The organism is Pantoea sp. UBA5923 (assembly GCF_002431095.1).
Lineage (GTDB): Bacteria > Pseudomonadota > Gammaproteobacteria > Enterobacterales > Enterobacteriaceae > Pantoea > Pantoea piersonii.
Map to the genome: position 1 here is coordinate 1,499 of NZ_DJDN01000016.1, position 46,099 is coordinate 47,597.

Consider the following 46,099-nt stretch of genomic DNA (forward strand, 5'->3'; position numbering starts at 1 on the left):
TCAGGACTTCTCCTGTAGTTGGCGAAGTTGGGTGGAGAGCAGATCAGACTGCTGCTCCAGCTGGGTGATTAAGGCAGCGCTCTCCAGCTGCGTTTCCTCGCGAGCCGAATCTTCCAGCGACTGTAAAAACCGGGTGAAGGCGTCGAAGCCGAACGTAGAGGCTTCGCCGCGCAGCTTGTGCGCCAGGCGGCGAATGCGCGTCATATCCTGTTCGCTCAGGGCGCTTTTCAACTGCGTTATCATCTCCGGCAACCCGTCGGCGAACAGGGCCAGCAGCTCGCTCAGCAGCGCGTCATCCAGACCGAGCCGCGTCGCCAGCGTCTGGCGATCGGGCGGCGAAGCGGGCGCGGTGGGCTGCGTGGGCGGATGCAGGGTAATGACGCGCAGTATCTCGTCGTTAAGCGTCTCCAGACTTACCGGCTTCGCCAGGTAGCCGTCGAAGCCGTGTTGCAGGCAGAACTCCTTGTCGCCCTTCATAGCGTGCGCGGTCATGGCGATAATGCGCTGAGGCGGACGGTCAGGACGGCCCGCTTCGCGCTCGCGGATCAGGCGCGTCGCCTGCTCGCCATCCAGTTCGGGCATTTGCAGATCCATCAGGATCAGATCCCATTTCCCCTTATCCAGCTGCTCAAGCGCCTCAAGGCCGTTGCTGACAATGGCGAACTGATGGCCCAGCCGCGTAAGAAAATGCGCGGCCAGCTTCTGATTCACCAGGTTATCTTCGGCCAGCAGAATGCGCAGAGGCCGCTCCGCGCTGGCGGCGAAATCGCGCGTGCGTGGGGCGGGCGCGGCGTCGCTGGCGGGCTGCAGCGCAAGCGCCTGTATCAGAACGTCGTACAACTCGCGCTGGTCGACCGGTTTGCCAAGGAAGTAGTTCACGCCGATGCGGGCAAGCTGATCGGCATCCATAAAGCGGCTCATGGAGCTGAGCATAATGATCTGACAGTCGGCCAGCGCAGGCGTGGATTTGATCTCCTGCGCCAGCGTCATGCCATCTTTATCCGGCATCTGCGCGTCAAGCAGGATCAGCGGAAAACCGGCGTGCGTTTGCAGCATGGCCAGCGCGTCAGCGGCGCTGGCCGCCAGGCTGGGCAATAAGCCCATATTGCGCAGCATATCGCTCATAATCAGGCGGTTGGTGGCGTTATCGTCCACCACCAGCACCGGCACGCTGCCGAAACGCGGCGAGGTTTTCAGCGCCTCGCTGACGGGCTGCGGTGGCGCAGGCAGGGTAAAGCTAAAGACGCTGCCTTTGCCCGGCTCGCTCTCTACGGTAAGCTCGCCGCCCAGTATCTCCACCAGCCGCGCGGAGATGGTCAGCCCCAGGCCGGTTCCCCCATATTTGCGCGTTGTCGAGGTGTCCGCCTGGCTGAATGACTCGAAAATCAGCTTCTGCTTGTCGGCAGGGATGCCGATGCCGGTATCCCGCACCTGAAAGCGCAGGCGGTGGGTCTGCGCGTCGCGCCGTACGGAAAGCTCCACTTCGCCGGAAGGGGTGAATTTCAGCGCATTGCTGGCGAGATTCGTCAGAACCTGGCGCAGCCGCACGCTGTCCGCCGTCAGCGTATCGGGCACATCCGGCGCGACATTGACCAGCAGCTCGACATTTTTTTCCGAAGCGGCAGGCATCAGCGGCCGCATCAGCCCATGCAGAAACGCCCGCAGCTGAAAATCTTCCTCATCCAGCTCGATTTTCCCCGCCTCGATTTTAGAGTAATCGAGAATATCGTTGATAACCCGCAGCAGCGTGTGCGCCGAGTGGTAGACCAGCGTCATATATTCGCGCTGCTCAGGCGTCAGCTGGGTATCAAGACAGAGCTGCGTCATGCCGAGGATGCCGTTCATCGGCGTGCGGATCTCATGACTCATATTGGCGAGGAAAATACTCTTCGCCTCGTTGGCGGCACGCGCGGCGGCGAGCGCCTGAAGCGAAAGCTGCTCCGCCTCTTTGCGTTTGGTGATGTCCTGTAGCGTACCGATAACGCGCGCGGTTTCGCCTTTGACGGTGACGCTCGCCACCTGGCCCGACAGCAGCATCCAGCGGTAGTTTCCGTTACGGTGTAACAAACGAATTTCGCTTTCAAATACCGGCAGCTGTTGATTGCTGGCGCTGGAGAAGAGCTGCTGCAGCGGCTCACGATCGTCGGGGTGCAGCAGCGTATCCAGGAAGCTGGCGCTGTAGTGCCAGGTCTCGCGCGGATAGCCCAGCATATTGAGCAGCGCGTCGTTGACCTGCAGCAGATCGTTTTCCTGCTGCCAGTCCCAGATGCCTATCTGGGTGGATTCCGCCGCCAGCACAAAGTCGGCGTGCAGCTGACGGCGGGACTCGTTAATTAGCTCGAATCCCGACATATCAATATGCAGGCTGACGATGCCGCCTTCCGGCGTGCGGTTGTGCTGCACAAAGACCTGACGGTTGCCGATGCGGCGCATTTCGCTGTGGTTATCGAGACGGCAGCGGCCGATCAGGTTATCGATCATCGCCTGGCGGCCCTGCTGATTTTCCGTCATATAGGCCGAGGTGATGAACTCCTCCGCCAGCTGCGACAGCGTCATGCCAAGGCGAATGCGCTGCTCTATGCCGGGATAGAAGCGCACCACCTGATGGTTAAAGGCGATCAGACGCTCCTGGTCGTCATACATCAGCACCGCCGCGCGCAGCGAGTCGAGTGCTTTAGGAAGCTGGCTTTCAGGCATCACGCCTCCTTAATTCGGGTTGCCGCTCAGAGCAGCGTTGTTAAGAGGGAAACAGCGTTTCGGCGCGGTAAAAGGATCTTCCAGCTGGCGACGGAAATAGCTCTGATCGCTCAGCTCGCTGTCGCGCAGCAGCGCGCCCATATTCGCCTTAAACAGCAGCGCCTCCAGCACCATGGCGTTGGTGGAGAGCGTAATGGCGCGGTTGTAGTCGCCCGTCGCCTCGACGCGTCCTTCAAACCAGCCGCGCTGCGGATCGTTTTGCCGCTGCGTCATGGCCATCAGCGCGTCGGTAAAGGGGGTCTGCCACAGCGCCCAGAGTCCGAACACCGCGCGGGTCGAGACCTGCGCCAGGGTTGGCACCCATTTGCCGTCGTCAGCCAGCGTGTTCCAGGCGTAGCCGTTGGCGAAAATAGTGTCGTTAACGTGCCAGGGCGGAGCGGAAATATTGAAATCGCTGCGGGCGGTCAGGATGTTTTTTTGCTGCCAGCGCATCTCCTGTACGCGATAGACGTTGCTGGCGCGCTGGCGCTGAAGCGTGACGATATCGCGATCGGCGCCGGGCAGCGTCCAGGCGTACTCCATTCCGCTCAGCACATAAGGCGTGGTGGTGATCGTCGCCGGCGTCCAGGTGGTGCGCGGGTCGCGCGCATCAATATCGAGCGCCAGCCCGTCGATAATGACATGCTGCGCAGGCGGGCGGAGCGACTGGTCATTGGCGAATCCCCAGAGACCGAATCCTGCCGCGCTGTATTCGCTGTCGCCCAGACGACCTTCAGCCTGCGGCGTCAGTTTTTTATCGCGCATCTGTCCGGCATAAAGCTGCCCTTTATCATCCACGACATGACAAAAGTCCCAGCGCAAAATCACGCGCTCCAGGTATTCGCTGTACTGAGGATGAAACGCCGCCACGATGCGTAGCGCCATCATCAGCCGCGCCATATCTTTCGCTGACCAGCCGATAACCTGCGGCGTATTGGCGTAGCCCACCATGGCAACGCTGGTGGCGCTGTAGAGCAAGTTAGGCACGTTGGCCGACGTGAGCGGCAAACGGTTCAGGGTGCCGAGGATCTGCGTCAGCCGACGATCAAAAACTTCATCGTCGATCAAGTCGAGCTGGCGCGCCGCGGTGAGCGCGATCAGGGTATCACCCATCTGCCAGAGGCTGACCACCGGCCGTTTATCGCTGCCGTTGACCAGCCCGGTTTGCGGCTGGAGGTTATTCTCAAAATAGCGCCAGGCGATGGTCGCCCAGCGTCGCTCCTGATCGTTCAGCGTGCCGAGCCGCGCGGTAGTATGCCAGCCACCGTTCACCAGCCAGCGCCAGCCTGCCGCCTGATTCCAGGTCAGCAGACCGATAACCAACGCTATCGCCAGCAGCAGTGCGAAACTTATGCGGATTACTGTTTTAGGCATGTCGTCGCCACCGGCGGTAACTTAACGGGCGCCTGGCTGTCGCAGCGCGCGCACTTACAGGCCCGGCACGACGGGGCGGTGCGTACGGCTGTGCCGCTCTGCTCACACCAGTTTTTAATGCCTGGCGTTACGTTAAGGAACGGGCGGTTGCGCGGCGTATTGTTCGGCTCAAAAATATCGACCAGCCGCTTCTCCCACATTGAAGGCGCATAGCTGGCTTTACGCGGATCGTTACTGTTGAAGCGCAGCAGCTTGCCCTCTTTTTTGAACAGCAGCGCTTCCAGCATGATGCCGTTATTGTTGGCGGTGAACTCTTTGATCGGCCCGTCGCCATTTTCATACAGCCCTTCGTAATAGCCTTTATCTTTCTCGTCGGCGTTTTCGATGGCGTCAAACAGGCGGTCGGTATAGGGCGAGTTCCACAACACCCACATGCCAAGCGCGGCCTTAAGCGATACCGCCGCCACGTTAGGCACATACTGTCCCTTGTCGGTAATGGTGTTCCAGTTGTAGCCGTCGCTGTAAACCGTGTCGTAAACGAAGTAAGGGGATTTATCGAGCTGATGCTCCGATCGCGCCGTCAGCACGCCGGTGATCATGTAGCGGTTTTCCTGCGCCTGATAAACGCGGTCGGCGAAATTCTTCATCCACGGATGGCTGAAGCCGGTGGCGTCGTTATCGCGGTCGTCGGCGTTGTCCCAGCCCATTTCCAGGCCGTGTAGCAGGTAGGACTCCGTCACCACATAGTTATGCTGGCTGGTCATGCGCGGATCGCGCGTGTCGTAAGGCACCAGCACGCAGTAGATATCGGCCAGCGCATAAGGCTCAGGGCGGCTCGCCTGACAGGTGGAGAATCCCCATAGCTGATAGCCTGCCGCCGCGTACTCTTCATAGCCAAGACGCCCTTCCTGAACGTACTGCGGCTGTTTATTGCCGTCGAGATAGGCACCGTACAGCGTGCCGCAGTCATCCACAACGTGCGTAAAATCCCAGCCCAACACTACGTTGTCGATACTGTTGCCATGTTCCGGGTAGCGCTCCTTGATAATTTTCAGCCAGAGCAGCATGCGGCCGATATCGATAGCGGAAAAGCCGATTTCCCCTGGTTTGTTCAGGTAGTCCACTTTCTGGCCGGTAATGGTGTTATAGGCCTTGTTAGGCACCTGGTTCTGGAACAGCACCAGCTTGTTCAGGGTCGCCAGAAATTGCAGCAGACGGCGGTCGAACTCCGCCTTATCGATAATGCCAAGCTCGCGCGCCGCCGTCAGCGCCGCCAGGTAGGAGGCGCTGTCCCACATGGTGGTGGAAGGGTATTTATTAACCGCGTTCACCAGTCCGGTGGTGGGCTGATAGTTCGCCACGAAATAGGACCAGGCGGTTTTCGCCACCGCCATTTCGCGCTCGGTCAGCTCGCCATGGCGCACCTTGTAGTCTGAGGCAGGCAGGCTGATGGCTGCCTTTATGGCGGGCGACAGAAGCATCAGCGCAGCCAGCAGGGCAGCGAAGCCGGACCGACGAAGCCATAAAAATCTCATTTCGATGTTACTCCTTGTTGCTGCGGCTGCTTAGCGGGTAAAGGGGCGGCGAGACAGGCCAGGCAAAGCAGCTGGCCATGGGCGATATAGGAGAGGCTTTCCAGCACCATCGCATTGGTATCTGCATCAATAGCGGCGTTGACCGAGCCGTCGGCGTTGAACCCCGCTTTCCAGCCCTTGCCGGGTTCAATCATCGGCAGCATCTCTTTGCGCAGCGCCTCGCTCCAGCGGTTGCGGAACAGCGCATACCAGGCAAAGGCGGAGCGGGTCGAGGTCAGGGCGCGGCTGGCGAGCGATTCGCTGCTGCTGGCATTGATATTCTGGATAGGCAGCGGCTGGCTACCCGGCAGCGCGCCGACGAAATCGGGCGCCTGCTCGGCGTAGTCGCTGTTGATCACGCCCGCGTCGGAAGGGGTGCCGGTGCGGTTCTGCACGATTTGCATAATGCGCCAGGTGATTTCGCCGCTGCGGGCGTCGAAGCCTTGCTCCAGCCCGGTCAGCAGATAGGGCATACTGACCAGGGAAGGCTGCTTGCCCCAGGGCGTGCGCAGCCCCTCATCGGGCACCGCGTGGCCGTCAATTTCGACCAGCTTCAGCCCGTCCGGCGGCTGGCTGACCGCCAGACCGGCTGCGGCATTGATCAGCCGCAGCACGCTGCCCGCATAGAGACGGTAGCCGTAACTGCCGCGCGGATCGTCTGTACGGATCACCCAGCGGTTAACCGGCAAACTCGCGCCCTGCGGCCCGCTGCCTTGTAGCAGACCGGCGAGCTGCCAGCGCGACAGCAGCTGATTGACGGCGGCCGCGTGCTGCGGATAGCGCCACAGCAGGATCTGCAGCGGCATCAGCAGGCGTCCCATATCAATGGCCGATCCCGCATTTTCATCCGGCGAAGGCAGCGCCTTTAGCGTATCGGCCTGGTAGAAGGCGGCGGGCAGGCCGTCTGGCTTCAGAGGCAGCTGGCCCAGCGCGTCGAGCGCCGAGGCGATACGGTCGTCAAACTCCGCGTCGGGGATAATGGCGAGCTGTTTCGCCGCAATAGCTGCGAGCAGGTAGCTGCCGGTGCTCCACAGGCTGAGCCAGGGTTTGTCCGCTTCGGCATTGACCAGCCCGTTCGCCTGGGTGTTATTAATAAAATATTGCCAGGCGATGCGCGCCCAGACCGCCTCATCAAAGGTCAGTTCGCGCTGCTGCGGCAGAGGCGGGAACGACTTGCTGAGTACGATGCCGTCTGTGGTCTCGACGCGCGTCGGCATCTGTCGCTCGACCCACAAGACAATGGCGAAGCCGATCAAAAAGCCGATCAGAATAGTGAGATAGCTGCGCGCGCTGTAAATGCCCGATTTCAGGCTCATTCCGCTTCCGCCTCCTGCGTGGCAGGCGGCGTCCACATCGCCGCCATAATCATGGGCATCATGGCGGCGATATTGACCGCCCCCCAGAAGATATTGATGACATAACCAGAGGGGTCGTCGACGTTGCCGCGCGCCACCTGAATGCCGCCCCAGATCAAGCCGATCAGCGTCAGCGCCACGATCGCCAGCTGCGGCTTCACCAGATAGAGAAACCGGCCCGACTGACGCTCTTTCGGCGTGACGTGAAACTTAATTTTCTCGCCGCGCAGCACCGTACCCAGGGCGCGCAGGTTAACGGAGAAAAAGGCGAGATAGGACGATCGCCCGTCCCAGGCAGAAATGCCCCAGGTACCGAACATAAACGCCAGCTCCGACACGATAAAAAAGGGCAGAAAATGCAGGTAAAAAGGGGTCGAATAGGCGGAGACGGGGGGAATGCCGGTAAAGAGATAAACAAGCGGCGAGATCAGGAAAACGGTATTCCAGATACAGGCAAGATAAGACCAGAAGGTGGTGCCGTACATCAGGGTCTGGCCGACGCTGAGCTTAAAGCGGCGGCGGCTGAATATCTTGTCATGGAACAGAATGTCCAGCGAACCCGCGGCATATTTAAAACGCTGAATCATCCAGGTCAGTAGGTCCTGCGGCGAAAGCATTTTGGACTCGATGCCGGGATGCATAACGGAACGCCAGCGGCGTCCGCTGTCGCCGTGTAGCACGATAGAAGTGTAGATATCTTCCGAGACGTGGAACTTGTAGGGCGTCAGCTCCGTATCGGCAATAACATGGGGGCGCATCGCCTGGCTCAGCGTGGCGCGCATCTCCTCATCGCGGATATCGCGCGTATGGCGCGATATCTCCTCTTCGACGCTAAAAACGTAGCTGCGCAGCGCCGCCTGCATCACCGCTTCGCGGCGGTGAACCGAAGCCGCGCCGCAGCAGAACGCCGCGTTCGCCCAGTTGCGGCGGCGCAGGATAACGTCGTAAAACATGCGCGGATCGTTGAAAAAGGGGTCGTTGCCGATAGTCAGCCGGCCAAACAGGCCTTCTGTTACACGACCGAAGAGATAGCCCGGCAGCCCGGCGCGGCGGCGCAGCCAGGCGGAGAGGCGTTCCCCTTCAGGCAGATCGTAAAACCACTGCGGCGTCTGTACCCAGGCGACATCCGGATCGCGGAAGTAGCCCAGCGTATTGGCCAGAAGACTGGGAAAAACGCGGGTATCCGCATCACAAATCACCAGGAAGTCGCCGTCGGTCTGTTCCATACCGTTGCGAATGTTGCCCGCCTTAAAGCCGATATTGTTTTCGCGGGTAATGTAATTCACCCCTTCCTGCTCGCAGACCGCGCGCATCTCTGGTCGACGGCCGTCATCCAGCACATGTATAGCGAGATCGAGCGGCGTGGGGTAGGTCAGCTTAAGCGCATCGCGGATTGAGAGACGCACCAGCTCAGGATCTTCAGAGTAGGTAGCGATAAAGAGATCCACCTTCGGCGGCCGCGGATCGGTGCGGTCCTGCTCAAGCAGGCATTGATTGATCTCCTCGGGCGGCGCCGGACACGGCGGATCCTTCACCTGCCAGATATTAATGGTGAAGAGCAGCGTGCCGATCCAGGCGAGCGTCTCCGCCAGCGCCAGCGGAACGGCATACCAGAGCGCGTCCATATTAAGCGACTCCATCCAGCGCCAGCGGATGTAGTTTGCGCCCAGTATCAGGCCAGCAACGGCCAGCACCTGCCAGAGCCTCATCACCCAGAGCGGCGTTTGAAGCGGGGCGGGCGGACGGCGATGTTCAAAGCGTGAAAAGTAATAATCCATGGCGTCTCGTTTCGATAGCGGAAGCGTCTGTTGGTTATCTTTTCACCTGGATGTAATAATCAATTCATTAACTTAGCAAATGACAATAATTAAATTATTTTTATGCTTATACTCTGCCGCTTCTGCTGGAAGATTAACAGCTTTACCGTCAGACAGCCTCTGTCAATTTATATAGTATTAAATTACAGCTATTTACAAGGAAGTTAAGAATTTTTTCATTTCAGCGTGACTTAAACGGCAACAGCGCTAAACTTCTCCTTACAGAGCACCGATCTGTTTCATTTAACTAAAAAACATACTTACATCACTTACGGTAATGATTTATGGCGGATGTGGCGTTTGAGCCTAAAACGGTAAGCGTCGACTGGCGCGCGTGGCGCTATGCCGTACCCGGCAAGCGCGATCTGCGTGTGGATATGCTGCGCGGCATTGCGCTGGTAATGATGGTGGTGGCGCATACCGAACTGCTGTCGCTGATTAATATCTTTACCTGGGAGAGGTTTGGGCTGACCACCGGCGCCGAAGGCTTCGTTATTCTGTCGGGCTTTATGCTCGGCATGCTCAACCGTCAGCGACTGCAAAAAGAGGTGCTGTTAACCGTAAGCTGGAACCTGTGGCGGCGGGCCGGGAAAATCTATCTGGTCAATCTGACCATCATCTTCATTATGCTGCTGCTGTCGCGCCTCCCTTTTATCAACACCTTTGAAGTAACCCATTTCGTCGATCGCTATTCCGGCACCGTCTGGTCGCTGTTTCCCACTACGCCGCAGATTAAAGAGACCTGGTTCAATATCATCCTCTACCTGCAAATCGGACCGCATCAGACGCAGATCCTCGGACTTTATATCTGCCTGCTGCTGGCCAGCCCGCTTTTTCTGGCGCTGCTGCAAAGCCGTCGCGTGGGATGGCTGCTGCTGGCCTCTCTTGCGGGTTACGTCAGCTATCACCTGTGGCCGACGCGGCTGACCGTCGCGGAGTTCGAGTTCGCCTTCCCGCTGCTCGCCTGGCAGTTCATTTATGTGCTGGGAATGTGCTGCGGCTGGTACAAGGATGAGCTGATGTCGCTGGCGCGCACGCCGGGCGGCTATATCGTGATGGGCCTGATGGTGATCTACGCGCTCGTCATGATGTTCATCGCGCAGAACCATACCAATCCCTTTATGCCTTCGTTTCTGCTGCTGCACGTTATTCCGCCCGCCGATTTCAACTGGTTTTATTACCATCTTGCCAGCAAAAACGCGCTCGGGCCCTGCCGCGTGCTGAATGACTTCAGCCTGATGCTGCTGGTTTATCTGGTGCTGACCTTCTGCTGGCGGCCCATTGAACGCGCCTTCGGCTGGTTTCTTATTCCGCTGGGGCAGCACTCGCTTTACACCTTTATTTTGCACGTCTTTGTCGTGATGGCGGTCAGCCAGTTCGTCCATTTCGACCTCTGGCACCAGGCGTGGATACGCAACACGCTTATTCATATGGCGGCGCTTGGGCTGCTGTGGTGGATGGCGAAAAAAGAGATTGGCGGTCGTTTTATTCCTAATTAAGCGAGGAGCGCTGCATGATTCACCCTGGGCTTCCGGCCAGAGGAGCAGGATTGCTGATGATCGCCTTCGTCGCCAGCGCGGCGATGCCTGCGTGCGCCGCCTCGTCCGACAGCGGAGCGGCCGCAATGCACGATGAGTCGGTACCGGCGGCGGCCGTCTCCAGCCGCTGGGGTCGCCTTTTTGTCGGCAATAAAAATAAACTTTCCGGCGCGCTGAGTTTTTCCAGCGGATTAAAAGATCAGTGGCTGTCGATCCCTAACGGTTCGGAAAGCGCACAGCGGAAAAAGAAAATAAATCAGCTACTTAATCTGAGTCTGCAATATTCGCCCTATAGTTACTGGTTCGCTAACGTCACGCTGCGTGCGCCTGTTACCGATTTCGATAAATACGCTACCGATTTCCGCTACAGCTTCGGCTACGACGACTGGCATCCAAATACCTTCAGCCTGGTTTACAGCAACTATGGCGACAACCGTCTGTTTACCTCAGGTAATGCGCGCCATACCTATTTTGAGCAGGGTGCTTTCACCCTCGCCTATAAATTTTCGCTGCCCAAGGATCTGGAAAAGCATCTGCTCATCAACAAAGGGGACGCGCTGACCTGTCAGGTTGGCGTCAGCTGGGTGCCGCGCTACTACTCGCTGGCGGATAACGACCTGCGCTCAAACAAAGAGGTCGGGCTGGGCGGCTGCGGTTACACCTTTAAGCAGCACTTTTTTATCCGCGCCACCGCCTTCTGGTTTCCGCATCATGAACAGCAGCAGCCCTGGAACGGCGACTACAGCTACAGCTTTGGCTATGCAACCTATAAACCGGGATCGTTCTCTATTCAGTACAGCAACTACAGCGGCACGCGCTTTCCCGGTCGGAGCAGCGCTAATGCCAAATTTCGTGAGGGCACAATCTCGCTTATCTGGTTCCTTCCTTTCTGAGGTTTTCTATGGACGCGCTTCAGCCTCAATCCGTCTTAATCGTCGATGATGCGCTGCTCTACCGCAGGCTGCTGGCTGGACTGCTGCAGCAGTGGGGCTATCAGGTTTTCGAAGCGGAGAATGGCGAGCAGGCGCTGGCGCTGCTGGCGCAGGAAACGGTGAGCCTGGTGATTAGCGACTGGGAGATGCCGGTCATGGATGGCCTGACGCTTTGCCGTCAGATCCGCCAGCAGCTACAGGATCGCTATATCTACATTATCGTTCTTACCGTACGCGACAGCGTGGAGGATCTGCGCGTCGGTTTCGCCGCCGGCGCGGATGACTTTTTGCGCAAGCCGGTTAATCAGGTTGAGCTACAGGCGCGACTGCACGCGGGCGAGCGTATCCTGCGGCTGGAAGCGACGCTGGCGAGCAAAAATCGCCGCCTCAGCGAGGCGCTGACGCAGATCGAACAGGATTTGCAGGCGGCTGCAAGACTCCAGCACAGCATTCTGCCGCCGCATCATCTGCGCCAGGGCGACTACTTCGCTGACTGGCTGTTTATGCCCTCCGCATGGGTTTCCGGCGATCTTTTCCATCTCTTTCCCCTTAATGACCATACCGTAGGGTTTTACTGCGTTGATGTGGCGGGACATGGCGTGACGGCGGCGATGATGTCGGTGGCGGTAGCACGCCAGTTTCTGCATGGCCGTACGGTCGATCCCTTTTTGTTCGACGGCGCGGCCATTACGCCGCCGTCGCAGGTGGTGCGCATTCTCAATGCGCGTTTTTGCGCCCAGCACCCCGAGGTCACCAGCTATTTCACCATGGTTTACGGGGTGATCGATCGCCGCAGCGGCGAAGGGCGGCTCTGTCAGGCGGGGCATCCAACCCCTTTTATCGTCAGCGGCGAGGGGGCGGTGCGTGAGGTCGGTGAGGGCGGGCCGCCGGTCGGGCTGCTTGAGCACCTTGACTGGGACGAGAGCGCCTTTCATCTTGCGCCGGGCGAGCGGCTCTGCCTCTACAGCGACGGCATCAGCGAGTGCGAAAATGCAGAGCAGCAGATGTTTGGCGCAGCGCGTCTGGGAAAATTGCTGGCTTCGCTTCACAACCACTCGCTGGAGGATCTGCTGGCGGCGGTGGAACAGTCACTTAATCAGTGGCGCGGTCTGGCATCGGACGAAGCCGCCTCCGCGGCGGATGATATCTCCTTGCTGGTGATTGAGCGGCAGCAAGGCTTAACGGGAGAAGCGAAATGAAATTTGAAACTGAAAAGATCGACAACGCCTTTGTATTCACGCCGGTGGTGCGCCGACTCGACGCGTCGGTTGCGCTGCGCTTTAAAGAGGCGGTAGCGGCGGTGATCCAGCAGGGCGAAACCGCGCTGATTCTCGACTTTTCGCGCGTGGACTTTATCGACAGTAGCTGTCTGGGCGCGCTGATCTCGCTGTTGAAACTGCTGAGCGGAAAGGGGCAGCTAGTGCTCTGCGCGCTCAACAGCAATATTAAAGCGATGTTTTCGCTGACCCGCATGGATCGGGTATTCACTCTCTGCGCCGACCGAAGCGAGGCGCTCGCCGCGCTGAACGGAGGATGAACGATGTCCGAACACACCCAGCAGAAAGAGCTACGGCTGCCTGCCACTATTAATAGTCTGACGACGCTCGGCATCGCGCTGCGTCAGTTCGTCGCCGGGCTGCCGGTGACCGAAGTCTGGATCTATCCGCTCGATCTGGCGCTATGCGAGGCGGCAAGCAATATTATTCGTCATGGCTACCATGACGATGCGACGGCGCACTACCGGGTCTGTTTTAGTCACGACGGCCGTGAGGTGACGGTAACGCTCTATGACAGCGGCGTGCCTGTGCCGGAGGAGAAGCGTCAGCCGCCGGTAATCGATCCCGACGCGCCGTTGACTCTGGAGAGCTTGAGCGAAGGCGGCCGCGGTATGCAGCTTATCTTCTCAGGTGTTGATCGGGTCAGCTACCGCGAGGGCGAAGGTGAGAACCAGCTGACCCTGATCAAAACGCTGCCTTAGTTCTCCGGGCGGAACAGCTTCTGTACGAACTCAATATAGGCCGGACGCCAGACATCCATCTCATGACCCAGCGCAGGATAAGTATGCCAGTCGCTGTGGATGCCGCGCTGGTCCAGCTGCGCCTTGAGGCCGGTCATATCGCGCCCGGTAATGATGTCCTCTTCGCCGCTAACCAGCGTCAGCAGTTTTAGCTGACGGTTGATAGCGGCAGGCTTTTTCAGCTGCGCCGCCACGCGAAAATCGGGTACGGATTCGGTGGTCACGCCGCTGAAAATCCCCAGCCAGGCGAACTTATCGAGATGGCGCATGCCGCTGACCAGCGCCTGATAGCCGCCCTGCGACAGCCCCGCCAGCGCCTGACTTTCTGCCTCTTTCCGCACCGGATATCGGTCGGCGACGAGCGGCATAATCTCCTCTATCAGCTCTTTGTCCGCCGCCTGTGCATTGCGCGGATAGAAGGTTTCGCGACGGGTGGCGGGGGCGAAACTTTCAGGTATCGCCCCCGCGGCGTCGGTTTCGGTATCCGGCATCACGACCAGCATCGGCACGATTTTCCCCTCGGCGAGCAGGTTATCCATAATTTGCGGCACGCGTCCCTGGGTCAGCACCGAGAGTCCGGTATCGCCAAAGCCGTGGTAGTAATAGAGCACCGGCAGCGGAGGAGAGTCGGCGCGCGTGCCGGGCGGCACCCAGACGGAGATACGGCGTTCGCGGTTCAGCGATGGCGAGTGCCAGGTCAGGGTATGGATCTCGCCGTGCAGCACGTTTCGCTCATCCAGCAGGCTGCCGGGCACCAGAATCAGGCTGGTATTCACCTGACGCTGTGGTTTCGCCAGCGCGTTGCCCGTGTCGATGCTGCGAAAGCCGTCCACGTTAAAAAAATATTCATATAAGCCAGGCTGCATGGCTTCGCTGGTAAAAGACCAGATGCCGCGATCGTCTTTGGTCAGAGGATGCGAAACGTAACGATCGGGCGTAGGGCCGGTCACCACCTCGACCGCTTTGGCGGCCGGCGCCCATAACCGCCAGGTTATGGTGCTGTTATCATTGACCTGGCTGGTGTATTGATCCGGCGGCAGGGTTTCGGGTGGGCGCTGAGGAAGCGGGATAGCCAGCAGAGAATGACTCCATACCGCCAGACTCAGGCCCAGAAAGAGGCAGCGAAAATTCATCAGATATCCTTAACAGAATGCAGGTCCGTTAAGTGTGGCATAAGCGGGAAAAAATGAACTGCCGCGCGTGAATTTTGCTGCCTCTCCGGCACTGCGTTAGAGAAGATCGCGTCCGTTGCTGGCGATCACTTTTTTATACCACCAGAACGATTTTTTGCGCGTGCGCGCCAGGGTGCCGCGCCCCAAATCATCTTTATCGACATAGACAAAGCCGTAGCGCTTGCTCATTTCACCGGTTGAGGCGGCGACCAGATCGATGCAGCCCCAGGTGGTGTAACCCATCACCGGCACGCCGTCGTCGATCGCCTGCGCCATCGCCCGGATGTGCTCGCGCAGATAGCTGATGCGGTAGTCGTCGTTAATGCTGCCGTCTGCTTCCACCTTGTCCTGCGCGCCCAGCCCGTTCTCCACCAGAAACAGCGGCTTTTGATAGCGGTCATACATCATATTCATGGTGATGCGCAGCCCCAGCGGATCGATGCCCCAGCCCCAGTCGCTGCGTTTGATATGCGGGTTGGTCAGAGACTTCACCACGTTGGCGGCGCTGCTGTTGCGCTCGTTCATCTCCGCCGAGGCGCAGCGCGACGCGTAATAGCTGAACGAGACAAAATCGACGCTGTTTTTCAGGATGTCGGCGTCTTCGCTCGCCATCTCAATGGTGACGCCTTTCTCCCGGAACAGGCGGGCGGCATACGTCGGGTAGGCGCCTCTCGCCTGCACATCAATAAAGAAAAGATTCTCGCGATCCTTTTCCAGCGCTGCCCAGACATCTTCCGGTTTGCAGGACCAGGGGTAAAAATTGCCGCCCGCCAGCATACAGCCAACCTGGTTAGCCGGGTTGACCTCGTGAGCGATGCGGGTCGCGAGGGCGCTGGCGACCAGCTCGTGATGCGCGGCCTGATACTTCACCTGATCCTGATTCTCTCCCTCTTCAAACACCAGGCCGGCGCCGGAGAAGGGGCTGTGGAGCAGGATGTTTATCTCATTAAAGGTCAGCCAGTATTTCACCAGACCGTCGAATGCTTCGAAGCAGGTGCGCGCATAGCGAGCAAAGAAATCAACCATTTTGCGGTTGCGCCACGAGCCATACTCCACCACCAGATGCATCGGCACATCAAAATGGCAAAGCGTAACCAGCGGCTCGATGCCATATTTTTTACACTCTTCGAACAGGCTGCGATAAAAGGCGATACCTTCCTGATTCGGCTCTGGTTCATCGCCGCGCGGATAGAGGCGGCTCCAGGCGATAGAGGTACGGAAAACACCGAACCCCATCTCCGCCATCAGGGCGATATCTTCTTTATAGCGATGATAAAAGTCGATCGCCTCATGACTGGGATAGTATTCATCGTCGCGCAGGCTAAAGCGCTTCTCTAACCCCAGCTTTACCGGCATGCGCGCGGCGCCGTGTGGGATCATATCTACCGTAGTCAGGCCCTTACCTCCTTCCAGATAGCCGCCTTCAGACTGATTCGCGGCTAATGCGCCACCCCATAAAAAACCTGCTGGAAATGTCAGTTCCGACATAAATTACCTCAATGATGAACTGCTGCCTTAACCGGCTCGATCGATTCCGCCTTTGCGGGCGAGGCGCTGGCCTCGGGCGCGCTTTCCGGAATATCTTCAAAGCCTAAAATCAGAGTCAGAATAAATGAGAGCACTACGGAGAGCGCCATCACCGCCACCACCCAGACGATACTCATGGGGTTAGCGGGATCGAAGAACTGCACGCTGGTAAAGAGTCCCGGCGACGCCATCGAGTGGCTGGCCAGCCCGCCGACGCCCGCCACCGCGCCACAGATAAAGCCGCTAATCAGGCAGGCGACCAGCGGACGCTTCAGGCGTACCGCCACGCCGTAAAGCGCCGGTTCGGAGATGCCGGCGACGATAGCGGAGGCAGCGGCGGCGAGGGCGGTCTGGCGCAGCTCGCGGTTTTTGGTTTTAAAGGCGACCGCCAGCGAGGATCCGCCCAGCGACAGGTTTGCGCCGATTTCCGACGGCATCACCATACCCTCTTTGCCGCTTTCGGCGATGGTCTGAATAATGGTCGGCGTAAAAACGCGGTGCATGCCGGTCATTACCAGCAGCGGCCAGATGGCGCCCATAATCGCCACCGAAAGCCAGCCAAGATAGCCGTGGACGGTATAGACCACGGCCGAAATGCCGCTGCCGATCCAGATGCCCAGCGGGCCAATCAGCAGGATGGCAATCGGCGCGGCGATCAGCACAATCAGCATCGGTTTCAGGAAGTTTTTCGTTACCGCTGGCGTAATGCGATCGACGATTCGCTCAATATGGGACAGGATCCAGGTCATTACCAGCGCCGGGATCACCGTGTAGGTGTATTTCACCGGCGTGACGGGAATCGAGGCGAAGTCAACCGCCTGACCCTGCGCCGCTTTCGCCATCAGATCGATAAAGCCAGGATGCAGCAGTACGCCCGCGATCGCGATCGCCAGCGACATATTGGTTTTAAACTTGATTGAGGCCGACGCGGCGACCATGACCGGCAGGAAGAAAAACGCGCCGTCGCCAATGACCGTCAGGATAGTCAGCGTTGAGGAGCCTTTCGGCAGAATGCCACTCATCTCCAGCACCATCGCCAGCAGCTTCACCATCGAGCCGCCGATAATCGCCGGAATCAGCGGCGACATGGTGTCGACCAGCGCGTCGAGAATGCCCGCGCCGATGCTTCTCAGGGTAATTTTGCGTTTCACCGCCGCGCCGCCAGAGGCTTCAGGCGTGCCGAGCGCCAGGATAGCCTGATAGGCTTTGCCGACGTTGTTGCCGATAATGACCTGACACTGCGTATCGTTATCGACCACGCCCATCACGCCGGGCAGCGCTTTGAGCGCGGCGCTATTGACCCGCGCGCGATCTTTTACAACAAAACGTAAACGGGTCATGCAGTGGGTGACGGACTCAATATTCTGCATTCCGCCCAGCGACTGCACGATGGCGCGAGAGACTTCTGCGTAGGGATTAGGCATGGTTTTGCGTCTCTGTTGTTATGGGTAGAGTGATTGACCGGCGGCCTGCTGTTGTAGGGACAGAGGGCGCTATGATGTGCCATAGGAAACCGGTTTCACAAAATCATGAACAGTTGCAAAATTGATAACAAGATGGCGAAGGCGGTTATTTTTCAAACCGTGACTGGCGTCACTTTCCAGGTTTATGCTTATCAAGGCGCGTCTGAGGTTGAGTAGACTGCACAGCTGATTGAGGGAGAAGGGAAAATTTATGGCCACCATACTTGAGGTCGCGAAAAGGGCGGGCGTCTCTAAGGCGACGGTTTCCAGGGTGCTGTCGGGCAACGGCTATGTCAGCCATGAGACGCGGGAAAAGGTGATGCAGGCGGTGGCCGAAACCGATTTCCGGCCTAACTTGCTGGCGCGCAATCTGTCGGTAAAATCGACCCAGACCATTGGCCTGGTGGTGACGAATACGCTCTACAGCGGCAACTACTTCTCCGAGCTGATGTCCCATTCCGCCCGCATGCTGGAGCAGCAGGGCCGTCAGCTGATCCTGGCCGACGGCAAACACAGCGCGGCGCAGGAACGCGCGGCGATCGACTTTCTGCTCGATCTCCGCTGCGACGGCATTATTATCTATCCGCGTTTTCTTACCGTCGATGAGATGGACGAGATTATCGCGCAGCGCAAACAGCCGGTGCTGGTAGTAAACCGTCGCTTACGACAGCATCACAGCTACTGTATTTATGCCGACCAAAAGCAGATCAGCGCGATGGCGGTAAAAGCGCTAATCGAGCTGGGCCATCGCGATATCGGCTTTATTACCGGCTCGCTCGATTCCCCAACCGGGGCAGAGCGCCTGGCCGGGTATAAAGCGGCGCTGCATGAGAGCGGCATACCGCTGCGCGAGGCGCTGATCGCAGAAGGGAAATGGCATGCGCAGAGCGGCGCGCAGGCGACAGCCGCCCTAATCGCCAGCGGCTGCGCCTTTAGCGCGCTGGTCGCCAGCAACGATGAGATGGCGATCGGCGCCATCAGGCATCTGACGACGGCAAATATTGCGGTGCCGGGGCAGGTGTCGGTGCTGGGCTTTGATGATATTCCCCTGGCACCTTATATCGTTCCTGCGCTTTCCAGCGTCCGCATCCCCGTTACCGACATGATTCAGGAGGCGATTGCCCGACTGTTAGCCATGCTGGATGGCGGCTCGTGGCAGGAGGCGGAAGCTTTTGCCGCCAGCCTGTCGCTGCGGGAGTCGGTGACGACAGGCCCTTTATGCACGCTAGCTGACGCTGGCGGCTAACCACTTTTCCAGCTGCGCCAGCTCGTCATACTGAGCGGGAAATGCCGTTTGCAGTTGCGCGACCGCGGCGGCCAGCGCATCCGGGCGATAGGCGACACCCTGAAGTTGAGTCTCCAGCGCTTCCAGCGGTGTCGGGTTAAGGCTGTCGGTAAAGATCTGGCAGCGGCTTATTACGCCGCGTTCGACATCAAAGTGGATCTCTACGCCGCCCCAGGCAAAACGCGTATCAAGCAGGTGAGTAAAGTCGGGCGACTGGCCAAAGTTCCACTCCCAGCTGCTCTGCCGCGCAAACTGTTCGGCAAAGCCAGGCAGATCGGGCAGCGCATCCGGCGATATGCGCTCTGGCTGGCAGCGTGCCTGATAATAGTCGAAGAAAGCTTCGGTGACAGCGTCACAAATGGCGGCGTAATTAATGTCCGGCGAAAGTTCGGTCAGGTTCGCCACGCGCGAGCGCACCGAGGTAATGCCTTTGGTTTGCAGCTTTTTGATGTCCGGGTTGAGATAATTCGCCAGCCGCGATAAATCGGCATCGATCAAAAAAGTGCCGTGGTGAAAGCCGCGGTCGGGCGTTTCATGATAGGCGGAACCGGAGATTTTCCGCACCTCGCCGCCGCGCGTCACGACGATATCGTTGCGTCCCGACGCCTCCGCTTCGATTCCCAGCGTGCTCAGCGCGCTGAGAATAATGCCGGTCGAGACGCTTTTGTCGTACTCCGGCTTGCCCGCCATAAAGGTAAAACAGGCGTTGCCTAAATCGTGAAACACCGCGCCGCCGCCGCTGCTGCGCCGCGCCAGCTTAATGCCGTCCTGCGCCATGCGTCGCGTGTTGCACTCTTTCCAGGGATTTTGCGCCCGGCCGATAACCACGGTTTCAGCATTGCGCCAGAGAAATAATACCTTCTGCGTGGCGGGCATCTGCCGGTAAATGCACTCCTCTACGGCGAGGTTAAACCAGGGATCGTTTGATTCCGAAAGCAGTAAACGCAGCGTGGTCATCTCTTCTCCTGAGGCGTTGAGCAAAGCGGCTGCCAATCTTAACGCGCTTTGCGGCCGGTAAAATGATAGCGCGTGCTCTGATTAAGGCAGCTTAAGGTTTCCCTAAAGTTAACAGGGCATGCTGTACTCTCCTGTTAACAGATGGACTGCAAGCATGTTTTACCCGCTCAATAAAAGACCGACGCTAAATCGGCTCTCTTTTCTGTTGCTCTTTTCGTTTTATATCGCCGTATTTCTTAACCTGGCCTTTTATCACCAGGTTATCGCCGCTTTGCCGCTTGATAGCGTACGCAACTGGCTGGTATTTCTTTCTATGCCGCTGGTGGCGATTTCGGTCATTAATATTGTGGTGACCATCGCCTCTTTTTTGTGGCTCGACCGGCCGCTCCTTGCGCTGTTTATCCTGGTCTCCGCAGCCGCGCAATATTTCATCTGGAATTATGGGGTGATTATTGACCGGTCAATGCTGGTTAATATTCTCGACACCACTCCGTCGGAAAGCTTCGCTCTGATGACGCCGCAGCTGGTGATTACGCTGCTGCTCTCCGGCGTAGTAATGGCGGGCGTGGTTTTCTGGGTTCGCGTGCGTCCCACTAAGCCTTTCTGGAAAAGCGCGGTTTATCGCCTGATTAGCGTGGCGGCGTCGGTTATTTTTATCCTGCTGGTGGCGTCATTGTTCTATAAGGATTACGCCTCCCTGTTCCGCAATCAGAAAGAGCTGGTGAAATCGCTCAGCCCGTCAAACTCCGTTGTCGCGACGATCTCCTGGTATAAGCACAACCGGGATCTCAATCTGCCGCTGGTTAAAATCGGCGAAGATGCGCACCTGTCACCAGCGATGCAAAACGGCAAAAAGAACCTGACTATTTTAATCGTTGGCGAAACGTCGCGGGCGGCTGATTTCTCACTGTCAGGCTACCAGCGTGAAACCAATCCGCTGTTGAAGAAAGATGACATAACCTACTTCCCGCATACCGCATCCTGCGGTACGGCAACGGCGGTCTCGGTTCCCTGCATGTTTTCCGGTATGCCGCGCGCGCATTATGATGACGCGCTGGCTGGTCATCAGGAAGGTTTGCTGGATGTGATCCAGCGTGCCGGTATCAAAGTGCTGTGGAACGACAACGACGGCGGCTGTAAGGGCGCCTGCGATCGTGTGCCGCATCAGGATGTCTCCAGCCTGAACCTGGCGGGGATGTGTATTAAAGGCGAATGTTACGACGACGTGCTGTTTCACGGGCTGGAGGATTATATCGATCAGCTACAGGACAATGGCGTTATCGTTCTGCATACTATCGGCAGCCACGGCCCCACTTACTACAATCGTTATCCGCCGCAGTTCCGCCGCTTTACGCCAACCTGCGACACAAACCAGATTCAGGACTGTTCGCAACAGCAGCTGGTGAATACTTACGATAATACCTTGCTGTATGTCGATTATATTGTCGATAAGGCGATTAAGCTGTTGCAGTCGCATCAGGACAAGTTCACCACCAGCCTGGTTTATCTCTCCGACCATGGCGAATCGCTGGGCGAGAACGGCACCTATTTACACGGTATGCCTTACGCCATCGCGCCGGAGGTACAAAAGCATGTCCCCATGCTGATCTGGCTGTCGCCGGACTACCAGCAGCGCTATGGGGTGAATAAGGGCTGCCTCGATAAGCTGGCGGCAGAGGATAATTTCTCGCAGGATAATCTCTTCTCCACCATGCTGGGGCTGACCGGCACAGCGACAAAAGTCTATAAAGCGGAAGATGATATTCTCACTTCCTGTCGTAAAAGCTAAACGCGAAAGCCCTGCAAATGCAGGGCTTTTTTCTGGTTAGCGTTTTAACCTCGCGCCGCGGCTGTTAATGACGTCGCGATACCAGTAGAAACTTTTTTTACGGCTGCGCTTCAGCGTGCCTGAGCCATCCTGATTGAGATCCACATAGATAAACCCGTATCGCTTAGAAACCTCCGCCTTTGAAGCGCTAATCAGATCGATAGGGCCCCAGTAGGTATAACCCATCACCTCTACGCCATCATTAATCGCTTCCCAGACCTGCACCAGGTGATCGTTGATATAGCGAATACGATAGTCGTCGTTAATCTGGCCATCGGCGTCGGGCTTATCCTGCGCGCCCAGTCCGTTCTCCACAATAAACAGCGGTTTCTGATAGCGGTCCCACAGCATATTGAGCAGCGTGCGCAATCCGACCGGATCGATCTGCCAGCCCCATTCCGAACTCTCAAGATGTGGATTAGGCACCATATCAAGGATATTGCCGCGCAGCTTCTCTGCCTGACTCACGTCGGCCGTCGCGCATCCAGACATGTAATAGCTGAATGAGATGAAATCGACCGTATGGCGCAGCGCGTCAAAGTCCGCCGGCTCGGTCTGCAGCTCAATGCCCTGTTCGCGAAAGTCGCGCTTTATATAGTCGGGATAGCGGCCGCGGCACTGCACGTCGCCGAAAAACTGCCAGCGTCGATTCTCCTGCAGGGCAGCGAACACATCTTCAGGTTTACAGGTCAGCGGATAAATTAAGCCGCCAAGCAGCATATTGCCGATGCGCGCATCTGGAATAAGCTCGTGACACGCCTTAACCGCCAGACCGCTGGCAACCAGCTGATGATGAATAGCCTGATAAATTTCTCCCTTCGTGCAGTCGCCTTGTAGGCCCACGCCTGTTAACGGCGCATGCAGCGACATATTGATTTCATTGAAGGTCAGCCACAGTTTCACCTTGCTGCGATAGCGCGTAAAAACGGTACGCGCATAGCGCTCAAAAAAGGCGATAAGCTTACGATTACCCCAGCCGCCATAGTTCTGCACCAGCCCCCACGGCATTTCATAGTGTGACAGTGTCACGAGTGGCTGGATGCCGTGACGCGCCAGTTCGTCAAACAGCTTATCGTACCAGGCCAGTCCCGCCTCGTTCGGCTCCAGCTCATCGCCCTGCGGGAAGATGCGCGTCCAGGCGATAGAGACGCGCAGGCAGGTAAAGCCCATTTCGCGAAACAGCGAGATATCGTGGGGATAGCGATGATAAAAGTCGATAGCGACATCTTTAATAGAAAAGTCGCCAGGCTTGCGTTCTACAACCTGGCCGAAAATACCCTCAGGCAACATGTCGGAAGTTGACAACCCTTTGCCATCTTCCATCCACGCGCCTTCAACCTGATTGGCTGCCAGCGCGCCTCCCCATAAAAAATCATCCGGGAACTGAGTCTTCATTGACGTCTCCTTTTGTCGCAGCGCTTAGTCGGCGCGCTGTGGCTGTGGTAAGCCCGCTATGACTGTCAGCAGGCAGGCTAAAATCAGGGAAAGAGCGGTACCGGCGATGGCGCCCCAGACAGAGTTATCAATTCCGGTTGAGGGAATGATCTGCGCAAGGGTAAAAATACTCGCCAGTCCGAATGAATAAACCTGGCTATGGCTCAACGCGACGATAACGCCGCCAAGCGCGCCGCCGATGCAGCCGAAAATAAAGGGGCGACGGTTAGGCAGCGTAACGCCATAAACAGCAGGCTCGGTAATGCCGAACACGCCTGAAATAGCGCTGGAACCCGCCAGCGTTTTCAGGCGCGCATCGCGGGTTTTGAGGAAGACGCCCAGGGCTGCGCCGACCTGTCCGAAAACAGCAGGCAGCAGGATCACCATCATGGGATCCTGGCCCATCACCGCCATATTGTTCATCATGAGCGGGACCAGACCCCAGTGCACGCCGAATATGACGCAGACCTGCCACACCGCGCCGAGAATGCCGCCTGCGAGCCAGGGGGCGGAGTGATAGACAAGCTGGAAGCCGTCAGCCAGCAGTTCGCTCAGCGCAGTCGCCAGCGGCCCGATAGCCAGAAAGGTCAGGGGAACGGTAACGACAAGGCAGATTAACGGCGTAAAGAAGCTTTTCACCGACGCGGGCATGATCTTGTTGCACTGACGCTCCAGCCAGCAGCAAAACCAGGCGGAGCAGATGATCGGAATAACTGAAGAGGCGTAGTTAATAAAAACAATCGGTACCCCAAGGAAAGAGGTGGTTTCTCCTGTTTCTGCGGCCTGGAAAGCGGCCTGGATATTAGGGTGAACCAGCGCGCCGCCGATAAGCAGGGTGACAAAGGGATTGCCGCCGAACTTTTTACCGGCGGTATAACCGAGCACCAGCGGTAAAAAGAAAAACAGCGCGTCGGCCGTAGCGAATAATATTTGCCAGGTGCCGCTGCTGTTGGTCAGCCATCCTGCCGCCTGGCAGAGGGCGAGCAAGCCTTTCAGAATACCGCATGCCGCCATGACGCCGAGAAAGGGCGTGAATATCCCGGAAACCACATCAATAAAGGCTGCCAGCAGCGTCTGCTTTTCCTTGCCCGGCGACGGCGCTGTCTGTTTTTCCTCATTCAGGCCCGCCTCCTGGCAGAGCGCTACGTAGACATCGTGAACATGGCTGCCAACCACTACCTGAAACTGTCCGCCGCTTTCGACTACCATAATTACGCCTGGATTGGCTTTTAATTTTTCAGCGTCCGCCTTACTGCTGTCATTCAGTTTAAAGCGCAGTCGGGTGGCGCAGTGAATCAGACTGTTAATATTCTCTTTGCCGCCGACATGCCTGAGTATGTCCTGCGCCAGCGCCTGATATTTCATATTTATACCTTCAATGGTTCAAGATTTAATAAAGCGCAAAAAAAACCTGAGAGAACTTATTACAGCGTTGCTGTCACAAGCCTCTCAGGTTTTGCCTGTTGTCAGTAACAACCCCGAAACCCTACGAAATTAACAGCCAGGGATAATCGAGTCCAGCGCAAGCGGGAGCGATAAGTGTGATATTGCTCAATAAAAACCGTATTAAATCTTATTTTGACGCGGGGAATGCTTATTTAATTACTTAATTCATTAACATGAATTCTTATTTTGAACGAACGGCGGGACGCGGCTTTTACTTCCTTTTTACATGAATAGCCAATTAAAACGGACTATTTCAATTTAGCCGGGAGGGTGGCTGCCAGCGCACCCGATCTGAATATGTCAGGCTTTGTCCTCGCTGAGGGTTACTCGCGGCTACGCTATTGCCTCTGCTTTTCTGCAGGCAATAGGCGTTATTTGATTTTATCGCCAGAGGTAATATTGATTAAGGGAAGCGATAAAACTGGCGGAAGAAGTTATTAGAGAAAAAACAGAAAAGGATGTTCGGGCCTGGGCAGGCAGCAAGCGGCTTTAACCGGCAATTCATACAGGTTCATCAAACGTCGTATCGCTTAATGGATAATGCGTATGGCAGAGCCTGCCAGAAAAATATAGCTAATCGCGGGGTTGACGTGACAACGTCACGAAAAAGATTAGCTTCTGAACCAGATAGCTAAAAAACTTATTACGCTTAAAAAAGTAATCAGCAGCGCAAGGTATTCGTCGCGATTAAAAGATAAAACAGATTTCATTTCACTCTCCTCAGTAACTGAGTAGAGTTTTACACTTTACAGCTTAGTGAAACCTTAAGAGTTTCTGTTCCTGAACTGGGGCGTCAGAGAAAAACAGCAATAAACCGGCCCTGAAAACAGGGCCGGCTGCGTGCTTAGCGGTTCGCTTTTAACGTACCTTTTAAGCCATGCGGCTCTGAACGCAGATATTGCGGCGGCGCACTCGCCTGGTCACCCAGCTCGGCAGCCGCATGCCACGGCCAGCGCGGGTCGTAAAGTACCGCGCGCGCCAGCGCTACCAGATCGGCGGTGCCTTCCTGTAACACCGCTTCTGCCTGTTTCGGTTCGGTAATCAGGCCGACGGCGATGACCGGGATGTTGACCTCTTTACGGATATCGTGCGCAAACGGCAGCTGATAACCCGGGCCAACCGTAATTGACTGCTGAGGTGCCAGGCCGCCGCTTGAGACGTGAACGTAGTCGCCGCCTGCTGCCTCAATCTGCTTACTAAATTCAATCGACTGATTATTATCCCAGCCGCCTTCTACCCAGTCAGTAGCGGAGATGCGCACGCCGACCGCAATGGAATCAGAGACCGCTTCACGCACCGCGCGGAAGACTTCCAGCGGGAAACGCATACGGTTTTCCAGCGAGCCGCCATAGTGATCTTCACGATGGTTGCTCAGCGGCGACAGGAACTGATGCAGCAAGTAGCCATGTGCGGCGTGCAGCTCGATAAGCTCAATACCCAGCTTTTCAGCGCGCTTAGCGCTCTCGACAAACTTCTGTTTAATGCGCGCCAGGTCGTCGCGATTCAGCGACACCGGCGGGCGTTCGCCATCATGAAAGGCTTCCGCAGAAGGCGCTACGGTTTCCCAGCCGCCCTGATCAAGCGCAAGCTGATGACCGCCTTGCCATGGCGCGGCGCACGAAGCTTTGCGGCCAGCGTGGCCCAGCTGGATACCAACCGGAACCGGCGAATAGGCGCGGACATCTTCAAGAACGCTGCGTAAAGCCGCCTCTGTGTCGTCGTCCCACAGGCCAAGGTCGCCCGGCGTGATGCGGCCAATCGCCTCAACTGCGGTGGCCTCAATAATCAGCAGGCCCGCGCCGGAAAGCGCCAGCTGCCCAAGATGAATGCGATGCCATGCGGTAGCTTTACCTTCGCTCGCGGAGTACTGACACATGGGCGCGATAACAATGCGGTTTTCCAGTGCCAGCTTACCAATGTGCGTTGCGCTAAAGAGTTGACTCATGAATACCTCATTTCCATGTAATAACTGCCCCGAATCAGAAAGTGTAATCGACTACTGGCAGAGCATTAGCTTAATGCAAAAAAATAGCATAAAGGCGGAGCGCGAAAGTTTACATTTGTGGCTGAGTGCAGGGTGCGACAGTAGGAAAGAAGACTGAATGATCATTAATTAACCTCTGCAGGGCGATAATTAATCAAAAGATAAATCGATCGCGCTACGTGAATTCTGGAGAAAAAGCAGGGGGAGAGTGTTGCAGAATTAGCGTAGCGTTGCCATTTCAGCGTACGCAAAATAACCACTGCCCGCTATGTGGCTTTATATAATGCCTATTATATAAAGCCAGGAAGTTAAAACAGGGGTGATGCAGAGACAAAGGGACGCCAGACAAACAAGTCCGGCGTCCGCCTGTTATTACGCCGTGGTTTTCCGGTTCGTCAGTAGCGATTTCACCGTCTCGGCGGCGCGCTTGCCCGCGAGGAAAGCGTGGTCAGAGTTGTAATATTCCCACTCGCTGTATCGACCAGAAAGGTGGATACCCTGCGCCGCCAGCCAGTTACGGATCAGCGCCACATTCGCTTTGCGCTGATGATCGTACACCACATAGGCGTAAGGCATATCGACCTCATTGGCAGTGACAATCACATCATCTTCGCGAATGATGCCGACGCGAATGCAGTCGTCGATGCAGCGCTGAATCAGCGCGTCGCCCTCATAAGGCAGAGGCTGATCGGCGCGATAGGTAATTTCGCACGTCAGGCCGAAACCGCCTGGCGGATTACACTCTGGACTGGCATTGCCCTGCAGAAAAATACGGTGAAACAGGGTATCGCCAGGGTAGTAGATCCAGTGTTTATCGCTTAGATTGGCGCGGCCAACGCCCAGATTGACGCAGCGTACTGAAACGTGGCGCAGCAGCGAGGCGGCTTTCTGTACCGCTTCCGGCGCACGATTGCCCATCAGACGTACCAGCTCAGGCAGCGGCAACGTGCTGATCATCTGATCATAGTGGTAATGGCGGCCATCTTTCAGGATCACGCTGCGGATTTGCGGCTGGATTTCAGCAATCTCTGAGTGCGTCTCGAGCGCACAGGAGAGATGCGGCAGGAAACCATTCATCAGCGCCTGAAAACCGCCGCGTTTAGGATAGCCAAAGCGGGCATTGGGGCCGACCGGCTTATCGAGCGGCGCCAGCGCGCCTGAGATGATTTGCTGAAGATCGGGCAGCGGAACGCGGCCGCCAAGCCAGGAGGTCTCCATATCGGCGAGCGGCGTTTTCCACAGTTTGCGGTTGTAGGGAACGGCAAAATGGTGAGCGATGCCTCTTCCCCAAGTACGGAAGATAAAGTTCTCAAAATCTTCTCCCGTTTCATCTGCGCCAGCAGGTTCTGTTGCTTCAGCGCCGAGCACGCCATCGGCACAGCAGTCGCGACACTCCGTATTGGCCGCCTGGCGTACCGCGCTCAGCGGCGCCGCCTCCTGGGTTCCCGTGACACCGTAACGCGCTTCAATCGCGCCCAGCACGCATTCACCAATCACCTCTGCTGGCAAGCCATGTAGCGCTGACTGGAAGGGATAGCGCGTAAACACATCGTGGCTGTAAACCCAGGCTTCGCGCGTCTGCCAGTGCAGGTTGTCGCCAAGCAGTTTGTCATAGAGCTGAAGCACATAAGGATCGTTAGAGAACATAATGTGCCCGGCGTAATCGAAGGTAAAACCTTTATCCTCAATCGAACGGCACCAGCCGCCGGGCTTTTCATTTTTCTCCAGCACGACCGCGCCTTCGCCATAGTGATAACCGGCGCTCAGACCGGTCGGCCCAGCACCAAGGATCAGGCACTCCACCGGACGCAGCGTTACCGCACGTACGCCATCAGCAACCTCAGGCACCTTAGCGGTGGCGGCGGGCTGGACAAACCTGTCGCGCAACGCCGCGATCTGCATCTGCATCTGCTCAGCCGTATGATCCCACGACGTATCGGCGATAATCGCCGCCATCTGCGCAGCCTGCTCGCGACGCTGTTGCTCGCTCAGCTGTAAGGCCTTTTCGCACGCCTGAATAAAACCCTGAGTGGTATCGGCAATGCTGACCACATCACTATAATGGCGCACCACATCCGGCACCGCCGTGCTCACAATCGGCAGCTGCGCAGCCATATACTCCAGCACTTTGGTCGGGCTGATAAAGCGGGTAGAGGCGTTCAGCGCAAAAGGCATCAGGCAGACATCCCATCCGGCCAGGAAATGGGGCAGCGCTTCATAGGGCTGCTGACCGAACCAGTGCAGATTTGGACGCTGCGGCAGGCTGGCGGGATCGATCTTCACCACCGGGCCAACCATCGCGATTTGCCATTCAGGATGGGCATCGGCGAGCGCGCCAATCAGCGCGACATCCATACGCTCATCAATCACGCCGTAATAGCCGAGTCGCGGTCTGGGCAGATTATCCTGTAGCGGATGGCCGTTGCTGCGATCGAGCGCCTGCTCGAAATGCGCAGCGTCAACGCTGCTGGGGAAACAGTAAACGTTCTGGTGGCGATGCTTTTTCGCTTCATAGAGACTGGTGCCGCCGGTAAAGACCACGTCGGCGCGGCTCAGCAGCGCGGACTCGCGCTGCTGCAGCTGGCGCGGTGCCATCTGGAAGGCGGAAAGCTCATCCATGCAGTCATAGATAATGGCGCTGGGATTGAAACAGGCCAGCAGCGGCAGCGCCATCGGCGTGTAAAACCACACCAGCGGCTGTTCATCTTCATCTAAAAGCGTGGCGAGCAGAGGCTGCAATACGGCGATTTGGCTGTCGTGAAATCCTGGCGCGTTGACGTCGGTATGCGGTTCAATCACGGTGACGTTAGGCGCAGGAGAGCTAAGCTGCAGGCCCGCCTCGCCAGGTCGGTAAACCGGCTCCTCAATAAACAGCACGCGATGGTGCTGTGCAAGGCGCGACAGTAAATGCTGTGGACGTTGAAAGACGAAACCCCAGCGAAGATGACTAAATACCACCAAAACGGACTGTTTCATATGGAACTCCTGTGGCGCGCTGTCCGGTGACAAAAGGGCATGAAACCGGTGTAGCGAACGTTGTGATTGCCGCAATGCTGCGGCGGTAGGCTGGTGTAACAGACGCGTAAAATCAGGGGCGACGTCCCAGAGTCCGCTGCGCGGCCAGTGACTGGGGTCTTCCCAGAGAGGACTTTCAATAATGGGGTAGATGCAGACGCCGAGGATATCGCAGCCAGCAAGCAGCGCCTGAGCGATCTGCGCGGCAATATATGTCATCCAGGCGGGACGCCCGCTGCCGACATGGCTGGTCTCCGCCAGCAATACCGGGCGCTGATAGCGCTGCGCTAAATTTGTCAGCATCTTATGCAGCGGCATTCTTCGGCTATCGCCCAGATGCCACGCCAGCCGTTGATTGGAGTTTGTTTCCCACTGGTTAGCGTGATAGTAATTAGCGCCGACGATATCGAGATAGCGAGGCGCGCCTCCCAGTTCCGGCTCACGCTTGCCGACCAACATATCCCAGGCCTGAAACTGTGAGGCGTTAAGATCGGCGGTGCGCTGGTAACAGTCTTCGCTCTCTTCATCGGGAACCAGATAGATAATGGGATCGCAATGAAGAAAGCGCGCCCGCGGATCGGCCAGCCAGATCGCATCGCAGCCCGCTAACGTCGCCCGCACCAGCTGGCGCTTAATGGCGTCTGGATCCGCATCGCGATGATGGCCGAACAGCCCGACCGAGAGACCCCAGCTGAGAAAAGAGATCTCATTCATCGGCGAATAGACCGGCGCAGAGGTATACCAGGGTGCCAGGAAGGCGGCTAAGCGCTGGCAAAAGCCTGCAAAGCGCGGAATAAAATCGTCAGAAAAGAGATCAAGGTCATCCGGCCAGCCATAGTGGCAAAACGTCCAGTTGATCTGTATGCCCAGCTCATGCGCCGCCTGCATTTTGGCCCGCACGAGGGCATAAGTCTGTTCAGGATCCTCTTCCGCCTGACGCCAGCCTATACTCTCGCGTACGGTATGAATGCCAAACTGCTGTAAAGCGGCATAGTCGCTGCGGAATTGCGTTTGATGGTCGGTCAGAGCATCCATGACCAGTCGCTGGCCTGCCGTATTAATATGGTCGGCGCCTTCGTACCCGGCCTGCCAGAAGCTAGAAAAAGGCAACATCGTATCCTCCTGTTTAAAATTCAGGATAAAAAGAGTCCATACCGTCGCGCAGGCAGGGTGATCCCCGGCATGGCAATCAGGATGGAACAGCTAATGAGATCAACGTTGCTGTTGTGAATTCCGTGTCTGGAAAATAAAGCCGTCGCGGCTGGCCAGGCCTGGCCGCAGTAAAAGCGTTATCCCGCACGCAGAGAAATGAAACTGGAGGTTGTTATTTTCAGTGAGCAATCACTGCTGATCGAAGTATAACCGCGAGCGGTTTTCTCACAAGTAATTGAAGGAAAAAGAAAAAAGCAAAGCGGCAACCTGAGCAGTCAATCACCTGAGAAAACATGCATAACTTTCTGAGAATAAAGGCCCTGCGTTTACGCGCCGCCGCCGCGCTGGATCGGCGTTAGCCTGTACCATTTAGCGCCACCGAATCACAGAGCCTGGCGGCGCTAAACCGCCTCGCGGCAGTGGCGACAAAAGTGGCTCTCGCTGTCGCCCAGCACGCGCCGCAGGAACTCCTGGGTACGCATTTCCTGGGGCTGCAGCAGAATTTGCTGCGCGGGCCCTTGCTCCACAATCTGCCCGCTATGCAGAAAACAGACGCGATCGGCAACCTCACGCGCGAACTGCATTTCGTGCGTGACGACGATCATTGTCATACCTTCCTGCGCCAGGGTGCGCATGACCTGTAGCACCTCGCCGACCAGTTCAGGATCGAGCGCCGAAGTAGGCTCATCAAAAAGAATCGCTTTTGGCTGCAGCGCCAGCGTGCGCGCAATTGCCACGCGCTGCTGCTGCCCGCCGGAAAGTTGGGCAGGCCAGGCATTGATCTTGTCTGCCAGCCCCACCAGCGCCAGCAGAGATTTGGCGCGCTTTTCCGCCTGCGAGCGCGATTCGCCGTTCACATGAATCGGGCCTTCCATCACGTTTTCCAGCACGCTGCGGTGCGGGAAAAGGTTAAAGCGCTGAAATACCATGCCGATCTGACGGCGCAGATCGTTAATGCTTTTATGCCGACTGTCGACGCGCTGTCCCAGCACGCGGATCTCGCCGCCTTCATAGGTTTCCAGCCCGTTGATGCAGCGCAGAATGGTTGACTTGCCGGAACCGGAGGGGCCAATAAGGCAAACCACCTCGCCGGCGTTGACGGTAAAACTCACGCCTTTCAGCACTTCAACGCGGCCGAACTTTTTATGTACCTCGTCGATTTCAATCATCTCAGGCTCCTTTCATCTGACGTTTTTCCAGCCGTTTGGTCAGGGCCATCAGCGGCATACACAGCAGCAGATAGAGCACCGCCACTAGCGTATAAACGGTGGTGTTGTCGAAAGTAGAAGCGGCGATCAGCTGCCCCTGGCGGGTCATTTCCGTGACGGCGATAGTGGAAGCGAGCGCGGAGTCTTTCAGCATCATCACTAGCGTGTTGCTGTAGGGCGGCAGCGCAACGTGAAACGCCTGCGGCAAAATCACGCGTCGCATCGCTTTAGCAAAGCTCATGCCCATTGAGCGTGCGGCTTCCAGCTGCCCGCGATCGACAGACTCAATACCGGCGCGAAATATCTCAGCGATATAGGTCGAAAAGCAAAAGGCGATGCCAGTGACGCTGGCCTGAAATGAGGTCAGGGTTATTCCGATATCAGGAAAGACAAAGTAGATATAAAACAGCACCACAATCATCGGCAGGCCACGCGTAATATTAATTATCGTCGCAACCGGCCAGGAAATAATTTTCCATGGACACATCTTTGCGGCCGCAAATATCAGGCCCAGCGGCGTACTGATTACCAGCGACAATATTGTGATGGCGATCGTCATTTCGGCACCTTTCAATAAAAAGGGCAGGTAGGTGTGGAGGCTGCTCCAGTCCATCTTTAGCTCCTGATCGTTCCGCACAATGCGTGTCGGGGTAGCACTATTTCATTATAATGAATATCGCTGTTGGCAAACCGCTGTCAATAAATACCCGGGCAAAGGAGATAGCTATTACTTATTACCCCTATAAGGAACAGCTATAGATGGGCAAAAGGGTTAAAGCAACGGCTTTAGCCGCAATATGTGAGATATGGCATTTTCACAAAATAAAACGTTGACAGCGGCAACATAAATTTCATTATAGTGAAAAAGACGTTCGCCCTTTTCATATTGATACAGGAGTGAGTTATGTCTGTTGCCCCTAAAAAAAGCCTGCTGAATCTTTTTATGACGATGAGTCTGGCTGCCGTCGTCAGCGTGAGCGCTCAGGCGGCCACGCTGACGGCGGGTTCGCCCCCCTCCAGCGCGCCGACCACTTTTCTGAATACTCAGAACGGCAAAATTGAAGGCTTTATGCCCGATGTCGCGGCGGAGGTGGCCAGGCGCCAGCATCTGGAGATGAATTTTACCGCCGTACCGTTCCCCACGCTGATCCAGTCAGTTATCGCGGGAAAGATCGATATGATCGTGGCCGGTATGACGCCCACGCCTGAGCGGGCAAAACGCATCGGCTTTTCACAGCCGGTTACCGCTTTCGGCGCAGGGCTGGTGGTGCGTGACGACAACAGCAAACAATATGCTTCGATGCAGGATCTGAAAGGCGAAGTCGTAGGCACCATGGCGGGTACAGACTATACGCAGAGCCTGATGCAGAGCGGTATCGCCAAAGAGGTGAAGGTTTATGATAGCCCGGCAGATATGACGCGCGATCTCTCACTGGGCCGCATCGCGGCGGGCATGAACGACTATCCCATTCTGAAAGCGCAGGCGAAAGCGGGCGGACTAAAAGGGATGCACGTCGTGGAGGGTTATAAGCCTGAGCATGTTTCTCCCATGGCGTTCGGCGTGAAAAAAGGAAACGATAAGCTGCTGGCGGAAATTGACAGCGCCTTAACCGCGATGAAGCAGGATGGCTCGCTTCAGACCATCAAACAGAAGTGGGGCATGCCTTAATTAAGCGCAGGGCGGTAGCCAGGCGTGACGGCAAAGGAAGATCATCATATGAAGAATGCAACGCAACATCAGGCGGAACCTGGTGCCGCCGAAACGGATATCGGGTCGCGGCTGAAAACCCTGCGCAAGGCGCGCAATCTGACCATTACCGAACTGGCGCTGCTGGCGAATGTTTCCGCTGGCGCGATCAGCCAGATTGAACGCAACCTGACGAATCCCACCGTTCGGGTGCTGGAGCAGCTTCGACAGGTGCTGAAAGTGCCGCTGACGGCCTTTCTGGAAGAGAGCGACGTATCGCTGCGCGGCGCGGAGCATTACGTCCGCCGCTGCGCGGAACGGCCGCACTTTAACGTCGGCAAACGCGGCATTGCCAAAGAGATGCTGTCGCCGTCGGGCGATCACGATATGCAGTTTATGGTGATCCATATCCCTGCGGGCGTTCGCTCCGACGAAATACTTATTGGGCAAGGCGAGAAGGCGGGCATTGTGCTGGAAGGAGAACTGACGCTGGAAATCAATGGCGACACCGCGCGCCTGCTGACCGGCGACAGCTTTCAGTTTAAAAGCCACCTGCCGCATAACATTTTCAACCATACGGACAGCGACGCCAGAGTGTTGTGGATTATGCATATTCCGCCTGAGCAGCATCTCTGAACGCCCTGAATATAAAGGTTCTTCTATGCGCATAAAAATTAATGCCGTTACGGACAGCCCAACCTTTCCTGAGCAGGTTGACGCTATCGTTATCGGCGGCGGCATTATCGGCACCTCCGTCGCTTATGAACTGGCGAAGCAGGGCGTTTCCGTGGCGCTGTTTGAAAAGGGCGCGATCGGCGGGGAGCAGTCCGGACGCAACTGGGGCTGGGTAAGACAACAGAACCGCGACCTTTACGAACTGCCGCTGGCGATGCGCAGTCTGCAACGCTGGGAGGAGCTGGGCGGCGAAATCGGGCTGGATCTCGGCTTTCGCCGCAGCGGCATTCTTTACGGCACGCAGAACGAAGCGGACGTCGCGCGCTGGGAAAAGTGGGGCAAGCAGGCGAAGCAGATCGGTTTCGTCAGCCAGCTGCTTTCGCCTGGAGAGGTGCGTGAACGGCTGGGCGATCGGGCGCGCTGGGCAGGCGGCATCTGGTCGCCGACCGACGGGCGCGCCGAACCTTCACTGGCCGCGCCCGCTATCGCTGTTGGCGCGCAAAAGCTAGGCGCCTCTGTTCATCAGCGCTGCGCGGTGCGCGGGCTGGATATCAGCGCCGGGCGCGTTTCCGGGGTCTGGACCGAACGCGGCCGCGTGCGCGCCAGCCAGGTGATCTGCTGCGGCGGTGCGTGGAGCTCTCGCTTCTGCAAGCAGTACGGCATAGAGCTGCCCAGCGCCAATATCCTCGGCACCGCGTTTAAAACCACGGCGGCGCCGGAGGTGATTCAGGGCTGTCTGAGCATGCCGGAGCTCTGTATCCGTCGTCGGCTGGACGGCAGCTATACCGTGGCTATTCCCGGCCGCGGCCAGCTCGATCTCGCGCCGCAAAATATCCGCTACGCGACAAAGTTCTATCCGATGTACCGCAGCAAGATCGCCAAAAAGCTCAAACTTCGCCTGAACGGCTCCTTTTTTAACGGGCCGGAGGCAGCAGGCTCCTGGTCGAACGACGCTGTTTCGCCGTTCGAGAAGATCCGCGTACTCGATCCCAAACCCGATCGGCACATTCTGGACGAAGCGCTGCGCACGCTGGTTAAGGCTTTTCCTGCGCTGGAGGGCATAAAAATCGATCACGCCTGGGGCGGCTGGATTGATACCACGCCGGATCTGGTGCCGGTTATCGACGAAATGCAGAGCGTGCCCGGCCTGTTTATCGCATCAGGCTTTAGCGGACACGGTTTTGGCATCGGCCCTGGCGCGGGCCTGCTGTGCGCGCAGCTAATGACTAACCATCAGCTCTTTACGGATATTACGCCCTATCGCCTGGCGCGCTTCGCCAGAGGTAATGCGATCCGCGAGCCGCAGATGATGTAAATGCAAAGCCCGCCGTAGCGGGCTAAAGCGGACTACTGACGCAGCGGTTCGCCGCGAACCGGCGTCTCGCCAGCGACAAAGTAGCTTGCCGTCGAGGCGGGAAGCGGCTGGCGACCGCGAATATTATCCGCGATTTTCTCGCCGATCATAATGGTTGTCGCATTCAGGTTGCCGGTGATGATCAGCGGCATAATCGACGCATCGACAACGCGTAGTCCTTCCATGCCATGCACGCGTCCTTCCGCATCCACTACCGCCATTTCGTCGCTGCCCATTTTGCAGGTGCCACACGGATGGTAGGCAGTTTCCGCATGATTACGCACAAACTCATCCAGCTGCTCGTCGGTTTCGCACGCCACGCCGGGGCTGATCTCGCGGCCGCGGAATTTATCCAGCGCAGGCTGATTGATAATCTCGCGCGTAATGCGGATCGCATCGCGGAATTCGTGCCAGTCCTGCTCGCTGGACATGTAGTTGAACAGAATGGCCGGATGACGACGCGGATCGCGCGATTTAATACGCACATGGCCGCGGCTCGGCGAGCGCATCGAGCCGACGTGACACTGGAAACCGTGGGCGTTAACCGCGTTCGAGCCGTTGTAGTTAATGGCGACCGGCAGGAAGTGATACTGAATATTCGGCCAGGCGAACTCTTCGCGGCTGCGGATAAAGCCGCCCGCCTCAAAGTGGTTGCTGGCGCCGATGCCTGTGCCGTTAAACATCCACTCTGCGCCGATCTTCGGCTGGTTCCACCACTTCAAAGCGGGGTAGAGCGAAACCGGCTCTTTACACTCGTACTGCAGATACATCTCCAGGTGATCCTGAAGATTTTCGCCCACGCCGGGCAGGTCGTGCACCACGGGAATGTCAAAGGAGTTCAGCAGGTCGGCAGCACCAACGCCGGAACGCTGCAGGATTTGCGGAGATGCGATAGCGCCAGCGCAGAGCAGCACCTCCCGCCGCGCATGCGCCTGATGCGACGTATTGCTCGCCCCCAGCAGATACTGCACGCCGACGGCGCGCTTGCCGTCGAACAGAATGCGATCGGTGGTGGCATGGGTAATGATTTTCAGGTTCGGCCGGTTTTTCGCCTGGTCGAGATAGCCGCGCGCGGTGCTGGAGCGGCGGCCCTGCGGCGTGACGGTGCGATCCATCGGGCCGAAGCCCTCTTGCTGGTAGCCGTTAAGGTCTTCGGTGCGCGGATAGCCCGCCTGGACGCCCGCTTCAACCATAGCGGCGAACAGCGGATTGTTGCCAGCCTTCGGCGTCGCCACGCAGACGGGGCCATCGCCGCCATGGTAGTCATTCGGCCCGATATCGCGCGTTTCCGCTTTGCGGTAGTAGGGCAGGCAGTTGAGATAACGCCAGGACTCCAGGCCCGGCGCCTCCGCCCAGCCGTCGAGATCCATCGCATTGGCGCGGATATAGCACATGCCGTTGATCAGCGATGAGCCACCCAGTCCTTTGCCGCGGCCGCACTCCATGCGGCGGTTGTTCATATAGGGTTCCGGCTCGGTCTCGTAAGCCCAGTTGTAACGTTTTCCCTGTAAAGGGTAGGCGAGCGCCGCAGGCATCTGCGTGCGAAAATCCATACGGTAATCAGGGCCACCCGCTTCCAGCAGCAGGACAGTGACATCGCTCTCTTCGGTCAGTCGGGTAGCCAAAACATTTCCTGCGGATCCGGCTCCGATAATGATGTAATCAAATTCCATTAGTCGCTCCTCAGGTTTAATCATTAATCAAAATACAGACTGAAAACGGCTCAGCTCGACCTGCACAGACTTCACCTGGGTATAGTTCTGCAGGGTCATCAGCCCGTTTTCCCGGCCAACGCCGGAGTGCTTGTAGCCGCCAACCGGCATCTCTGAGGCCGATTCGCCCCAGGTATTGATCCAGCAGATACCCGCTTCAATCTGGTGGATAACGCGGTGCGCGCGGTTGAGATCCTGAGTGACCAGGCCGGCCGCCAGGCCATACTCCGTCGCGTTGGCGCGGCGCACCACTTCCTCTTCGCTCTGGTAAGTCAGAATCGACATCACCGGCCCGAAGATCTCTTCGCGCACGATAGTCATCTCATCGCGGCAGTCGGTAAAGACGGTGGGTTCGACCCAGGCACCGTTGTCGAAGTCTGCGCCCTGCATGCGCTTGCCGCCGCACAGCAGGCGCGCGCCTTCAGCAACGCCGCTCTCGATGTAGCGCATAACGTTATCGCGATGGCTGAAGCTCACCAGCGGCCCAAAGTTAGTCTCTGGGTCGTTCAGATCGCCAGCGCGGATGCGCGCGACGCGCGCCTGGATTTTCTCTTCAAACGCCGCCTGAAGGCTGGCCGGTACAAAGACGCGCGTACCGTTGGTGCAGACCTGGCCGGAACTGTAAAAATTGGCCATCATGGCGATATCGGCGGCCAGATCGAGATCGGCATCGTCGAAAATAATCAGCGGCGACTTCCCGCCCAGCTCCATGGTGACCTCTTTCAGGGTCGATCCTGCTGCGTTGGCCATCACTTTTTTACCGCTGGCGACGCCGCCGGTAAAAGAGACTTTATCGATGCCGGGATGCTCAGTCAGCAGCTGGCCGGTGACCGCGCCGCTGCCCGGCAGGACGTTGAAAACGCCGTCGGGCACGCCAGCTTCGCTGTAGATCTCCGCCAGCTTCAAGGCGGTAAGCGGCGTTACCTCGCTCGGCTTAAAGATCATCGCGTTGCCCGCTGCCAGCGCTGGCGCGGATTTCCACAGCGCAATCTGAATCGGGTAGTTCCACGCGCCGATGCCCGCGACCACACCGAGCGGCTCGCGGCGCGTATAAACGAAAGAGGTGTCGCGCAGCGGGATCTGCTGCCCCTCCAGCGACGGGATCAGGCCCGCGTAGTACTCCAGCACGTCTGCGCCGGTGACGATATCGACGCTGGCGGTTTCGCTCAGCGGCTTGCCGGTATCCAGGGTTTCCAGCGCGGCCAGCTCGTCGTTGCGCGCGCGCAGAATATCCACCGCGCGGCGGAGAATGCGCGAACGCTGCATGGCGGTCATCGCCGCCCAGACTTTCTGGCCTTTACGCGCGGCTGCAACGGCGCGATCAACGTCAGCGCGGCCTGCTTCATGAACCTTCGCCAGCACTTCGCCGTTGGCGGGGTTGATCGTGTCAAAGGTGTCGCCAGCCGCTGCGGGGACATAAGCGCCATCAATATAGAGGTGCTGCTCTGCGAATCGGGACATGGTTCCTCCTTATCAGGAATGAGTGTTGCCAGCTAACTGCTGACGAATGAACTGGGTAGTGAGCGAAAGCGCAAGCTGTAAATCGAACGGCTTGCCGCCCAGCGCCGCGCGCAGCCAGAGGCCGTCTATCAGGGCCGCCAGGCCGTAAGCGGCAGTCCGCGCCGCCTCGCGCGGCAGCTCGCGGCGAAACTCCGCGGCCAGCGATGAGAAGAGACGGCTGCTGCTGACGCGCTCCAGCCGGTTAAGCTGGGGTTGATGCATGCTGCTCGACCAGAAATCGAGCCAGGCTTTCATTGCCGCCTTATGCAGCTGGCTTTCATCGAAGTTGCCCTCGACAATGGCGCAGAGGCGCGCTTCGGTGCTGGCGCCTGCCAGCGGCTTCAGCCTGCTCGCCACCGCGTCGCGCAGTTGGCGCGTGACGTCACGCATGGTGGCTTCCAGCAGGCCGTTTTTGTCTTTGAAGTAGTGACTGATGATGCCGGTCGATACGCCTGCACGCCGCGCAATCTGCGCGATAGTGGCGTCGTTAATTCCGACTTCATTAATCGTCTCCAGGGTTGCATCAATCAGTTGCCGACGTCGTATCGGCTGCATTCCCACCTTTGGCATGACAAGCGCTCCGCCCTAACACAAGTGCACTATTAGAACTTTTATTGATTGAACGTTCAATATAAAAAAGAAAGTTGTTAGGATACTGTGCCTTGATTGTTGCAAAGCGCAACGTATCGCTTCAGGCTTTACCGCTACGCTTAATTGTCAGGAGGAGAAAAATAAAGGAGACGCGTTGACACGCGGAGGACAATATAACCTGTTGAATTTATTATAAACCAGAGGTAACTGATGACTAATCCACCTGCAAGTGAAAAGGACAGAATCAATCCCGTAGTGTTCTATTTTTCGGCCGGGCTGATTCTGACATTTTCACTGGTGACGATACTCTACAGCGAACAGGCCGGCGCATGGATCCAGGCGGCAGTGAACTGGGTATCGTCTACGTTCGGCTGGTATTACATGCTGGCCGCTACGCTTTACATCGTATTCGTGCTGTTTATGGCCTGTTCGCGCTTTGGCGCAATTAAGCTCGGCCCGGAACAGTCAAAGCCGGAGTTTAGCCTGCTGAGCTGGTCCGCCATGCTGTTTGCCGCGGGCATCGGTATCGACCTGATGTTTTTCTCGGTGGCTGAACCGGTGACGCAGTATATGCAGCCCCCGGAAGGGGCGGGGCAAACGCTTGAAGCCGCGCGTCAGGCAATGGTCTGGACGCTTTTCCACTACGGCCTGACGGGATGGTCGATGTATGCGCTAATGGGCATCGCGCTGGGCTACTTCAGCTATCGCTACAACCTGCCGCTTACCATCCGCTCGGCGCTCTATCCTATCTTCGGCAAACGTATTAACGGCCCTATCGGACATACCGTCGATATCGCAGCGGTGGTCGGTACGATTTTCGGCATCGCCACCACGCTGGGCATCGGCGTCGTACAGCTCAATTACGGCCTGAACGTTCTGTTCAATATTCCCGAGGGGCTGGCGGCGCAGACCGCGCTGATCGTGCTGTCGGTCGTTATCGCTACTATTTCGGTCACGTCCGGCGTCGATAAGGGCATTCGCATTCTCTCTGAACTGAACGTGGCGCTGGCGCTTGGCCTGATCCTGTTCGTGCTATTTTTCGGCAAAACCGATTTTCTGCTTAACGCGCTGGTGCTCAACGTCGGCGACTATATCAACCGTTTTATGGGCATGACGCTTAATACGTTCGCTTTTGATCGCCCCACGCAGTGGATGAACAGCTGGACGCTCTTCTTCTGGGCGTGGTGGGTCGCCTGGTCGCCGTTCGTCGGCCTGTTCCTGGCGCGCATTTCACGCGGGCGCACCATTCGCGAGTTCGTGCTGGGCACGCTGATTATTCCTTTTACCTTCACGCTGCTGTGGCTGTCGGTATTCGGCAATGCCGCGCTCTATGAGATCATTCACGGCAACGCCGGATTTGCGCAGGAAGTAATGGCGCATGCGGAACGCGGCTTCTATCTGCTGCTGGAGCAGTATCCCGCCTTTAAGCTGAGCGCTTCGGTGGCGACCATCACCGGGATACTGTTTTACGTCACGTCGGCGGATTCAGGCTCGCTGGTGCTCGGCAACTTCACCTCGAAGCTGAAGGATATCAACAGCGATGCGCCGAACTGGCTGCGTATCTTCTGGTCTGTCGCCATTGGCGTGCTGACGCTGAGCATGCTGATGACCAACGGCATCTCCGCGCTGCAAAACACCACGGTGATTATGGGGCTGCCGTTTAGCTTCGTGATCTTCTTTGTTATGGCCGGTCTTTATAAATCGCTGAAGGTGGAAGATTATCGCCGCGCCAGCGCCAGCCGCGATACGGCACCCTATCTGGCGGCCAGCAGCGATCGTCTGAGCTGGAAAAAGCGCCTGTCGCGTCTGATGAACTACCCTGGCTCGCGCTATACCCAGCAGATGATGGACGGCGTGATCTTTCCCGCGATGCAGGAGGTTGCGAAAGAGCTGGAGCTGCGTGGTGGTCGCGTCACGCTCGATCGCCATGAAGCAGAAGATAACGCGCTGGGCTATATCGATTTGCGCGTAAACCTGGGTGAAGAGCAGGATTTCGTTTATCAGGTGTGGCCGCAGCAATATTCGGTGCCGGGCTTTACCTACCGCGCGCGCAGCGGTAAATCGACCTATTACCGGCTGGAAACCTTCCTGCTGGAAGGGAGCCAGGGCAACGACCTGATGGACTACAGCAAAGAGCAGGTGATTATCAATATTCTTGATCAGTACGAGCGTCACCTGAACTTTATCCATCTTCATCGTGAAGCGCCGGGCAACAGCGTAACGTTCCCCAGCCTGTAACGCCCCGGCTGGCGCTACAGGCCACAGGGTAAACTGTCGCGCTAAGGCGCGCAGAAGAAGCGAGCAGGATGCCGCTTTTACCCGCCAGTCATTCGCGCGCTGCGCCAGCGGTCATAGTAGATATGCTCCGCCTGGAAATCCGCAGCGCCCGCTTTGCCGGTCAGACGAACGGCCAGGGTCAAAGCAAAATCAAAGGCGACGCCCAGCCCTCTGCCGCTGAGCAGGTTGCCATCCTCAACCACGTCTGCCATCACATACTCGCCATCCTCATATTGCATCCAGAGCTCGCCGGAGCAGGTGTAGCGGCGTCCCTTCAACAGTCCGTTGCCCGCCAGCACGCGCGCTGCTGCGGAACAGATGGGCGCAATAAGCTTGTCCGCCTCGTCGTGGCGCTGGATAAACGCGCTGACTGCCGGATTCGCGGCAAGGCTGGTGGTACCTTCCGGGCCGCCGGGAATAATCACCGCATCGAACAGCGGGAGCTGCTTTTCTTCAAGCAGCAGATCGGCAAGCGTGACTACACCGTGATAGCTGACCACCTGACGCTCGGGATGGCAGGCGATGGTCTTCACCTCAATCCCCAGGCGGCTAAGTATATCGAGGGTAATAAAGGCCTCGGCTTCTTCAAAGCCGGGCGCCAGTAAGAGTGCAGCTTTCTTTGACATCCTCTCTCCTTGCAACTGTCATCTGGAACGGATCAAATAAAATTAAAACAGCGTTTCATTTATATCCTGGTTATCCCGCAATTGACAGTATCCCTGGCCTGAGGAAAGGGCTTTCCTGAAACCGAGCCAGAGGCGAAGCGGATTAATGCGAACGCATTCCAGCGTGATGCTCTCTTACCAGGGCAACAAAATCATTCACATAGTCGATCCCGGACTTTTCAGGCAGCGCCGCCAGCCATATATCGGAAAACAGCCCGTACTCGGTGATCGGCAGGGTCGTTACATAGCCTTTTTGCGCATAGTTCGCCACGGCCCAGACAGGCAGGGTTGCGATTCCGCGCTCGCTGGCAACCTGCTGAACGATGGCCATCGTCAGCTCCGTTGTTTTACGGCGAACAGCAATGCCGGCCGGCTTAAGCAGTTTTCTGATGACATCAATACGCTCCTCTGGCACCGCATAGGTGATCAACGTCTTATCAGCAAAGTCTTCCGCCTCAAGCCAGGGCCGGGCGGCCAGGGGATGGTTTACCGGCAAAACGCCGAGCATTTGATATTCAAACAGATGGTGGTGAACCAGATTTTCAGTCTCTTCAACCTCGTCCACGATGGCGACATCGGCCCGGTCTTGCAGCAGCAGCCCCACCGGATCGGACTGAAACCCTGAAACTATCTCAACTTCAACGTCATCCCATTTTTTTCGGAACGCATCCATCACCGGCATCAGCCATTCGTAGCAGGTGTGGCACTCCAGCGTGACGCGCAGCACACCGCGCTGGCCGTCTGCAAACTGATAAAGATCGCGATCGGCCGCCTGCAAGGCAGGGACAACGTTTTCCGCCAGCTGCAGCAGGCGTTTACCGGCAGGCGTGAAGATAACCGGCGATGTTTTTCTTAAAAACAGCGTAATGCCGTAGTGATCTTCCAGAAATTTTATCTGCTGTGAGAGTGCGGACTGCGTAACGTGCAACGCCATCGCGGCGCGCGTCAGGCTGCCGGTACGCTTAAGGGCCAGCAGCGTGTGCAGATGCTTTAATTCAATCGGGGTATCAGTTGCCATGGTTAACCGAAGCAGGGTGCCTGTGCCCCCAGTGTATCTAACAGAGCAGCATGGATACAGAAAAGAGCGGTCGGGGAGAGAGAAACCCTTATTAAAAAAATAAGGGCTTCGGCTAACCATTAGATTAGGGCAGCGAGGCTTTAAGTCTCTGGGCTGCTTTTAGCAGATTATCTTCAGAAACGGTGACATACGATAAACGTAACGTTGATTTATCAGGATTATCACAGTAGAAGAATTCACCAGGCACGTATACCACACCATTTTGCAGGGTCGATTTTAACCATTCGGTGGTATTAAATTCATCGTTAAAGGTGGCCCACAGAAACATTCCACCAAGCGGACGATGGAAGCGAATACGCTCACCCATCTCAGACTGAAGCGCCGCGCAAAGCGCATCGCATTTCTTTTTATATTCCGTACGGATTAAATCTATCTGCGACGCTAATCTGCCGGTTTCTAAATAGTGACGCGTCAGGGACTGTGACAAAGAGCTGGTATGCAAGTCTGTCGCCTGTTTAAGGATGACCACCTGTTGTTTCAGCCAGTCGGGCAGTGAAATCCAGCCTACGCGTGCGCCAGGTGCCAGGATCTTTGAGAAGGTCGAGGTATAAATAACGCGATCGCTTGCCTTTATCTCTTGCGCAAATGATTTGAGAGGCCTGAACGTTTCGTTGGTGAAGTTAATTTCGCTGTAGGGATCGTCTTCGAAGATAATAAAATCGTGCTCTTGCGCTAACGCGACCAGCTTCTGACGGCGAGAGGCGGAGAGGGTCACGCCGCTGGGATTGCCAAAGGTCGGCACAATATAGACGGCTTTGATCTTTTGCCGTTTCACTAGCTCTTCGAGTTCGTCAACGATCATCCCTTCGCCATCGGTGCCGACAGAGGCCAGACGGGCTTCCGCCAGCTGGAAGACCTGAAGCGCGGCCAGATAGGTTGGGCGCTCAACAACAATGGTATCGCCGGGGTTGATTAACGCTCTCGCCAGTAGATCCAGCGACTGCTGAGAGCCAGACGTCACGACGATGTCATCCGGCGTCGAGTCGATGCCGCGTTCAGACATAATCTGAGCGATCGCCTCTCTTAATTTCGGATCGCCTTCACTGAGTCCATACTGAAACGCGTCGCGCCGATCTGTTGTCATCAGGCGGTCCATCGCTATCTGTAGCCCCTCGGTATCGAACAGATCTGGGTTCGGGATACCGCCGCCAAGGGATATAACGCCTTCCATTTTGCTGTGCTTCAGCAGCTCGCGTATTGCAGATGATTGCAGATGTTTAACTCTGTGGGCCAGGTTGTGCGACAACATAGATGTTACCTTTTTCTAAATTTAACCCTGTTTAGATAACACAGTTCATTGATTCTGATAATGGCTTTCTGCGCTCTATCTGCGCAACCCGGCATTAATTTTTCCACTATTACAGCGGTTAATGATGAGCCGCGGTTTTACTTACGTTATTTGCTTAATTCATCGTCAACAGGGAGGCGCGCATTTATTTCGCAGCAGGATAATTGCGCCTGGAAAACATAGCTGCTTACGCCGCAGGTTATTTAAACCCGCCATTACGTAACGGGAATAAGATCGTTTAACTGAATAGAGTTAAAGAGAGCATTTTAGCTAAGAAGAGAACTAAGCCAGCACGCGTAGAGATTAAAGCGCCTCTACGCGTGCCAGCCAGCCGTTCCGTTAACCTGGAGGTAATTACATGCTCAGCAGCGCGTAGCCCTGGTTTTGCAGGGTGGTAACCGTCGTGAGCGCCGAAAGAGTATGGATCAAAGGCTTGGCAATCCAGCGCGGATCATAGCGGTGCCAGGCCAGCGCCTGGTCGCATACGGTAACCTGAACGCCCTGTTTTTTCAGTTCCGAGATAAGCGGGAGGTTGGGGTTATCCATACCAAAGCGCTCTTTAAAATGAGCGTTATCCAGCATCGCCGGCGTCGCCTCGCCGTTTACCGCCACCACAAATTTCAACTGCTGCACCGGTACGCCCGCTGCCACGTAGGTATTCACTACTTGCGCAACCTGCTCCAGCGCCGGGTTAACCTGGCCCCGGTTTTCCGCGCCGCGGCTTACCTTAAAAACCACCTTGTTGCTGAGCGCGGCGCTGGGCTGAAACGCGGCGTCCGCTTCGTAGTGGATTTTGCCATAGCCGCTTACCGCAGGCGCTGTCCAGCCCATATCCGGATCAACCGACGACGACAGTGCCGGCTTTGCAGGCCGCAGCATATCACTCTGGGTCAGAGCTGCCCCAGCGATGCCGCCCGCAACGGCAACGATCGCGCTAATGACAACGGAACGCATTCTGTTCTCCCTGGATTTTGTGAAAGCGCTTTGCGGCTCAGAATGGCCGGAGAAGCGCGTTTCAGAATAGTGGTCGTTCAGATAATTTTTAACCTGGTCTGAAGCCCATATCACCCTTTTTGACGCGCTTTACCACTTATTCAGATTTGTTCTAACAATATAATGAATTTTTCTTAGTAGCCGTTTTTCTCCATGATCAGGGCACAGAGGAGAAGATATGACTACATTAACGCTACATAAATGCCAAAGCGGGTTAAGGCATGTTGCCCCCGGTCTGCTGCTTACCGCCGCTATCGCCCTGATTACGGCCTGGCTTGGCAACCTGCCGTCTGTGGCTCAGCTTGGGCTGGGCGCGCTGACGCTGGCGATCATCGGCGGCATAATCCTCGGTAATACGCTTTATCCCGCTCTGCATACGCACTGCGACGAAGGCGTGCAGTTTGCCAAACAGAAGCTGTTGCGCCTTGGGATCATTCTCTACGGTTTTCGCCTCACCTTTCAGCA

33 protein-coding genes and 1 pseudogene are annotated in these 46,099 nt (G+C 57.0%); 12 read left to right on the top strand and 22 right to left on the bottom strand.

Annotation, left to right across the window (positions count from 1 at the left end; all coding sequences use genetic code 11):
* Genes B3797_RS03425 through B3797_RS03445 form a run of 5 tightly spaced genes read right to left on the bottom strand, consistent with a single transcriptional unit; the run spans position 1 to position 8,817 of the window.
* The gene (locus B3797_RS03425; protein ID WP_311790386.1) at positions 1–2,697 is read right to left on the bottom strand and encodes a response regulator; all 2,697 of its coding nucleotides are present in this window, start codon (positions 2,695–2,697) and stop codon (positions 1–3) included.
* Between the two features lie 9 nt (positions 2,698–2,706).
* Positions 2,707–4,110, bottom strand: a complete 1,404-nt coding sequence (locus B3797_RS03430) for a DUF3131 domain-containing protein (protein ID WP_311790387.1) — start codon at positions 4,108–4,110, stop codon at positions 2,707–2,709.
* On the bottom strand, positions 4,095–5,591 hold the full coding sequence (locus tag B3797_RS03435; protein ID WP_269950629.1) for a DUF3131 domain-containing protein: 1,497 nt from the start codon (positions 5,589–5,591) through the stop codon (positions 4,095–4,097). The genes B3797_RS03430 and B3797_RS03435 overlap by 16 nt, the downstream gene beginning before the upstream one ends.
* Before the next feature lie 50 nt (positions 5,592–5,641).
* A complete protein-coding gene (locus B3797_RS03440) occupies positions 5,642–7,000 on the bottom strand; it encodes a DUF3131 domain-containing protein (RefSeq protein WP_311790388.1) in 1,359 nt (452 codons plus the stop codon).
* Positions 6,997–8,817 (bottom strand): glycosyltransferase family 2 protein, encoded by a 1,821-nt coding sequence (locus tag B3797_RS03445; RefSeq protein ID WP_311783655.1) that lies wholly within the window; start codon positions 8,815–8,817, stop codon positions 6,997–6,999. Before B3797_RS03445 ends, B3797_RS03440 begins: the two co-directional genes overlap by 4 nt.
* 323 nt (positions 8,818–9,140) lie before the next feature.
* Here B3797_RS03445 and opgC point away from each other — a divergent pair, with 323 nt between their 5' ends.
* Genes opgC through B3797_RS03470 form a run of 5 tightly spaced genes read left to right on the top strand, consistent with a single transcriptional unit; the run spans position 9,141 to position 13,304 of the window.
* Positions 9,141–10,355, top strand: a complete 1,215-nt coding sequence (opgC, locus tag B3797_RS03450; protein WP_311783656.1) for an OpgC domain-containing protein — start codon at positions 9,141–9,143, stop codon at positions 10,353–10,355.
* A gap of 14 nt (positions 10,356–10,369) precedes the next feature.
* Entirely contained in the window at positions 10,370–11,287 is a 918-nt protein-coding gene (locus B3797_RS03455; protein ID WP_414693027.1) for a hypothetical protein, read from the top strand.
* Between the two features lie 8 nt (positions 11,288–11,295).
* Positions 11,296–12,525 carry a PP2C family protein-serine/threonine phosphatase gene (locus tag B3797_RS03460; RefSeq protein ID WP_311783657.1) on the top strand — a complete coding sequence of 410 codons (1,230 nt, stop codon included), beginning with the start codon at positions 11,296–11,298 and terminating at the stop codon, positions 12,523–12,525.
* Entirely contained in the window at positions 12,522–12,863 is a 342-nt protein-coding gene (locus B3797_RS03465; RefSeq protein WP_311783658.1) for an STAS domain-containing protein, read from the top strand. The genes B3797_RS03460 and B3797_RS03465 overlap by 4 nt, the downstream gene beginning before the upstream one ends.
* Positions 12,864–12,866: 3 nt before the next feature.
* A complete protein-coding gene (locus B3797_RS03470) occupies positions 12,867–13,304 on the top strand; it encodes an ATP-binding protein (protein ID WP_311783659.1) in 438 nt (145 codons plus the stop codon).
* On the opposite strand, the gene B3797_RS03475 is transcribed toward B3797_RS03470, so the two are convergent.
* The 3 genes from B3797_RS03475 to ascF all read right to left on the bottom strand — a co-directional run bounded on the left by B3797_RS03475 (position 13,301) and on the right by ascF (position 17,466).
* Positions 13,301–14,476 (bottom strand): alpha/beta hydrolase-fold protein, encoded by a 1,176-nt coding sequence (locus tag B3797_RS03475; protein ID WP_311790389.1) that lies wholly within the window; start codon positions 14,474–14,476, stop codon positions 13,301–13,303. The two genes, B3797_RS03470 and B3797_RS03475, sit on opposite strands and share 4 nt — an antisense overlap.
* 96 nt (positions 14,477–14,572) lie before the next feature.
* Positions 14,573–16,003, bottom strand: a complete 1,431-nt coding sequence (locus tag B3797_RS03480; protein WP_311790390.1) for a 6-phospho-beta-glucosidase — start codon at positions 16,001–16,003, stop codon at positions 14,573–14,575.
* An 8-nt stretch (positions 16,004–16,011) separates the two neighbouring features.
* Entirely contained in the window at positions 16,012–17,466 is a 1,455-nt protein-coding gene (gene ascF / locus B3797_RS03485) for a PTS cellobiose/arbutin/salicin transporter subunit IIBC (RefSeq protein ID WP_311790391.1), read from the bottom strand.
* Between the two features lie 250 nt (positions 17,467–17,716).
* Between ascF and B3797_RS03490 the strand changes: the two genes are divergently transcribed.
* Complete coding sequence (locus B3797_RS03490) at positions 17,717–18,751, top strand: LacI family DNA-binding transcriptional regulator (protein WP_311790392.1); 1,035 nt, start codon at positions 17,717–17,719, stop codon at positions 18,749–18,751.
* Here B3797_RS03490 and B3797_RS03495 read toward each other — a convergent pair.
* Positions 18,731–19,747, bottom strand: coding sequence for a lipoate--protein ligase A (locus B3797_RS03495; protein WP_311790393.1), 1,017 nt, complete (start codon positions 19,745–19,747; stop codon positions 18,731–18,733). The two genes, B3797_RS03490 and B3797_RS03495, sit on opposite strands and share 21 nt — an antisense overlap.
* Positions 19,748–19,901: 154 nt before the next feature.
* Between B3797_RS03495 and eptA the strand changes: the two genes are divergently transcribed.
* A complete protein-coding gene (gene eptA, locus B3797_RS03500) occupies positions 19,902–21,536 on the top strand; it encodes a phosphoethanolamine transferase EptA (protein ID WP_311790394.1) in 1,635 nt (544 codons plus the stop codon).
* Between the two features lie 36 nt (positions 21,537–21,572).
* Here eptA and B3797_RS03505 read toward each other — a convergent pair whose 3' ends face one another.
* From B3797_RS03505 to B3797_RS03530, 6 genes and pseudogenes are all read right to left on the bottom strand, one after another.
* A complete protein-coding gene (locus B3797_RS03505; protein ID WP_311790395.1) occupies positions 21,573–22,970 on the bottom strand; it encodes a 6-phospho-beta-glucosidase in 1,398 nt (465 codons plus the stop codon).
* A 42-nt stretch (positions 22,971–23,012) separates the two neighbouring features.
* Positions 23,013–24,374: pseudogene (locus B3797_RS03510) on the bottom strand (PTS transporter subunit EIIC); the annotation flags it as partial.
* A 925-nt stretch (positions 24,375–25,299) separates the two neighbouring features.
* On the bottom strand, positions 25,300–26,400 hold the full coding sequence (locus B3797_RS03515) for an NADH:flavin oxidoreductase/NADH oxidase (protein ID WP_311783667.1): 1,101 nt from the start codon (positions 26,398–26,400) through the stop codon (positions 25,300–25,302).
* A gap of 411 nt (positions 26,401–26,811) precedes the next feature.
* Positions 26,812–30,567 (bottom strand): NAD(P)-binding protein, encoded by a 3,756-nt coding sequence (locus B3797_RS03520; protein ID WP_311790396.1) that lies wholly within the window; start codon positions 30,565–30,567, stop codon positions 26,812–26,814.
* 440 nt (positions 30,568–31,007) lie between these two features.
* Positions 31,008–31,775 carry an amino acid ABC transporter ATP-binding protein gene (locus tag B3797_RS03525; protein ID WP_311783669.1) on the bottom strand — a complete coding sequence of 256 codons (768 nt, stop codon included), beginning with the start codon at positions 31,773–31,775 and terminating at the stop codon, positions 31,008–31,010.
* A 1-nt stretch (position 31,776) separates the two neighbouring features.
* The gene (locus tag B3797_RS03530) at positions 31,777–32,427 is read right to left on the bottom strand and encodes an amino acid ABC transporter permease (protein ID WP_311783670.1); all 651 of its coding nucleotides are present in this window, start codon (positions 32,425–32,427) and stop codon (positions 31,777–31,779) included.
* A gap of 291 nt (positions 32,428–32,718) precedes the next feature.
* Here B3797_RS03530 and B3797_RS03535 point away from each other — a divergent pair, with 291 nt between their 5' ends.
* The 3 genes from B3797_RS03535 to B3797_RS03545 are packed head-to-tail and all read left to right on the top strand — an operon-like array spanning position 32,719 to position 35,491.
* Positions 32,719–33,483, top strand: a complete 765-nt coding sequence (locus tag B3797_RS03535; protein WP_311790397.1) for an ABC transporter substrate-binding protein — start codon at positions 32,719–32,721, stop codon at positions 33,481–33,483.
* 48 nt (positions 33,484–33,531) lie between these two features.
* Entirely contained in the window at positions 33,532–34,137 is a 606-nt protein-coding gene (locus B3797_RS03540; protein ID WP_311790398.1) for a helix-turn-helix domain-containing protein, read from the top strand.
* A 25-nt stretch (positions 34,138–34,162) separates the two neighbouring features.
* Positions 34,163–35,491, top strand: a complete 1,329-nt coding sequence (locus B3797_RS03545) for an FAD-binding oxidoreductase (protein WP_311790399.1) — start codon at positions 34,163–34,165, stop codon at positions 35,489–35,491.
* A gap of 32 nt (positions 35,492–35,523) precedes the next feature.
* Here B3797_RS03545 and betA read toward each other — a convergent pair whose 3' ends face one another.
* Genes betA through betI form a run of 3 tightly spaced genes read right to left on the bottom strand, consistent with a single transcriptional unit; the run spans position 35,524 to position 39,312 of the window.
* Positions 35,524–37,203 (bottom strand): choline dehydrogenase, encoded by a 1,680-nt coding sequence (betA, locus tag B3797_RS03550; RefSeq protein ID WP_311790400.1) that lies wholly within the window; start codon positions 37,201–37,203, stop codon positions 35,524–35,526.
* 27 nt (positions 37,204–37,230) lie between these two features.
* The gene (gene betB / locus B3797_RS03555) at positions 37,231–38,703 is read right to left on the bottom strand and encodes a betaine-aldehyde dehydrogenase (RefSeq protein ID WP_311790401.1); all 1,473 of its coding nucleotides are present in this window, start codon (positions 38,701–38,703) and stop codon (positions 37,231–37,233) included.
* Positions 38,704–38,715: 12 nt separating this feature from the next.
* Complete coding sequence (gene betI, locus B3797_RS03560) at positions 38,716–39,312, bottom strand: transcriptional regulator BetI (protein WP_311783676.1); 597 nt, start codon at positions 39,310–39,312, stop codon at positions 38,716–38,718.
* Positions 39,313–39,543: 231 nt separating this feature from the next.
* On the opposite strand from betI, the gene B3797_RS03565 reads away from it, so the two are divergent.
* On the top strand, positions 39,544–41,571 hold the full coding sequence (locus B3797_RS03565) for a choline transporter (protein ID WP_311790402.1): 2,028 nt from the start codon (positions 39,544–39,546) through the stop codon (positions 41,569–41,571).
* Between the two features lie 77 nt (positions 41,572–41,648).
* Here the strand turns inward: B3797_RS03565 and B3797_RS03570 are convergent, their stop codons facing one another.
* From B3797_RS03570 to B3797_RS03585, 4 genes are all read right to left on the bottom strand, one after another.
* Positions 41,649–42,236: a DJ-1/PfpI family protein gene (locus B3797_RS03570; RefSeq protein ID WP_311790403.1), complete on the bottom strand. Its 588-nt coding sequence runs from the start codon at positions 42,234–42,236 to the stop codon at positions 41,649–41,651.
* 142 nt (positions 42,237–42,378) lie between these two features.
* Entirely contained in the window at positions 42,379–43,413 is a 1,035-nt protein-coding gene (locus tag B3797_RS03575) for a LysR family transcriptional regulator (protein WP_311790404.1), read from the bottom strand.
* Positions 43,414–43,417: 4 nt separating this feature from the next.
* Positions 43,418–44,602, bottom strand: coding sequence for a PLP-dependent aminotransferase family protein (locus B3797_RS03580; RefSeq protein ID WP_311783680.1), 1,185 nt, complete (start codon positions 44,600–44,602; stop codon positions 43,418–43,420).
* A gap of 393 nt (positions 44,603–44,995) precedes the next feature.
* Entirely contained in the window at positions 44,996–45,595 is a 600-nt protein-coding gene (locus B3797_RS03585; RefSeq protein ID WP_311790405.1) for a DsrE family protein, read from the bottom strand.
* A gap of 217 nt (positions 45,596–45,812) precedes the next feature.
* On the opposite strand from B3797_RS03585, the gene B3797_RS03590 reads away from it, so the two are divergent.
* The coding region (locus B3797_RS03590) for a putative sulfate exporter family transporter (RefSeq protein WP_311790406.1) at positions 45,813–46,099 on the top strand (287 nt) is incomplete at its 3' end.

Bases quoted from the DNA above. Each gene is read 5' to 3' on its own strand.
- B3797_RS03425 (WP_311790386.1), bottom strand. From the start codon at position 2,697: ATGCCTGAAAGCCAGCTTCCTAAAGCACTCGACTCGCTGCGCGCGGCG.
- B3797_RS03430 (WP_311790387.1), bottom strand. From the start codon at position 4,110: ATGCCTAAAACAGTAATCCGCATAAGTTTCGCACTGCTGCTGGCGATA.
- B3797_RS03435 (WP_269950629.1), bottom strand. From the start codon at position 5,591: ATGCTTCTGTCGCCCGCCATAAAGGCAGCCATCAGCCTGCCTGCCTCA.
- B3797_RS03440 (WP_311790388.1), bottom strand. From the start codon at position 7,000: ATGAGCCTGAAATCGGGCATTTACAGCGCGCGCAGCTATCTCACTATT.
- B3797_RS03445 (WP_311783655.1), bottom strand. From the start codon at position 8,817: ATGGATTATTACTTTTCACGCTTTGAACATCGCCGTCCGCCCGCCCCG.
- opgC (WP_311783656.1), top strand. From the start codon at position 9,141: ATGGCGGATGTGGCGTTTGAGCCTAAAACGGTAAGCGTCGACTGGCGC.
- B3797_RS03455 (WP_414693027.1), top strand. From the start codon at position 10,370: ATGATTCACCCTGGGCTTCCGGCCAGAGGAGCAGGATTGCTGATGATC.
- B3797_RS03460 (WP_311783657.1), top strand. From the start codon at position 11,296: ATGGACGCGCTTCAGCCTCAATCCGTCTTAATCGTCGATGATGCGCTG.
- B3797_RS03465 (WP_311783658.1), top strand. From the start codon at position 12,522: ATGAAATTTGAAACTGAAAAGATCGACAACGCCTTTGTATTCACGCCG.
- B3797_RS03470 (WP_311783659.1), top strand. From the start codon at position 12,867: ATGTCCGAACACACCCAGCAGAAAGAGCTACGGCTGCCTGCCACTATT.
- B3797_RS03475 (WP_311790389.1), bottom strand. From the start codon at position 14,476: ATGAATTTTCGCTGCCTCTTTCTGGGCCTGAGTCTGGCGGTATGGAGT.
- B3797_RS03480 (WP_311790390.1), bottom strand. From the start codon at position 16,003: ATGTCGGAACTGACATTTCCAGCAGGTTTTTTATGGGGTGGCGCATTA.
- ascF (WP_311790391.1), bottom strand. From the start codon at position 17,466: ATGCCTAATCCCTACGCAGAAGTCTCTCGCGCCATCGTGCAGTCGCTG.
- B3797_RS03490 (WP_311790392.1), top strand. From the start codon at position 17,717: ATGGCCACCATACTTGAGGTCGCGAAAAGGGCGGGCGTCTCTAAGGCG.
- B3797_RS03495 (WP_311790393.1), bottom strand. From the start codon at position 19,747: ATGACCACGCTGCGTTTACTGCTTTCGGAATCAAACGATCCCTGGTTT.
- eptA (WP_311790394.1), top strand. From the start codon at position 19,902: ATGTTTTACCCGCTCAATAAAAGACCGACGCTAAATCGGCTCTCTTTT.
- B3797_RS03505 (WP_311790395.1), bottom strand. From the start codon at position 22,970: ATGAAGACTCAGTTCCCGGATGATTTTTTATGGGGAGGCGCGCTGGCA.
- B3797_RS03515 (WP_311783667.1), bottom strand. From the start codon at position 26,400: ATGAGTCAACTCTTTAGCGCAACGCACATTGGTAAGCTGGCACTGGAA.
- B3797_RS03520 (WP_311790396.1), bottom strand. From the start codon at position 30,567: ATGTTGCCTTTTTCTAGCTTCTGGCAGGCCGGGTACGAAGGCGCCGAC.
- B3797_RS03525 (WP_311783669.1), bottom strand. From the start codon at position 31,775: ATGATTGAAATCGACGAGGTACATAAAAAGTTCGGCCGCGTTGAAGTG.
- B3797_RS03530 (WP_311783670.1), bottom strand. From the start codon at position 32,427: ATGGACTGGAGCAGCCTCCACACCTACCTGCCCTTTTTATTGAAAGGT.
- B3797_RS03535 (WP_311790397.1), top strand. From the start codon at position 32,719: ATGTCTGTTGCCCCTAAAAAAAGCCTGCTGAATCTTTTTATGACGATG.
- B3797_RS03540 (WP_311790398.1), top strand. From the start codon at position 33,532: ATGAAGAATGCAACGCAACATCAGGCGGAACCTGGTGCCGCCGAAACG.
- B3797_RS03545 (WP_311790399.1), top strand. From the start codon at position 34,163: ATGCGCATAAAAATTAATGCCGTTACGGACAGCCCAACCTTTCCTGAG.
- betA (WP_311790400.1), bottom strand. From the start codon at position 37,203: ATGGAATTTGATTACATCATTATCGGAGCCGGATCCGCAGGAAATGTT.
- betB (WP_311790401.1), bottom strand. From the start codon at position 38,703: ATGTCCCGATTCGCAGAGCAGCACCTCTATATTGATGGCGCTTATGTC.
- betI (WP_311783676.1), bottom strand. From the start codon at position 39,312: ATGCCAAAGGTGGGAATGCAGCCGATACGACGTCGGCAACTGATTGAT.
- B3797_RS03565 (WP_311790402.1), top strand. From the start codon at position 39,544: ATGACTAATCCACCTGCAAGTGAAAAGGACAGAATCAATCCCGTAGTG.
- B3797_RS03570 (WP_311790403.1), bottom strand. From the start codon at position 42,236: ATGTCAAAGAAAGCTGCACTCTTACTGGCGCCCGGCTTTGAAGAAGCC.
- B3797_RS03575 (WP_311790404.1), bottom strand. From the start codon at position 43,413: ATGGTTAGCCGAAGCCCTTATTTTTTTAATAAGGGTTTCTCTCTCCCC.
- B3797_RS03580 (WP_311783680.1), bottom strand. From the start codon at position 44,602: ATGTTGTCGCACAACCTGGCCCACAGAGTTAAACATCTGCAATCATCT.
- B3797_RS03585 (WP_311790405.1), bottom strand. From the start codon at position 45,595: ATGCGTTCCGTTGTCATTAGCGCGATCGTTGCCGTTGCGGGCGGCATC.